Source organism: Ruegeria profundi, assembly GCF_049800715.1.
GTDB lineage: Bacteria > Pseudomonadota > Alphaproteobacteria > Rhodobacterales > Rhodobacteraceae > Ruegeria > Ruegeria profundi_A.
The window spans coordinates 227,930-282,340 of sequence record NZ_JBNAFO010000002.1; the positions used below are offsets into that span (position 1 = coordinate 227,930).

At 57.3% G+C, this 54,411-nt stretch carries 59 protein-coding genes and 3 tRNA genes (1 of these 62 running past the window's edge); 33 read left to right on the forward strand and 29 right to left on the reverse strand.

What is annotated here, in order from left to right:
- The 3 genes in view from ACP15L_RS04970 to ACP15L_RS04980 are tightly spaced (at most 45 nt apart) and all read left to right on the forward strand, a layout consistent with a single transcriptional unit that may run on beyond the window.
- Window positions 1–317, forward strand: partial view of an L-serine ammonia-lyase gene (locus ACP15L_RS04970; protein WP_425083354.1) — the end only. Its footprint begins 1,057 nt before the window's first position; 317 of the gene's 1,374 nt are visible here — the last part of the coding sequence; its start codon lies beyond the left edge, outside the window; the stop codon is at window positions 315–317.
- Between the two features lie 21 nt (window positions 318–338).
- Window positions 339–755: a GFA family protein gene (locus ACP15L_RS04975; protein WP_425083355.1), complete on the forward strand. Its 417-nt coding sequence runs from the start codon at window positions 339–341 to the stop codon at window positions 753–755.
- A gap of 45 nt (window positions 756–800) precedes the next feature.
- Window positions 801–1,715: a DMT family transporter gene (locus ACP15L_RS04980; protein ID WP_425083356.1), complete on the forward strand. Its 915-nt coding sequence runs from the start codon at window positions 801–803 to the stop codon at window positions 1,713–1,715.
- On the opposite strand, the gene ACP15L_RS04985 is transcribed toward ACP15L_RS04980, so the two are convergent.
- Entirely contained in the window at window positions 1,660–2,367 is a 708-nt protein-coding gene (locus ACP15L_RS04985; protein ID WP_425083357.1) for a thiamine diphosphokinase, read from the reverse strand. The genes ACP15L_RS04980 and ACP15L_RS04985 overlap by 56 nt on opposite strands.
- Before the next feature lie 123 nt (window positions 2,368–2,490).
- On the opposite strand from ACP15L_RS04985, the gene ACP15L_RS04990 reads away from it, so the two are divergent.
- The gene (locus ACP15L_RS04990) at window positions 2,491–4,104 is read left to right on the forward strand and encodes a hypothetical protein (protein WP_425083358.1); all 1,614 of its coding nucleotides are present in this window, start codon (window positions 2,491–2,493) and stop codon (window positions 4,102–4,104) included.
- A 176-nt stretch (window positions 4,105–4,280) separates the two neighbouring features.
- Window positions 4,281–4,841, forward strand: coding sequence for an N-acetyltransferase family protein (locus ACP15L_RS04995; RefSeq protein ID WP_425083359.1), 561 nt, complete (start codon window positions 4,281–4,283; stop codon window positions 4,839–4,841).
- 151 nt (window positions 4,842–4,992) lie between these two features.
- On the opposite strand, the gene ACP15L_RS05000 is transcribed toward ACP15L_RS04995, so the two are convergent.
- The 5 genes from ACP15L_RS05000 to nthA all read right to left on the reverse strand — a co-directional run bounded on the left by ACP15L_RS05000 (window position 4,993) and on the right by nthA (window position 8,365).
- Window positions 4,993–5,235, reverse strand: coding sequence for a DUF2842 domain-containing protein (locus ACP15L_RS05000; protein ID WP_170642268.1), 243 nt, complete (start codon window positions 5,233–5,235; stop codon window positions 4,993–4,995).
- On the reverse strand, window positions 5,235–6,530 hold the full coding sequence (locus ACP15L_RS05005; RefSeq protein WP_425083360.1) for an adenylosuccinate synthase: 1,296 nt from the start codon (window positions 6,528–6,530) through the stop codon (window positions 5,235–5,237). The genes ACP15L_RS05000 and ACP15L_RS05005 overlap by 1 nt, the downstream gene beginning before the upstream one ends.
- 220 nt (window positions 6,531–6,750) lie before the next feature.
- Window positions 6,751–7,080 (reverse strand): nitrile hydratase accessory protein, encoded by a 330-nt coding sequence (locus ACP15L_RS05010; protein ID WP_425083361.1) that lies wholly within the window; start codon window positions 7,078–7,080, stop codon window positions 6,751–6,753.
- A complete protein-coding gene (gene nthB, locus ACP15L_RS05015; RefSeq protein ID WP_425083362.1) occupies window positions 7,077–7,754 on the reverse strand; it encodes a nitrile hydratase subunit beta in 678 nt (225 codons plus the stop codon). The genes ACP15L_RS05010 and nthB overlap by 4 nt, the downstream gene beginning before the upstream one ends.
- The gene (nthA, locus tag ACP15L_RS05020) at window positions 7,751–8,365 is read right to left on the reverse strand and encodes a nitrile hydratase subunit alpha (protein ID WP_425083363.1); all 615 of its coding nucleotides are present in this window, start codon (window positions 8,363–8,365) and stop codon (window positions 7,751–7,753) included. Before nthA ends, nthB begins: the two co-directional genes overlap by 4 nt.
- Window positions 8,366–8,515: 150 nt before the next feature.
- Between nthA and secG the strand changes: the two genes are divergently transcribed.
- The 11 genes from secG (at window position 8,516) to ACP15L_RS05075 (ending at window position 17,071) form a co-directional block, all read left to right on the forward strand.
- Window positions 8,516–8,881, forward strand: a complete 366-nt coding sequence (gene secG, locus ACP15L_RS05025; protein WP_170376300.1) for a preprotein translocase subunit SecG — start codon at window positions 8,516–8,518, stop codon at window positions 8,879–8,881.
- A 160-nt stretch (window positions 8,882–9,041) separates the two neighbouring features.
- Entirely contained in the window at window positions 9,042–10,685 is a 1,644-nt protein-coding gene (locus ACP15L_RS05030; RefSeq protein WP_425083364.1) for a CTP synthase, read from the forward strand.
- A 96-nt stretch (window positions 10,686–10,781) separates the two neighbouring features.
- On the forward strand, window positions 10,782–11,558 hold the full coding sequence (locus tag ACP15L_RS05035; RefSeq protein ID WP_170376295.1) for an isocitrate lyase/PEP mutase family protein: 777 nt from the start codon (window positions 10,782–10,784) through the stop codon (window positions 11,556–11,558).
- A 62-nt stretch (window positions 11,559–11,620) separates the two neighbouring features.
- Window positions 11,621–11,914: a DUF1330 domain-containing protein gene (locus ACP15L_RS05040; RefSeq protein ID WP_170376293.1), complete on the forward strand. Its 294-nt coding sequence runs from the start codon at window positions 11,621–11,623 to the stop codon at window positions 11,912–11,914.
- A 42-nt stretch (window positions 11,915–11,956) separates the two neighbouring features.
- Window positions 11,957–12,406 (forward strand): TerB family tellurite resistance protein, encoded by a 450-nt coding sequence (locus tag ACP15L_RS05045; protein WP_209250414.1) that lies wholly within the window; start codon window positions 11,957–11,959, stop codon window positions 12,404–12,406.
- Window positions 12,407–12,426: 20 nt separating this feature from the next.
- Window positions 12,427–12,864: a TerB family tellurite resistance protein gene (locus tag ACP15L_RS05050; protein ID WP_170487737.1), complete on the forward strand. Its 438-nt coding sequence runs from the start codon at window positions 12,427–12,429 to the stop codon at window positions 12,862–12,864.
- A 5-nt stretch (window positions 12,865–12,869) separates the two neighbouring features.
- A complete protein-coding gene (locus ACP15L_RS05055) occupies window positions 12,870–13,613 on the forward strand; it encodes a phosphate/phosphite/phosphonate ABC transporter substrate-binding protein (RefSeq protein ID WP_425083510.1) in 744 nt (247 codons plus the stop codon).
- 125 nt (window positions 13,614–13,738) lie between these two features.
- On the forward strand, window positions 13,739–14,515 hold the full coding sequence (locus tag ACP15L_RS05060) for an ABC transporter ATP-binding protein (RefSeq protein WP_170718231.1): 777 nt from the start codon (window positions 13,739–13,741) through the stop codon (window positions 14,513–14,515).
- Between the two features lie 34 nt (window positions 14,516–14,549).
- Complete coding sequence (locus tag ACP15L_RS05065) at window positions 14,550–15,299, forward strand: transporter substrate-binding domain-containing protein (RefSeq protein ID WP_425083365.1); 750 nt, start codon at window positions 14,550–14,552, stop codon at window positions 15,297–15,299.
- A gap of 81 nt (window positions 15,300–15,380) precedes the next feature.
- A complete protein-coding gene (locus tag ACP15L_RS05070) occupies window positions 15,381–16,268 on the forward strand; it encodes an ABC transporter permease (RefSeq protein WP_170376284.1) in 888 nt (295 codons plus the stop codon).
- Entirely contained in the window at window positions 16,265–17,071 is an 807-nt protein-coding gene (locus ACP15L_RS05075) for an ABC transporter permease (protein WP_170470205.1), read from the forward strand. Before ACP15L_RS05070 ends, ACP15L_RS05075 begins: the two co-directional genes overlap by 4 nt.
- A gap of 713 nt (window positions 17,072–17,784) precedes the next feature.
- Here the strand turns inward: ACP15L_RS05075 and ACP15L_RS05080 are convergent.
- From ACP15L_RS05080 to ACP15L_RS05105, 6 genes are all read right to left on the reverse strand, one after another.
- Window positions 17,785–18,741: a DUF4238 domain-containing protein gene (locus ACP15L_RS05080; RefSeq protein WP_171105179.1), complete on the reverse strand. Its 957-nt coding sequence runs from the start codon at window positions 18,739–18,741 to the stop codon at window positions 17,785–17,787.
- A gap of 49 nt (window positions 18,742–18,790) precedes the next feature.
- Window positions 18,791–20,053 carry a phosphoribosyltransferase family protein gene (locus tag ACP15L_RS05085; protein WP_171105178.1) on the reverse strand — a complete coding sequence of 421 codons (1,263 nt, stop codon included), beginning with the start codon at window positions 20,051–20,053 and terminating at the stop codon, window positions 18,791–18,793.
- Window positions 20,054–20,066: 13 nt separating this feature from the next.
- Window positions 20,067–21,029 carry a DNA-processing protein DprA gene (locus ACP15L_RS05090; protein ID WP_171105177.1) on the reverse strand — a complete coding sequence of 321 codons (963 nt, stop codon included), beginning with the start codon at window positions 21,027–21,029 and terminating at the stop codon, window positions 20,067–20,069.
- A gap of 128 nt (window positions 21,030–21,157) precedes the next feature.
- Window positions 21,158–22,348, reverse strand: coding sequence for a hypothetical protein (locus tag ACP15L_RS05095; RefSeq protein WP_425083366.1), 1,191 nt, complete (start codon window positions 22,346–22,348; stop codon window positions 21,158–21,160).
- Between the two features lie 331 nt (window positions 22,349–22,679).
- A tRNA-His gene (locus ACP15L_RS05100) sits at window positions 22,680–22,756 on the reverse strand.
- 47 nt (window positions 22,757–22,803) lie between these two features.
- Window positions 22,804–23,286, reverse strand: a complete 483-nt coding sequence (locus ACP15L_RS05105; RefSeq protein ID WP_425083367.1) for an N-acetyltransferase family protein — start codon at window positions 23,284–23,286, stop codon at window positions 22,804–22,806.
- Between the two features lie 78 nt (window positions 23,287–23,364).
- Here ACP15L_RS05105 and ACP15L_RS05110 point away from each other — a divergent pair, with 78 nt between their 5' ends.
- Entirely contained in the window at window positions 23,365–23,553 is a 189-nt protein-coding gene (locus ACP15L_RS05110; RefSeq protein ID WP_170376278.1) for a DUF6324 family protein, read from the forward strand.
- A 6-nt stretch (window positions 23,554–23,559) separates the two neighbouring features.
- Here ACP15L_RS05110 and ACP15L_RS05115 read toward each other — a convergent pair whose 3' ends face one another.
- Window positions 23,560–23,991, reverse strand: coding sequence for an MmcB family DNA repair protein (locus ACP15L_RS05115; protein ID WP_425083368.1), 432 nt, complete (start codon window positions 23,989–23,991; stop codon window positions 23,560–23,562).
- A gap of 115 nt (window positions 23,992–24,106) precedes the next feature.
- Here ACP15L_RS05115 and ACP15L_RS05120 point away from each other — a divergent pair, with 115 nt between their 5' ends.
- On the forward strand, window positions 24,107–24,427 hold the full coding sequence (locus ACP15L_RS05120; RefSeq protein WP_170376274.1) for a metalloregulator ArsR/SmtB family transcription factor: 321 nt from the start codon (window positions 24,107–24,109) through the stop codon (window positions 24,425–24,427).
- Entirely contained in the window at window positions 24,424–24,849 is a 426-nt protein-coding gene (locus ACP15L_RS05125) for an SRPBCC family protein (protein WP_170376273.1), read from the forward strand. Before ACP15L_RS05120 ends, ACP15L_RS05125 begins: the two co-directional genes overlap by 4 nt.
- A 213-nt stretch (window positions 24,850–25,062) precedes the next feature.
- Here the strand turns inward: ACP15L_RS05125 and ACP15L_RS05130 are convergent, their stop codons facing one another.
- From ACP15L_RS05130 to ACP15L_RS05150, 5 genes are all read right to left on the reverse strand, one after another.
- A complete protein-coding gene (locus ACP15L_RS05130) occupies window positions 25,063–25,368 on the reverse strand; it encodes a hypothetical protein (protein WP_170478268.1) in 306 nt (101 codons plus the stop codon).
- Between the two features lie 59 nt (window positions 25,369–25,427).
- Window positions 25,428–25,910, reverse strand: coding sequence for a transcription antitermination factor NusB (gene nusB / locus ACP15L_RS05135; protein ID WP_425083369.1), 483 nt, complete (start codon window positions 25,908–25,910; stop codon window positions 25,428–25,430).
- Window positions 25,907–26,458: a 6,7-dimethyl-8-ribityllumazine synthase gene (locus ACP15L_RS05140; protein WP_170704593.1), complete on the reverse strand. Its 552-nt coding sequence runs from the start codon at window positions 26,456–26,458 to the stop codon at window positions 25,907–25,909. The genes nusB and ACP15L_RS05140 overlap by 4 nt, the downstream gene beginning before the upstream one ends.
- Before the next feature lie 2 nt (window positions 26,459–26,460).
- Entirely contained in the window at window positions 26,461–27,582 is a 1,122-nt protein-coding gene (ribB, locus tag ACP15L_RS05145; protein WP_170665386.1) for a 3,4-dihydroxy-2-butanone-4-phosphate synthase, read from the reverse strand.
- 109 nt (window positions 27,583–27,691) lie between these two features.
- Window positions 27,692–28,279: a riboflavin synthase gene (locus ACP15L_RS05150; RefSeq protein WP_170551668.1), complete on the reverse strand. Its 588-nt coding sequence runs from the start codon at window positions 28,277–28,279 to the stop codon at window positions 27,692–27,694.
- 140 nt (window positions 28,280–28,419) lie between these two features.
- On the opposite strand from ACP15L_RS05150, the gene ACP15L_RS05155 reads away from it, so the two are divergent.
- From ACP15L_RS05155 to ACP15L_RS05165, 3 genes are all read left to right on the forward strand, one after another.
- On the forward strand, window positions 28,420–29,718 hold the full coding sequence (locus ACP15L_RS05155; RefSeq protein ID WP_425083370.1) for a capsule biosynthesis protein: 1,299 nt from the start codon (window positions 28,420–28,422) through the stop codon (window positions 29,716–29,718).
- A 121-nt stretch (window positions 29,719–29,839) separates the two neighbouring features.
- A complete protein-coding gene (locus ACP15L_RS05160; RefSeq protein WP_425083371.1) occupies window positions 29,840–30,931 on the forward strand; it encodes a polysaccharide biosynthesis/export family protein in 1,092 nt (363 codons plus the stop codon).
- Between the two features lie 3 nt (window positions 30,932–30,934).
- Entirely contained in the window at window positions 30,935–32,938 is a 2,004-nt protein-coding gene (locus ACP15L_RS05165) for a capsular polysaccharide biosynthesis protein (protein ID WP_425083372.1), read from the forward strand.
- Here ACP15L_RS05165 and ribD read toward each other — a convergent pair.
- The 5 genes from ribD to ACP15L_RS05190 form a co-directional block, all read right to left on the reverse strand.
- Window positions 32,935–34,035 carry a bifunctional diaminohydroxyphosphoribosylaminopyrimidine deaminase/5-amino-6-(5-phosphoribosylamino)uracil reductase RibD gene (gene ribD, locus ACP15L_RS05170; protein WP_425083373.1) on the reverse strand — a complete coding sequence of 367 codons (1,101 nt, stop codon included), beginning with the start codon at window positions 34,033–34,035 and terminating at the stop codon, window positions 32,935–32,937. The genes ACP15L_RS05165 and ribD overlap by 4 nt on opposite strands.
- Complete coding sequence (nrdR, locus tag ACP15L_RS05175; protein WP_170376254.1) at window positions 34,032–34,502, reverse strand: transcriptional regulator NrdR; 471 nt, start codon at window positions 34,500–34,502, stop codon at window positions 34,032–34,034. Before nrdR ends, ribD begins: the two co-directional genes overlap by 4 nt.
- A 118-nt stretch (window positions 34,503–34,620) precedes the next feature.
- Entirely contained in the window at window positions 34,621–35,034 is a 414-nt protein-coding gene (locus ACP15L_RS05180; RefSeq protein ID WP_425083374.1) for a secondary thiamine-phosphate synthase enzyme YjbQ, read from the reverse strand.
- Window positions 35,035–35,670: 636 nt separating this feature from the next.
- Complete coding sequence (locus ACP15L_RS05185; protein WP_425083375.1) at window positions 35,671–36,081, reverse strand: DUF4166 domain-containing protein; 411 nt, start codon at window positions 36,079–36,081, stop codon at window positions 35,671–35,673.
- Window positions 36,078–36,521 carry a thiol-disulfide oxidoreductase DCC family protein gene (locus tag ACP15L_RS05190; RefSeq protein WP_425083376.1) on the reverse strand — a complete coding sequence of 148 codons (444 nt, stop codon included), beginning with the start codon at window positions 36,519–36,521 and terminating at the stop codon, window positions 36,078–36,080. The genes ACP15L_RS05185 and ACP15L_RS05190 overlap by 4 nt, the downstream gene beginning before the upstream one ends.
- A gap of 283 nt (window positions 36,522–36,804) precedes the next feature.
- On the opposite strand from ACP15L_RS05190, the gene ACP15L_RS05195 reads away from it, so the two are divergent.
- Complete coding sequence (locus tag ACP15L_RS05195) at window positions 36,805–37,842, forward strand: helix-turn-helix domain-containing protein (protein ID WP_425083377.1); 1,038 nt, start codon at window positions 36,805–36,807, stop codon at window positions 37,840–37,842.
- 153 nt (window positions 37,843–37,995) lie between these two features.
- Here the strand turns inward: ACP15L_RS05195 and rpoD are convergent, their stop codons facing one another.
- The 4 genes from rpoD to ACP15L_RS05215 all read right to left on the reverse strand — a co-directional run bounded on the left by rpoD (window position 37,996) and on the right by ACP15L_RS05215 (window position 43,973).
- Entirely contained in the window at window positions 37,996–39,984 is a 1,989-nt protein-coding gene (gene rpoD / locus ACP15L_RS05200; protein WP_425083378.1) for an RNA polymerase sigma factor RpoD, read from the reverse strand.
- Window positions 39,985–40,098: 114 nt separating this feature from the next.
- Window positions 40,099–42,048: a DNA primase gene (gene dnaG, locus ACP15L_RS05205; protein WP_425083379.1), complete on the reverse strand. Its 1,950-nt coding sequence runs from the start codon at window positions 42,046–42,048 to the stop codon at window positions 40,099–40,101.
- 80 nt (window positions 42,049–42,128) lie between these two features.
- Entirely contained in the window at window positions 42,129–42,425 is a 297-nt protein-coding gene (locus ACP15L_RS05210) for a hypothetical protein (RefSeq protein ID WP_170376237.1), read from the reverse strand.
- 117 nt (window positions 42,426–42,542) lie between these two features.
- Complete coding sequence (locus ACP15L_RS05215; protein ID WP_170376235.1) at window positions 42,543–43,973, reverse strand: Glu/Leu/Phe/Val family dehydrogenase; 1,431 nt, start codon at window positions 43,971–43,973, stop codon at window positions 42,543–42,545.
- 326 nt (window positions 43,974–44,299) lie between these two features.
- Here ACP15L_RS05215 and ACP15L_RS05220 point away from each other — a divergent pair, with 326 nt between their 5' ends.
- The 3 genes from ACP15L_RS05220 to ACP15L_RS05230 are packed head-to-tail and all read left to right on the forward strand — an operon-like array spanning window position 44,300 to window position 47,335.
- Window positions 44,300–46,087, forward strand: coding sequence for a pilus assembly protein TadG-related protein (locus ACP15L_RS05220; RefSeq protein WP_425083380.1), 1,788 nt, complete (start codon window positions 44,300–44,302; stop codon window positions 46,085–46,087).
- A complete protein-coding gene (locus tag ACP15L_RS05225) occupies window positions 46,084–46,653 on the forward strand; it encodes a TadE family protein (RefSeq protein ID WP_170718247.1) in 570 nt (189 codons plus the stop codon). Before ACP15L_RS05220 ends, ACP15L_RS05225 begins: the two co-directional genes overlap by 4 nt.
- A complete protein-coding gene (locus ACP15L_RS05230) occupies window positions 46,643–47,335 on the forward strand; it encodes a TadE/TadG family type IV pilus assembly protein (protein ID WP_425083381.1) in 693 nt (230 codons plus the stop codon). Before ACP15L_RS05225 ends, ACP15L_RS05230 begins: the two co-directional genes overlap by 11 nt.
- On the opposite strand, the gene ACP15L_RS05235 is transcribed toward ACP15L_RS05230, so the two are convergent.
- Complete coding sequence (locus ACP15L_RS05235; RefSeq protein WP_425083382.1) at window positions 47,324–47,791, reverse strand: hypothetical protein; 468 nt, start codon at window positions 47,789–47,791, stop codon at window positions 47,324–47,326. The genes ACP15L_RS05230 and ACP15L_RS05235 overlap by 12 nt on opposite strands.
- A 158-nt stretch (window positions 47,792–47,949) precedes the next feature.
- Between ACP15L_RS05235 and ACP15L_RS05240 the strand changes: the two genes are divergently transcribed.
- Window positions 47,950–48,861 carry a pirin family protein gene (locus tag ACP15L_RS05240; protein ID WP_425083383.1) on the forward strand — a complete coding sequence of 304 codons (912 nt, stop codon included), beginning with the start codon at window positions 47,950–47,952 and terminating at the stop codon, window positions 48,859–48,861.
- Between the two features lie 24 nt (window positions 48,862–48,885).
- Here the strand turns inward: ACP15L_RS05240 and ACP15L_RS05245 are convergent, their stop codons facing one another.
- On the reverse strand, window positions 48,886–49,473 hold the full coding sequence (locus tag ACP15L_RS05245) for a TetR/AcrR family transcriptional regulator (protein WP_170487785.1): 588 nt from the start codon (window positions 49,471–49,473) through the stop codon (window positions 48,886–48,888).
- Between the two features lie 84 nt (window positions 49,474–49,557).
- Between ACP15L_RS05245 and ACP15L_RS05250 the strand changes: the two genes are divergently transcribed.
- From ACP15L_RS05250 to ACP15L_RS05275, 6 genes are all read left to right on the forward strand, one after another.
- The gene (locus ACP15L_RS05250) at window positions 49,558–49,821 is read left to right on the forward strand and encodes a hypothetical protein (RefSeq protein WP_425083384.1); all 264 of its coding nucleotides are present in this window, start codon (window positions 49,558–49,560) and stop codon (window positions 49,819–49,821) included.
- A gap of 126 nt (window positions 49,822–49,947) precedes the next feature.
- On the forward strand, window positions 49,948–51,234 hold the full coding sequence (locus ACP15L_RS05255) for a homoserine dehydrogenase (protein WP_425083385.1): 1,287 nt from the start codon (window positions 49,948–49,950) through the stop codon (window positions 51,232–51,234).
- A gap of 71 nt (window positions 51,235–51,305) precedes the next feature.
- A complete protein-coding gene (gene glpX, locus ACP15L_RS05260; protein WP_170376218.1) occupies window positions 51,306–52,289 on the forward strand; it encodes a class II fructose-bisphosphatase in 984 nt (327 codons plus the stop codon).
- A gap of 92 nt (window positions 52,290–52,381) precedes the next feature.
- Window positions 52,382–54,124, forward strand: coding sequence for a single-stranded-DNA-specific exonuclease RecJ (gene recJ, locus ACP15L_RS05265; protein ID WP_425083386.1), 1,743 nt, complete (start codon window positions 52,382–52,384; stop codon window positions 54,122–54,124).
- Window positions 54,125–54,232: 108 nt separating this feature from the next.
- Window positions 54,233–54,307, forward strand: a tRNA-Glu gene (locus ACP15L_RS05270).
- A 26-nt stretch (window positions 54,308–54,333) separates the two neighbouring features.
- A tRNA-Glu gene (locus tag ACP15L_RS05275) sits at window positions 54,334–54,408 on the forward strand.
- Window positions 54,409–54,411: the final 3 nt, after the last annotated feature.

Here is a 54,411-nt window from a genome sequence, read left to right on the forward strand (position 1 = left end):
CGGCGGCTGGTCTTTGCGCCGTGATGGGTGGCACGCCCGAGCAGGTGGAGAACGCCGCTGAAATCGCGCTTGAACACCATCTGGGCATGACCTGCGATCCGGTTGCAGGGCTGGTTCAGGTGCCGTGCATCGAGCGCAACGGCCTTGGCGCGATCAAGGCCGTTTCGGCCGCGTCGCTTGCGTTGCGTGGCGATGGGCAGCATTTTGTACCTCTGGACGCTGTGATCGAAACCATGCGTCAGACCGGGCATGATATGCATGAGAAGTACAAAGAAACCTCATTGGGTGGTTTGGCCGTAAACGTCCCGAACTGCTGAAGTGAGACAGGAGGTGGCGCAATGCGCGGACATTGTTTGTGCGGCAAGGTTGCGTATGAAGTTGATCCTCCGGTCTTGTCCTGCGTCTCATGCCATTGTGACAGTTGCCGCCGCCAGTGTGCCGCTCCGATGACGACCTATTTCGGGGTGCGCGATGGCCAATGGCGCTGGATCGGAGAAGAACCTAAGCGCTTCAACTCTTCGCCCGGAGTCCAGCGGAGTTTCTGCCCACATTGTGGAACTCCGATCTCGTTTCGGTCGACCAAGATGTCGGACGTTCTTCACCTTTACGTAGCGACTCTAGAGAGCCCCGAAGTCTTGCAGCCAACACTTCATGTCTCACATGAAGAGAAGTTGGAGTGGCTGAAACTGAGCGATGATTTGCCCACCTGCATCGGCCCGGACTACACCAAGGTCCAACCACTTCCGAAGGCTTGAGAACAGAGCTTTTCTCGGCCTTGGGAAACCGCTAGCGTCGCGGCCATGACTCAGGATCGTCCCGTATTCGGCATCGTACTGATGCTTGGTTTCTGTGTGCTCGCCCCGATGGGGGATGCGCTGGCAAAGCTGTTGGGGGAAACAACCCCACTGGCGCTGTTGGTCTTCGTGCGTTTTGCCATTCAGGCGGCGATCCTTGTGCCCTTGGTCGCGATGACCGGCAGGCCATGGCGCATGCGAGGCCGTATTCTGCGACTGACCGTGATCCGCACACTTTTGCACATCGCGGGCATCACCGCGATGTTCTCGGCGTTGCAATTCCTACCCCTGGCTGATGCGGTCGCCATCGCCTTCGTGATGCCCTTCATCATGCTGATGCTCGGCAAATACATACTGAACGAAGAGGTCGGGCATCGCCGCCTTGCGGCCTGTATCGTCGGGTTCGCCGGAACGCTTCTGGTCATTCAACCCAGCTTTGCCGAAGTTGGTCTACCCGCGCTTTTGCCGCTGATCGTTGCAGTTGTTTTTGCCTTGTTCATGCTGGTAACGCGCCAGATCGCCAAAGAGACCGACCCGATGTCGCTGCAGGCCGTCTCGGGCGTGTTTGCCACAATCCTGCTGCTGCCCCTTCTGATCTGGGGAACGCAGTTTGATATCTGGGAGCTGTCATTCGCCCTCCCCTCGGGCAACGAACACTGGCTGCTTCTGTCGATCGGAGTGCTTGGGACCGTCGCCCATCTGTTTATGACATGGTCGCTGCGCTATGCGCCTTCGGCCACGCTGGCACCGATGCAGTATCTTGAAATCCCCGTCGCCACCCTGATCGGCTGGCTGATCTTTCACGACCTGCCGAACGGTCTGGCCGCGCTTGGCATCCTGATCACGATCGCCGCCGGGCTCTATGTCATTCTGCGTGAGAGGGCCACGGCGCGCTCTGCCCCGACAGAAACGCCTGCATGACCTGATCCAGAGCGCTACGCGGCACCATCACCAGCATGCCCGGGCCGTCCATCTGAAGCTCAACCTTTGAAATGACACGGTTCGAGGTGCCCACCTGCCCGCTCGGATCGAATTGAAGTCCCTCGATCGGCCACTCCAACCCACGGCTGCGCCCGGTAACTTGTTTCAGAGGAAAGAGAGAAACGACCTCGCCCGGCGCCAGATCCAACACGATGTTGGGCGGTGCGTGGAAAACGACCTCATTCGAGCCGATCAGAACGCAGGCCTTGTCCGGATATCGGACCAGAGTGTTTAAGACCGCCAATTGATGGTCCAGCCGCCCTCCCAGAAATCCGGCCCCCAACACCAAAGGGGCCTGCACGTTGCGCAGTGCCTTGTCGAAATCCGTGCTGTCCTGTTCCGCAATCGGAAAAAGGCGATCCTGGGGAATACGAGTTCTGATTTCGGGGGACAACGAATCGAAATCACCAATCACGGCATCCGGAATCCGCCCCGAATCAACCAGCACCGAGGCTCCACCGTCTGCCGCGACCGCAAATGTGACGCGATTCAGCACCAAATTCAGGTCTTCGGGGCCGATCTGCCCCCCTCCAAACAGCCCGATTGGGCCATTTGAACGTACAATAGACCCATTTTTTCTCAGATTGATCATTTTTCCCGGATTTGGACACATTGAGACCACAAAATGATAGGTTCATGCAGTTAGTTCCGAGTCGATCGGGTTGCCCCTGTCCGGGCGGATCGGCTCAGTTAGTTTGTAAAGGACGCATGTCTGATGGTACAGAACAACAAGGTATTGACCGTTTCCTATGGGACTTTCTCGTGCACTTTGGAAGGGTTCGACGACTCTTTCGAGACTATGAAAGCCATAGCCGAATACTTCCGCGATCTTGCGGCAGAAGACAGATACTTTGGTTCTGAACCCCCGCAACCTGACGCCGAAATGCTGACACGGATTGCACAGCGCGACAACGCGCAACAAGTCGAAGCGCGCCCGAGCGATACCGGCCTGCTTCTGCGCGCGACGGAAACACCCCCCCGTACTGAAACGCCCCCCGCCCCTGAAGCGACACTGCCACAGGATAACGCCATGCCCCAATCGCCCGATCTGAATGTTGTCCAGCCGACCCCCTCTGCGACACCTGAAACAGACACTGCCGCATCTTTCTTTTCCGAAGCTGCGCCGGTCGATGCCGACGCGGACCCGGCGCCCGATAGCCTGGCCGCCAAGCTGCAACGCATCCGCGCGGTTGTTTCCCATTCGGACGTGGATACGGACAACTATGCCGAGGAAGAGGTCGCCCCCCTAACGGCCGACGCCCCCGCGCCGATGGACGCTGTCTCAGCCGCCTTTGCGGCAGGTTCGCTGAGCCCCGGAGATCTGGCCCCTCAGGCCCCGGCCCCTACCGAGGCACCTGCCGTCGAGGCCGTTGAAGAGGCATACGCGCCGGAACTGCCGGATGCGCCAGCCATGGAATCGGCGCCGCTCGATTTGCAAGATGAGACCCCAATGCAAATCGAGTTTAAAGACTCAGAGGAAGAAGAGGCCCCCGAGGTGATCTTCGACGAAGACACCGAGACGGCGACCGATGACGGCGATGAGGTTGAGAATATCCTTAGCCCAGCAGACGAAGCAGAAGACGACCAGCAAGGTGTTCTGACCGCTGAGGATGAAGAAAGCCTGTTCCTCGAGATTGACGAGATCGAAGAGGAAATGGATGCGCAAGCGACCACGGCGTCCTCGGATCTGGATCAGGATGTCTCGCGCCTGATGGCAAAAGCAGATGAGCAGATGGACGACCCGGCCGCAAGCGGCACGCGTGAGGCCTATTCCCATCTGCGTACGGCCGTTGCTGCAACCTCGGCGGAAGATGTGGCCAAGCAGGCCGCGACTGATGAAGAGTATCGTGGCGATTTGGCCTCGGTCGTCAGCCCCCGCCGTCCGGATGATGTTCAGGTTACCAGCAAACGCCCTGATGCAGACATGGCGGCCCCTCTGAAGCTGGTCGCCGAGCAGCGTATTGACGCGCCCAACGCGGATACTGGCCCGGTGACCCCCCGCCGTGTCACCTCGGATCAGTCCGAGGACGCGTCAGAAGAAAGCGGCTTTGCACAATTTGCACAGGATCAGGGCGCTCAGTCTCTGTCCGACCTTCTCGAAGCGGCTGCGGCCTATTTGTCCTTCATCGAAGGGCAGGAACAGTTCTCGCGCCCGCAATTGATGAACAAAGTCCGCTCGCTGAAACAGGATGAGTTCAATCGCGAAGAAAGCCTGAAGTCCTTCGGACAGCTTCTACGCGACGGCAAAATCGAAAAAGCTGGCGGAGGGCGCTTTGCGGCCTCAAGTGACATCGGTTTTCGCCCGGAAGGTGAACGCGCCGTAGGCTGATATCCTCTATTTCGCTATCTAGAGTGGGTCGGAGATTTCTTCGACCCATTTTTCTTGCACCTACGCAATGGAATCTCGATGCGGACATGATGCCGCTATGCTGCATTGCAGAAAAATGATATCTTCTGAGTAAAGGAAACAGATCTTTCAGTTCGTGTTCAAATCAAGGCTCCGCCATGTATGAACTCCCTATTCGACGCCTCAGAGCATTCGACAAGCCCAAAATAGAAAGCCATTTCAAGAGCCTCGATGCAGAAGCGCTGACGTCTCGATTTGGCGTACCGGTCAGCGCGGCCTTTGTTGAGGCGTACCTTGCAGGCATATTCAAAAATTCTGCGCTGGTATTTGGCGCGTTCCCCGATTCCTGCCTGCGCGGTGTCGGAGAATTGCGGGCTGTTCCGGACAGCCACAACCATGTGGCTGAACTGGCCTTCACCGTTGAAACGGTCTGGCAGGACTTAGGGATCGGCGATGCACTGCTGTCGCGGATAGTTACCGCAGCCCGCAATCGTGGATTTCGCGAAGTCCATATGTTGTGCCTCGCCACCAATCAAAAAATGCGCCGTCTGGCTGCAAAACACGACGCCGAGCTGAAACTGACGACAGGACAGATTGAGGCGACCCTGACAGCGCCCTGGCCCACCCCCTTCAGTGTCGCCGAAGAAATCTCGGGTGAGTATCATGCCATGGCCCGAGCGATCCTAAGTTGGTCGGGAAACGATCGACGAACCGGCTAAGAACAGACATAGACACGCAGCGCCTATGACGACCAACGGCACTCGTAGAACCGGACAGCCCGAAGCTGAAACTTCGGACTTGCCCTCATCTCACTGTCTGGGTGTTGCGCAGGGAAATGATGCAAGCCTTGAATCTATGCAAAGATACTGGTCAGTCGGGCTTCTGGTCCGGGTCTTCTTTCCCGACACCCTTGAACACGAACTTGAAGGGTAAAGCCCACAGAATGCCCAGCGCCACGTAAACCAGCAGCTCAAGCCAGATCGGAGGACGATCCAGCCAGTTCACCACCGTGACTACGGCGACAATATAGACAGGCAGGCCGATCACCAGAATGAACAGAGACCAACGCCTACGCGCCTTGTAGCTGAGCCCGGGTGTCTTGTCGTCCGACATCAGTCTGCAAACGGGTCGGTCACCAGAATGGTGTCGTCCCGCTCCGGGCTGGTGGATAACAGCGCCACTGGGCATTCGATCAACTCTTCGACCCGGCGCACGTATTTGATCGCGTTTGCTGGCAGATCCGCCCAGCTGCGCGCGCCTTCGGTGGATTCGCTCCAACCTGGCATCTCTTCGTAGATGGGCGTGCAGCGCGCCTGCTGATCGGCAGCGGTCGGCAGATAGTCCAGACGCTCGCCATCCAACTCGTAGCCGGTGCAGATCTTCAGCGTCTCGAACCCGTCCAACACATCCAGCTTGGTGAGAGAGATCCCGTTCACCCCGCTCGTCGCGCAGGTCTGGCGCACCAGACAGGCATCGAACCAGCCGCAGCGGCGCTGACGACCGGTGGTAGTGCCGAACTCATGCCCACGCTCGCCCAATCGCTGACCGTCGGCATCCTCAAGCTCGGTCGGGAACGGCCCCTCACCCACGCGGGTTGTGTAGGCTTTTACAATTCCCAGTACGAAGTCGATCGAGCCCGGCCCGATCCCCACGCCGGTCGCCGCTTGACCGGCAATCACGTTCGAGGAGGTCACGAAAGGATAGGTGCCAAAGTCAATATCCAGCAGCGCACCCTGCGCGCCTTCGAACAGGATACGTTTGCCCGCCTTGCGCTTTTCGTTGAGAACCTTCCAGACCGGAGCCGCAAAAGGCAGAATGTCCGCTGCAATTTCTTTCAGGTGCGCCAAGAGAGCATCCCGGTCGACAGGTTCAATCCCCAAACCCTTGCGCAATGGGTCGTGGTGCTGCAGTGCACGATCAACACGAGCTTCCAAGGTCGCCTCATCGGCAAGATCGGCAACACGCACCGAACGGCGTCCGACCTTGTCTTCGTAAGCCGGGCCAATCCCGCGCCCCGTGGTACCAATCTTTGTCCCTTTGCTCGCTGCTTCCTCTCGCGCGCGGTCCAACTCACCGTGGATCGGCAGAATCAGAGGGGTGTTCTCGGCAATCATCAGCGTCTCAGGCGTGATCTCAACGCCCTGAGCGCGCACAGTCGCGATTTCTTTGACCAGATGCCACGGGTCCAGAACCACGCCATTGCCGATCACGCTGAGCTTACCGCCGCGTACAACGCCCGAGGGCAACGCGTGCAGTTTGTAGACCTCGCCATCAATGACCAGAGTGTGGCCGGCATTGTGCCCGCCCTGAAAACGCGCGATCACGTCCGCCCGCTCGCTGAGCCAGTCGACGATCTTGCCTTTTCCTTCGTCACCCCACTGGGCGCCGACAACAACCACGTTGGCCATATCCGGTCCTTTTCGCGAAAAGATATCAAACTCGGCTGATATAACGAGGCTCAGACGGTAGGGAAACCGATATTTCGCCGCATCTGCAAATCGCGCTGCGCGCAATGCCTCCGGCGGGGATATTTTTTAGCCAGATGAAGAACGGATCCCCTGCTTCATCTGGCCGAAAATATCTCGGGGGAGTCGCCAAAGGCGGCGGGGGCAGCGCCCCCAACTCGCTTTACGGCAAACGGACCGGTTTACCATGAGGCGTGGTCAGGTAAGCCCTTTCCCAAGCGCCCTGCAGCAAGGTGACCTCATCTGAGCGGGCATCTCCTTGTTCAGCCAACAAGGCCTCAAGGGTTTCGAGCCATGCCTGGAAGTAGTCATCCCCGCCATCCAGCTCTTTGTTCAGACCGTTCCGTTTCAACGTGTGCGAAAACCGGTCTGCCCAGTCGGGCCAGTCAAAACGCCCAGCCTCGTTCAAGGCGACAGTGACCGCAAAGACCTGCGCATGCCAGGGCTCGGAAAAGACAGGCTCTGGGGCTGTGGCTGTGATGCAGTTGCTCATGCAGGCTCCAGATAGGATTGCCACAGATCCAGCACCACCTCATCCTTGGGGTGTTCCGGATCGGTCCATAGCTCGGACGCCAGGAAAGATACGGCATAGAGAGGTTCTGGTGCCTCTCCCAGCCCGTGGGCATTGGAATCGGGTAGAACATGCGTTCCGTTCAAGCGAACGATCCGGCCTTGGGCCCCAGCGGCATAGTTCGGCAAACGTGTATGCCCACCATCCACCAGACGGTTCGCGGAGGGTCGCACTGTTTTCACCATCTGCCCGACCTCGAACTGCGCCGCGATGTTCGATTTGCGGTCCGCAGGGCCGCCTTTGGCCAATGCAGCTGCGACAGTTTGCGCTTTCAGCATTCGGTCTGCCAGTGGATGATCCCCAACCGAGGTTTCTCCGCGCAGGTCTTCGAGGGTCAGCACCCCTTTTGCGACCAACAGATCGGCCAGCCCAGAGATCCATTTCTCATAGTAGGAAAACCGGGTGTAGTCCTTCGGCGACAGCTGCTCACGCGCATGGCGCGATGTGTCAATGTTCCATTGCCCCAAAAAGCCCGAGGCCAGCGTCACTGCCAAAGCTCGCGCGTGCCAGTCTTCGGAAAAAATGGGGGCGTCTTCGGCTTCTGGGTTGATCGGCCCGTCGCCAAACCGCCCTCCCATATCGTGAACGCGCGTCATGACGCCTCCTTAGGCAGGCCAGTACCGATCATGCTGTCGCGGGTGACCATAGCCGCGAGTTCCTCTTCGCCCAGCCCTTCTGTCCCCTCGGGACGCATGGGCAGCACAAGATAGCGAATCTCGGCCGTGGAGTCCCAGACGCGTACCGCTGTGTCCTCGGCGAGCGTCACACCAAACTCAGCCAGAACCTTGCGCGGTTCGCGCACGGCGCGGGCGCGGTAGGCGTCGGATTTATACCAGCCGGGCGGGATACCAAGCAGCGGCCACGGATAGCAACTGCACAGCGTACAAACGACCATGTTGTGCTGCTCCGGTGTGTTTTCGACCACCACCATATGTTCGCCTTGACGACCATAGTAACCAAGCTCGGCGACAACCGGCGTTGCATCTTCAAGCATTGCGGCTTTGAACGCAGGATCGCTCCAGGCCCTGGCGACAACGCGCGCGCCGTTCTGCGGGCCGACCTTGTTCTGATACGTGTCGATGATTTCATCCAGCGCCGCCGGGTCAATCAACCCCTTCCGGGTCAGAATCGTTTCGAGCGCTTTGACGCGCAGCGCGGGTTCGGGGGGCAACAAAGCGTGCGGGTGGTCAGAATGATCATGAGGCATGGCCGCAGGGTGCGCCAAGCTTGACCGATCTGTCCAGTCCCTTTGGCGTGATGTGCAACATCATCAACTGTGATGCCAACTCGTGACTTGCCCCCAGAACCAAACTTGCATAAGTACCACGCGATACACGCCACGCTGTACAGGACCACCATGGAAAACGTCGTTCTCATCATCCATCTTCTTCTGGCTTTGGGCCTGATCGCCGTCGTTCTGATGCAGCGGTCCGAGGGTGGCGGTCTTGGCATGGGTGGCGGTGGCGGCGGCGCCATGACAGGCCGTGCAGCTGCAACGGCCCTGGGCAAAGTGACCTGGATCCTGGCCGCCTGCTTTATCGTCACCTCGATCACCTTGACGATTCTGGCAGCGCAGAAGTCCTCGGGCAGCTCGGTCATCGACCGTTTGGGCGTTCCGGCTCCGGCCGCAACTGAAGAAAGCGCGCCTGCGGTTCCGTCCGCAGATGACCTGCTCCCTCCGGCGCAGGGCGACAACGCTCCGCTGATCCCGCAGGCCGACTAAGCCACAAAACCTAGAAACCTGAAAGAGAACTGCAACAGCATCTTGCGGTTCTCTTGCGCTATTGGCGCGAATCCTTTATACGTGAAGTCCCGTGATGCAGCGGTTTTTCGGAACCGTCGGGCAGCTGATTTTGACGTCTCACGGGAGCAGCCGAAAAAACATGGCGCGTTTTATTTTCATCACTGGTGGTGTGGTTTCGTCCTTGGGTAAAGGACTGGCTTCGGCGGCTCTGGGATCGCTCTTGCAGGCGCGGGGGTACTCGGTGCGTCTGCGCAAGCTGGACCCCTATCTGAACGTCGACCCCGGCACCATGTCGCCTTTCGAGCATGGCGAGGTTTTCGTCACCGATGATGGCGCTGAAACTGATCTGGACCTTGGTCACTATGAACGCTTCACCGGTGTGGCCGCGCGCAAGACCGACTCGGTCAGCTCAGGCCGGATCTATTCCAACGTGTTGGAAAAAGAACGCCGTGGAGATTACCTCGGCAAGACCATCCAGGTGATCCCGCACGTCACCAATGAGATCAAAGACTTCATCGCCATCGGCGAGGATGAGGTCGATTTCATGCTGTGTGAGATCGGCGGCACCGTGGGCGATATCGAAGGCCTGCCCTTCTTTGAGGCTATTCGTCAATTCAGCCAAGACAAGCCGCGCGGTCAGTGCATCTTTATGCACTTGACTCTGCTGCCCTACATCAAAGCCTCGGGTGAGCTGAAAACCAAGCCGACCCAGCACTCGGTGAAAGAGCTGCGCTCGATCGGCCTGGCCCCCGACATTCTGGTTTGCCGGTCCGAGGGGCCGATCCCCACGAAAGAGCGTGAGAAACTGGCCCTGTTCTGCAATGTGCGCCCCGATAGTGTGATCGCTGCGCAGGACCTGTCCACCATCTACGACGCGCCTCTGGCCTATCATAAGGAAGGTTTGGATCAGGCGGTTCTGGACGCGTTCCAGATCAGCCCTGCCCCCAAGCCCGATCTGGCCAAATGGGAGGACGTCAGCGACCGCATTCATAACGCCGAAGGCGAGGTGAAGGTCGCGATTGTAGGTAAATACACACAGTTGGAAGACGCCTATAAGTCGATTGCCGAGGCGCTGACCCATGGCGGCATGGCGAACCGCGTCAGGGTCAAGATCGAATGGGTCGATGCCGAGGTGTTCGACCACGAAGATGCGGCCCCCTATCTGGAAGGCTACCACGCCATCCTCGTTCCCGGCGGCTTTGGCGAACGAGGCACCGAGGGCAAGATCAAAGCCGCGCAATATGCGCGCGAGCACAAGGTGCCCTATCTGGGCATCTGCCTGGGCATGCAGATGGCTGTGATCGAAGCGGCGCGCAATGCGGCTGGTATCGCCGAGGCGGGCTCGGAAGAGTTCGATCACGAGGCTGGCAAGAAACGGTTTGAACCGGTGGTCTACCACCTTAAGGAATGGGTTCAGGGAAATCACAAGGTGGAACGCAAAGTGGGCGACGACAAAGGCGGCACCATGCGCCTTGGCGCCTATAACGCCGTTCTCGCCGAAGGCTCGAAAGTTGCGAATGTCTATGGCGGCACACAGATCGAGGAACGCCACCGTCACCGCTATGAGGTCGACATCAAATATCGTGAACAGCTTGAAAAAGCGGGCCTGAACTTCTCGGGCATGTCCCCCGATGGCCGCTTGCCCGAGATTGTCGAATGGTCGGATCACCCGTGGTTCATCGGCGTTCAGTATCACCCCGAGCTGAAATCCAAGCCGTTTGAGCCGCATCCCCTGTTCCGCGACTTCGTGCGCGCGGCCAAGGACAGCTCTCGACTGGTCTGATGCGGTCGCTGCAACGTGATGTACCGACACAATTAAGCGCTTAGGATTCTGGCGTCCTGGGATTAACTGTTGAACGAGTTTCGACAGGAGATACCCATGACGACCCAAGCCCAACGTGCTGAAACCTTCACGCGCCTGCATGTCAAAGGCGACCCGGTCATCCTGTTCAACATCTGGGACGCTGGCAGCGCCGCTGCCGTGCGCGATGCAGGCGCGCAGGCGATCGCGACGGGTAGCGCTCCGGTAGCGATGGCGCAAGGCTTTGCGGACGGGCAGCACATCCCGCTGGAAGCCGCGCTGGACAACGCAAAGCGCATCGTCAGCGCTGTTGATCTACCCGTCACCCTGGACTTTGAAGGGGCTTATGCCGTCTATCCTGCAGGCATCGCCGACAATACGGCACGGGCGTTGGATTGCGGTGTTGTTGGCTTCAACTTCGAAGATCAGATCGTCGGCGCAGACGGCCTTCACAGCATCCCTGATCAAGCCGCGCGAATCGAAGCGATGCGCAAGGCCTGCGACGCGGCCGGTATTCCCGCCTATATCAACGCCCGCACGGACATCTTCCTGAAAGCACCGGCCGACACGCATGATTCTACGATGCTTGAAGATGCCATAGCCCGCGCTTCGGCCTTCCAATCCGCAGGAGCCAGCGGGTTCTTTGCCCCGGGCCTGAAAGATGAGGCCATGATCCGACGGCTCTGTGAGGCCACCGAGTTACCGGTCAACATCATCGCTCTGCCAGGCACGCCGGATTCAGCGACTCTCGCCAAGCTCGGCGTGGCGCGTATCAGCTACGGCCCGGTGCCCTATCGCCAGATGATTGCGTGGCTAACTGAACAGGCGCGTCAGGCCATCGACTACGCCGGATAGGCGCAGCTTGCAATTTTTACGCAAACTTCGCACCTTGCCCTAAACCGATACGGGAGATTTGCATGAGCAAAGGCTACTGGGTGGCCCATGTCGATGTCGAAGATATGGAGACATACAAGAACTACATCGCAGCGAATGCTGAACCTTTCTCCGCCTACGGCGCCCGCTTTCTTGTGCGCGGTGGCTCGCGCGAAGTCAGAGAAGGCGCTGCGCGGGCAAGAACGGTTGTGATCGAGTTTCCCAGCTACAAACAGGCCCTCGCCTGTTACGAAAGCGAAGGCTACCAAAAGGCCAAAGCGCTGCGCGATCCTGTCTCGCTCGGCGATCTTGTGATCATTGAGGGCTATGACGGGTAGTCTCAACTTGGCGCGCCACAAAATATGGATTAGATTGGCCTCATGTTGAAAAAATTCTTCCAAGCGTTTCGACCGCCACAGACAGAACACCTGCCCGACCCCGACGCCGAACTGGCGCTGGGTGCATTGATGGTGCGTGTTGCGCAAGCGGACCGGGACTACAAACTGGAAGAGATCAGCCTGATTGATCGCATTCTGGCCCGCCTCTATCAGCACAACGCGATCGAGGCCGCCAAGGTTCGTGCCACCTGCGAGAAACTACATGCGGCAGCACCGGACACCGACACGTTTGGCAAGCTGATCCGCGAAACCACCGATCTGAACGAACGCCTCGCCGCGCTGGACGCGCTGTGGGAGGTCGTGCTGGCCGATGGCGACACGGATGAGGGTGAGGTCAAGATCGTCGAAGAGGCCCGCGTCGCGATGGGCCTCAGCTTCAATGACAGCAAATCCGCCCGCGAACGCGTGCAAAGCCGCTTGGAAGCTCATTAACCTGGCTCTATATCTGTTTCATGTTTCGTGATTTTCTGTCCCGGCTGACACAGCCTGACCCCGACCCTCTGGCCGAAGATGACGCCCGTCTGGCGCTGACGGCGCTTTTGGTGCGTATCGCCCGGTCCGACAATGACTACGCCGACTCGGAAATGGCCCGAATCGACAAGGTCTCGGTCGAACGCTATGGGTTGTCGCCTTTCGAAGCTGCAGGCCTGCGCGCCCGCGCCGAAGACCTTGAGGCCGAGGCCCCCGATACCGTCCGCTTCACCCGCGCCATCAAAGAAGCCGTCGCCTACGATGATCGGCTTGCCGTTGTGCAGGCCATGTGGTCGGTCGCCCTCGCAGATGGGCAAAGGACCGGCGAGGAGGATTCGCTGCTGCGCCTTGTCGTCAGCCTACTGGGTGTTAGCGATGTGGATTCAGCCCTCGCCCGTCAGAAGGCAGCCAAAGCGTGACAGCGATGCTGGGCATGTATGACATGCCCGCCCTGCGCGCCTCCAACGATCGCTTCTGGGATCTGATCAGGACGCATTTGGGGGTCGGTCCCGCCAATCTTGAGCGGTCGCGCGATTTCTGGGAAATCTGGCGCGATCCCAATCTGATCTTTGCCCAAACCTGCGGTATGCCCTACCGAACGCAGCTTCATGACGCGGTGCAACTGATCGGCACGCCGGACTATGGTCTGCCCGGCTGTCCAGAGGGTTACTACAGATCTGTCTTTGTCGCCCGCGCCGATGATCCGCGCAGTCTGGCGGAGCTGACGGACGGGGTCTTTGTCTATAACGAAGCGCTGTCTCAATCCGGCTGGTCCGCTCCGATCACGCATTTGTCCCAGATGGGGCTTGCACCGAAGCACCTGCAGCAGACCGGAGCGCATGCCAATTCGGCCCAATCCGTGGCCGAGGGCATGAGCGATTTCGCCGCGCTCGACGCGCTGACCTGGGAGCTTCTTAAGGAGCATACCGATCTGGGAGACGCATTGCACGACGTTGCCGAGACGGAACCGACCCCAGGGCTGCCCTACATCACTTCGAAATCGCAGGATGCGCTTCGGATCGCACGCGCGGTTCAGGCCGCCATTGATGCTCTGACGGATGAGGATCGAGGTAATCTGCGCATCCGTGGGTTGATCAATATTCCCGCAAGCGCGTACCTCGCTATTCCAACTGCGCCTTCGCCCAAAGCACAGTTGCGCAGCAGCTAACCAATTTGATCACGACCTTTGGTCATTTTGATTGATTCCCCGCTCGATTCTGTGTTTTGCGCATTGCATTGCGCCGGATTTTCCGCCCTATTACCGCACCAACACCACTCATGACTGGAGCTTCCGTGACAGACGCCTCTGCCGTAATCGAGATCAAGGACCTACACAAAAGCTTCGGTAATCTCGAGGTGCTCAAGGGCGTGGATATCACCGCGAAACGCGGCGATGTGGTCTCACTTATCGGGTCCTCCGGCTCGGGGAAATCCACTTTACTTCGGTGCTGCAACCTTCTGGAAGACAGCCAACAGGGTGAGATCACGTTCAAGGGTGAGCCTGTGAAATGGAGCGGCTCGGGCAGCGCTCGTCGTCCCGCCGATCCCAAACAGGTCCTGCGCATTCGCACCAATCTGTCCATGGTGTTCCAGCAATTCAATTTGTGGGCACATATGACCATTTTGCAAAATGTCATGGAGGCCCCGGTGACCGTTTTGGGCCGTGACAAGGCCGAAGTGGAAGACAGCGCGCGCAAATATCTGGAAAAGGTCGGCATCGGCGACAAATGCGATGTCTACCCAGCGCAGCTGTCCGGTGGTCAGCAACAACGCGCCGCCATCGCGCGCGGCCTGTGCATGGAGCCCGAAGCACTGCTGTTCGACGAACCCACCTCGGCACTCGACCCCGAGCTGGAGCAGGAGGTGATCAAAGTGATCAAGGATCTTGCCGCTGAGGGCAGGACGATGATCATCGTGACCCATGACATGAAGATGGCCGCCGATATCTCAAGCCACGTGGTGTTCCTGCATCAAGGCCGGATCGAAGAGGAAGGCAGCGCCGAAGATATCTTTACAGCGCCTGAATCCGAGCGGCTTCGGGGCTTTCTTTCCGCCACTCAGGCGGCATAAGTTTCAATAACAGAACCAAACTGGGGAGTAACCAATGAAAAACCTGATTCTGTCTACCGCAGCACTTGCGCTGACCGCCGGTATCGCCATGGCCGACACCGTCCGCATGGGGACCGAGGGCGCCTACCCTCCGTACAACTTCATCAATGACGCCGGCGAAATCGACGGGTTTGAGCGTGAAGTGGGCGACGAGCTGTGCAAGCGCGCAAACCTGGAATGCGAGTGGGTCAAGAATGACTGGGACTCGATCATTCCGAACCTGGTCTCGGGTAACTACGACACCATCATCGCAGGCATGTCGATCACCGATGAGCGTGATGAAGTTATTGATTTCACTCAAAACTACTTCCCTCCTGCGGCGTCGGCCTATGTTGGCGCATCGGACGGAGTTGACGTAGGTGGCGGCATCGTTGCGGCTCAGACTGCGACCATTCAGGCCGGTCACGTAGCTGAATCCGGCGCGACTCTGGTCGAGTTCGCGACCCCCGAAGAAACCATCGCAGCCGTTCGCAACGGTGAAGCAGACGCCGTATTTGCCGACAAGGACTTCCTTGTGCCGATCGTCGAAGAGTCGGCCGGTGAGCTGGTATTCGTAGGCGATGACGTCCCGCTGGGCGGCGGTATCGGCCTTGGTATCCGTGAATCCGACGACGAACTGCGCGGCAAGTTCGACGAAGCGATCACTTCAATGAAAGCAGATGGTTCGCTGAACGAACTGATCGTTAAATGGTTCGGCGAAGGCGTTCCGACCTACAACGCCGACGGCTCTGTCGTTTCCAACTGATCTGCACGAAAAGGTTCGGCGTATTGAATGCGCCGAACCTTCCCCGGCCTCGCGCCGGAATTGACGTTCGAAAGACGCCACATGTTTTCCTATTGCGCTGATCCCGACACGCTGGGCACGTTCCGCTGGTTTTCGTGCTATTTGACCAACGGCGTGCATTGGTCGTTCTACCTGTCCTTTCTAAAGGTGCTTGGCTTGCTTGCCGTGACCGCCCCGGTCGCGCTGAGCTTTGGCTTTGCGGGCGCGATGGCAGCCAGGTCACATGTCGCGCCGCTCAGTTGGCTGGGCAAAGGGTACATCGCCATCGTGCGCGGCGTCCCGGACATCGCGTTTTTCTTGTTTTTTGTCATCGCCCTGGATCAGGCCTTTGAGTGGACACGCCACCAGGTCATGTGTCCCGAATGGACAGATCCGGTCCGTCAAGGCAATGACTTCATCGTCTGTCAGGCCGCCAAACTGCCCTTGGGCAGCGCCCCGGAATGGGTCCACGAGACCTATGGGTTCTTCCTGGCCGTTGTCACCTTTTCCATCGTTTTTGGCGCGTTTGCGGCCAACGTTCTGTTCGGCGGTATGCGCGCCGTGCCACATGCTCAGCTTGAAACGGCCGAGGCCTATGGCATGACCCGCCGCCAGACATTCTGGCGAATTCTGGTACCGCAGATGTGGGTCTATGCCCTGCCCGGCCTGTCCAACCTGTGGATGGTGCTGATCAAAGCCACCCCGCTTCTGTTCCTGCTGGGCATCGAAGATATCGTCTATTGGGCGCGTGAGTTGGGTGGCACCAAGACGTCACGCTTCACCGATTACCCCCATGGCGACTGGCGCATGTGGTATTTCCTGTTCCTGCTGATCTTCTATCTCGGCATGACCCGCGTCTCGGAAATCGTGCTTGAAAAGCTGATGCGCCGCTTGTCCCACGGTCAGGCCACATCTGGTGGAGAGCTGTTGCGCAAGGAGACGACGGCATGAGCTGCATCCAGACGATTCAGGACTACGCCCTGCGCTCTGTCGGCCTTGGCGAACGCCTGTTACCCAAATCAGACTTCACCCTGTGCGAACAGTTCACGCTGATCGGCTCGGGCATGATCTGGAATGTCTATTTCGGCATCATGGCCCTGGCGACTGGCTTCTTCCTGGCCACCGCCCTGGCCGTCGGCAAGGCATCTCCGAACAAATGGCTGCGCAAACCCTCGGAGTGGTTCATCTTTCTGTTCAGAGGTTCTCCCCTGTTCATCCAGTTCTTCTTTGCCTATTTCTTTTTCCTGTCGCTGAAGAAACCCTATCCGATGTTCGACGCCCTGACGTCGGCCTGGTTGGGGGCGCTTATCGTGTTGTTCCTCAACACAGCCGCGTACACGGGCGAGATCTTCTACGGCGCTCTTCGCTCGATCCCCAAGGGCGATATCGAGGCCGCAGATGCCTATGGCATGACCGGCTGGGCCCGCTTCCGCCGGATTGTCTGGCCGACCATGCTGCGGTTAGCATGGCCTGCCTATACCAACGAGGCGATCTTTCTGTTCCACGCGACAACGCTGGTCTTTTTCTCAGCCTTCCCGGCCTGGCAGCAGCGCGGAGACGCCCTGTATTACGCCAGCTATTTCGCAGACAAGACCTTCAACCCGTTCATCCCCTATCCGATTCTGGCGTTCTATTTCATCCTGCTGACGTTGGTCATCATCTGGGGCTTTGGACTGGTCAACAAGCGACTGAACCGGCACCTGCCCGCCGCTCGGAAAAGCAAGATGAAGTTGCGGCTGAACCTGGCGCGCTGATCTCCAGCGCGCCTGAGCATCAAAATCTATCACTCTAAGCCGCGCTTCCAGCGCGGTTTTTTTGTTCGAAACTTAGGTAGATCGAGGGGAAATGGTACCGCCTCCCTGGCTTGAACAGGGGACCTCTGGATCCACAACGGTCGGGTCGCCTAATAAAAGTAAAACTAAATCAATAACTTAAAGAATTTTTCGTTTGCCTTTGCTGAGGATTTCCTCAAATTGAAGTGATTATGCCTACTCCTATTAACTCTGGATTTTTTGTCCAAGTGTAGGCCTCGCTGAAACACGCAATAAAACTGCCACAGTCCTACACACTGATTGTTTGACCAATACCCTGAGGTGAGCGTTGCGCATTCCTAGCGGATTGCCGCGTGAATCAGCGCCGCGCCACTTTTTCTCCGACACATCTTCACAACTGACCCCTGCAATTGTCGGGGCACCGTTGCGTACGAACACTGGACTACGCGCCACTATGAAGCTGACCAACCAAAACCGAACCATCGTTCAAGCAAGAGCGATTGCACGAGCGATATTGGACAAGTTGAATACCGAAGTTTTTTGGCGACAAATAGGAGTTGACGTCCGATATAGAGGGACTTTTCTGCCTTTCTCTGCGGGTGCAACACTTGGTGATCAGAACACTATGCGCCCTTCCGAATATGACCCTCCAGCATGATCATAAGTTCAGGCCACATTGTATTGATGTGGCAGTCTTAATCTTCAGCCGTGTTGCTAGACGATCTAAGCGGGCTGTTTTCAGCGACAATACTGTGTCCACGCTTGGCCGCAAAGCGTTCCATGTGAGTTGAATGCCGACGAGTCGCGAAATGTTTCTGCACAAAGGCCTTCATCTTGTCGTCAATCCCGTAAACGAATTTGACAGCGTGCTGGACATTGATCCTATTTACATCTTTCGCTTGTTGGCGGCGGTTCTGCGCCATGAGACGTTGCATGATTTTGGGTTCGTGCGTCGCTACAAACAGGCGAGTTGGGCCTATCGGAATCATTAGGAACGACTCGGGGTCAGCTATTGTCGTAGTCATCCATACGGGACGATCTGTAGTAAGCAACGGTACGCCACTCCCCTCAAAGTCGAGCACATTCCAGTGCATGTTGTTGATGATCTGGCCAATGCCAGAATGGTCCAGACATCGACGGGCGATACCTAGCGCCAACTTGTCTTCTTCGTGTGGATCAAGCGCAGACAGGTAGTCATCAACGCGTTCGGGTGCGCCCTCTGGGCGGTTCGCTTCATATGCTTCTTGCAAGCCGGGTGTTGCCTCGGCCCACGCTTCTTTAACCGTTGATTTGAGTTGTGTGATTTCGGAAGGCGTTCTGATCGATAGCCCCCATACGAACCGCGACCATGCACTTCTCAACCGCGGCCTCCACTGGGATTCAGGCAATCTTTGTTCGAGCAGTTCAAGCGCATCGGCAGCTTCAGAATCCACTCGAGACATGAAACCTTTCTCCATCTCTGGATTAGGTGGTCCTTCAGGCATGCGCGCCGAATATAAGTGCTCTTCAAACGCCGTACCTTTGGGTACGACGCGTTTTGTAACCACTTCGTCACCATAGGGTCGGCTGAAACGACACACCTTTCCATCCTCCTCCGCCCAACGGCTTAGGTAGAAAATCGGAAGATAGTGATGATCGACGGGATCACTCATAGATAACGCTAACTAAACTTCGGGACGAACAATGTGGCCAACGTGCCCTTCAGACATCTTCCGGCCAATCCCAACTTGAGTACTTCACGTATGCTTGGGCTATCTCGTTGTCTGCGTTTGGATTTCTGACATTCCCTGAATTCGAATGTACTCTCAAACTACAACCGGTAGAGTTGTACGGCGTATAGGGTTTTTTGATCGGTGAATTGAGAGCTTCAATTGCATGGTAGTCGTTACGCCCGGGTGTTTTCAGCCATGAGAGCAATATCACGTTCGCGCCCGCCGCTTCAAAAAAGGCACGAGCAGCTTCAAGCGAAAAACCCTGTGTGCAGATATCGTCGACTACTAATACGTTTTTGCCTCTCAGGTTGGGAGGATTTTTGTATTTAAGTTTTTTTGGACCTGTTCTGGTCGCGTGTGGGTTCAGATTTATTGTATTTAGCTGGTTGTCAGGTGTCGGTGCGCCTCCGCTGACTCGAAGGGTCTGCGACTTCGGAGCATCCGCGTGGCGAAGGATAAAATCGAACAAGTATCGGGCACGAAGTGATCCAGAAACTACTTCAATGGCATTCATCAACTTGGTTTTTGCTGAATCCGTTTTGTGTCCGGGATACGGAGCGACAAAGTCTACTTCTGTCCCAATGCCTGAAAGATGTATTCGAGCTGCCATAAGCAAACCCCAAAAACGGATGTTGCCAGCATTCGCTTTAGCGGCGTTTTTTGCATCAGTTGAGTATATTGCTCCCTCTGGGTAGGCTTTCGAATATTCAGCAAACGGTGCGATTGAATAAACACGCAAATTTCCGTCCTCAATGCCCCAGAACCAGTCTTGCGGTGTCAAGCAGCAGCACTCAACAAAGCTGGCAATTTCCTTTGGCGAAGAGAACTCAAAACCGTAGGGTGAATTATCTCCATGCCATTTGGCGTTGAGCAACGGGAAGCCTCCATTCGAAGCTGCACGAACATCGTCATGAGTATTGCCAACGTAGAAAACTTCCGGTGCGACCCAGCCATACTTATCCAAGATGCTTTGCATCGCAGACTTGTATTGCTTGTACTCAATGTCCTTGCCTCCTTGAAAGTATGGCAAGGTGCTGCCCACCAATTCAGATATATACTCTTGAAACGGTTTTTTCGATCCATCGGCGGAATTGACCACCCAACTTGTATTTGAAACAAGTACAGGCTGGACACCTTTGGAAATAAGGAATTTCAACAACTTAACAACCTCACCCAAGAGGTTCCTGTCTAGAGTTCCCTTGTGTGCGAGCACATCACTCAAAGAGAAAATAATGCCTTTCAGGGCGTACATGTTGCCTCTTCAGTCAGATTAATAGTTTTTGCTTGGGCTGGACTTCTAGGTTTGCCTTGAAGAACGCTATAAATTTGTCGTGGTCTTTTGGCACTGTGAAATAACCAGCCGATGAATAAAGTTCGCGAGGAATCCAGTCTTGTTGCGGCTGCGTAGGAGCGCGTGCGAACACAAGAGGGCGATCTAAATCAGTCGCAAACTTTACGGTATGTGCAGTACCGCTTTTGAGACTCCATTCTATTGGAAATACCAGACGCCCCAGCGCTGCTTGAATGCGATTTCTCCTAACAAAGTTCTTAGCGCTGACAGAGTCATTTGGGAGGTACTCAGTTACTACGGCTCCTCCGCCTTCAACTATTCTTTGACGCAGTTCTGCTGAACCAGATGGATAGTCTGACAATACACCCGTTCCAAGTACTGCCACTGTCGGCAAACCAAGAGCCAAGCTCGCCCGATGAACAATCTGATCAATTCCCTCAGCCAATCCACTAACTGTGACTGCTTTCAGCTCGTCCAAACAAAACCCGAAGTATGTGGCAAGCCATTTGCCTTCAGCACTGACCTTACGTGATCCAACAGCAGTGATGGCAGGAGCTTGCAATGCTTTCTCATTTCCCTCGACAAATAGCCACCTCGGAACGTCCCTAAGACCAAGCAATTGACGAGGATAACAAGCGTCCCCTGGGAAAACGATCTTTATTCGGCGGCGAGACATGTAGTCTAGTTTTCTTCGTGCCTCGTCTAGGGAAGAGTTCTTCATATGCGTTGGTGAAAAATGCTCTTTTAGACGTGCATACGTCGGATTAACCAAAATTTTCTGAGAAACATCCGACTCTACGTCTTCGTCAAAAAATGCACTGAATCCAATGCGGTCCCGCGCTACCTTCTTTAAGGTTTCAAACCCCACACCGCGAACATCGCACAATGCTAAGAATGACAAGACTTCAGTGTTATTGTTTTTAGAAGTATCGATCAAACAGCTCTACCTCCGCCTTAACGAACTCAATATCTGGTATCGGTCTAGAGTGAAAGAGCTATCAGACGTACACACCTGTAGTTAAGCGGCAAGTCGAAGCTCTGGAGACTTCATAACTGGATCAACGTTCACGTTGGTTTTGGATTTGTTAAGGACTGAGAAATGCTGCTAGCTTCGTCTCCGTGAAGGATTTTTTGCAAATCTCTCAAGGGGTCTTCGCACCTTATCGATTCTTCCACACTATCCAGCCAACTACTGACAGTAGTATCCACTTCATCGCTCAACGCATGATGGTTTGCCCAAACCCTTAATTCGGTCAGAAACGCTAGTAACTTTTGGGACTTGTTCCACTGGTCTGCCAGTCTTTCAAAGCCTTCCCAACGAGCCAGCATAGCTGTTTCTTTCAGCTCCAGTTCTTTTTTGGCTTGTCCTTCTGCACGGCGTTTAGCTCGGATTTCAGCTCGTTCATTTTCACGCCGTGCGGCAGCTTTCCTTGCGGCGGCTACGCAAGCCACCAGCCTTTTTAGACCGTATTGCTCCACTTCTTTACGACTGTACACAAATTCCAAAGAGCGCACACAGTTTCCTGAAACTGAGAGCTTCATGTTCTTAGTCGGGTAGAGCCAGTAACCGTGATGTTCCGGCCAAGCTGTCCAGTTATCCGGATCGATTCCGTGACGAAGTTCTTCCGACATTTTCTGACGTATACTGACCTTTAGTTCAGCACTTCCGATTTGGATTCTGAATCGGCCGTCGACACGGGCTTGGACAACTTGGGCTCCAATCTTGTCGATTGATTTAAAGAATGCGCTAGTGACCCTCAGCCTATAGTAGTCAAAATCGCTCAAACTCAAGCTGCTCAAGCAATCGGCACACGCGGAGTTGCTACAGTTCAAATCGCAAATCCAACTGGCAACGATAGGATGGGCATCACTCAAACAGCTATCTATACTCGGCTGATCGATTTTCCGGAAAGCCTCAGCACGCTCTCGCTTTGTCTGCTTTTTTTGATTGTCAAATGGGTTTGCGACTGGGAAAACCACGACTTCAACCATCTGACTCTGGGCAAGCTGCAAATTCGGTCTTTCCACCGATTTTCCGGTATCGACCTTAGTCCAATGGCCACGAGGAGGTGTAGGGATTCTGTACCTTTTACAGCAATTTGCCAGCCCCCTGTCAGAGACCCCAAACTGTCTTGCTAGTTTATACATAGGGTGCCGCCAAACTAGTTCATAGAGTTCGTAGACACTTAGAATTCGCTGTTCTTCCACATCTATTCCATTTGCAAGCCGCTCAGTTTTCAAAGTGGTTTCGGACAACAGCTTTCTCAAATCTGAGATGGTTGTTGCGTTTGCAAGAACAGACTAGGTCAAACGTGCGCAAGCACTTTGCTGCCGGCCAAAAACCTCAATGCTACAATGGCTTACTACAATTTGAATTTGGACCACATTCAAGGAAAGAGTTGCTTACATTTGACGGCTGAATGCGTAGTGAAAATCAGAGGAATTCCTCAGTTTTTCCTCAGTTCTGCTAGTGTTCCTGTCACGTTCACAGGTGTTTCCTCAGGCAAAATGACAATTGTGAGGAAAACTTGCCTACCCATTAACACTATAATACTTTGTTTTTATTTGATTTTTAAGGCTTGGGAGGTGGTACCGCCTTCTGGGTTCGAACCAGAGACCTCTGGATCCACAATCCAGCGCTCTAACCAACTGAGCTAAGGCGGCACTTGTGAGGGGCGATGTACCGAACACGCCACGGGAATGCAAGAGGATTAAAGCCGAATTTTCCAGCTTTGTTCGACGAGATCGACGCCGAAAGAATGAACCGGCTTGCTGTCCACCAACTGCCATCCCGTGGACCGGTACAAGGCGCAGGCGGCCTTGTGGCTTTCATGGGTCCAGAGCTGCATTTGCTGGTATCCCGCTGCCTTGGCAAAGCCCATACAAGTGCCAAGAAGCCGCTTTCCCAGCCCCAGACCGCGCGCCTCGGGCACCAGAAGGAACAGGCGCAGTTTTGCGGTCTGAGCGTCGAGTCTGACGCAGAAGATGCTCCCCAGTCTCTGACCTTCTGCCTCGGCGATCCAACCCCTCTCGCACGCGGGGTCATGATCGGCAATGAAATCCTCCAGAATACGCGCGACCAGCGGGGCGAAGCTGTCATCAAACCCCTCATCGCGGGCATAGAGGGTTCCATGACGCTCAACCAGCCAAGGTGCATCCTGGGGCTGAAAAGCCCTGATCCTTACGTTCTCCATACCGTATCAGAGCGTAAAGGCGGCTTGATTCTCAACCCCGTGCGCGCTAGCAGGAACGCTCAGTCCCCGGAGGCGAGTATGGGTATCAACACCGAACGCGACATTCAGGCCAACCTTCAGATCGGCCCTACCGATCAGGGTATGGTACGTCTGTTTATCGAGGCCGATGGCCTTGAGATTCCGATGGATTTCGATCCCGAGGAAGCCGAAGAGATCGCAGACGAACTGCGTGCCGCTGCACAAGCTGCCCTGGCCGTCAAAGGCTGATCCGCGTCACAGCCGCGGGTCGCGCAACGCCTGCAATCGACGTGCAGCATCTGTGGCGAATTTCTGGATCATCTTTTTACGCCGGGCCGGAGGCAGCTTGTCCTCGGGTGCCATGCGAATGATCTCGGCATCATAAGCATCGGCGATGATCAGACCGGTTTCCTGCGGCAACAGGTCCGTTGGGAACTCGGTATCGACAGCCCAAAAGAATCGATCGCACCACTCCAGATAGCCTTGCCACTTCGCATCTGACTGATAGTCGGCACGGCTGGATTTGCACTCGATCACCCAAAGCTCACCCTTTGGGCCCAACCCCATTACATCGACGCGTAGTCCGCGCGCCGGCACAAATTCTTCAACGGAAACAAAGCCGTGGGTGGTGAGATGGCGCGCGACGCCGCGCGCAAGTTTCTGTCCAGGCTGTAAATCCAGTGTCATACTGAGAATGTGAACAATTAGTGAACAAAAGTAAAGCCTTCACTCAGCGCTTGACATGATACCATATGGTATCTCATTAATATAATACCAAATGGTATCTTTACCGAGGCGACAAATGCAAACCCTTACCCAAAACGCGTTTCGTGCGCTGGCAGACCCAACCCGTCGGGACATCATCAAACTTCTTGCCTCTCAGGACATGACGATCGGGCAGTTGACGAACCGGTTCGACATGACGAGGGCTGCCGTCAAAAAGCACCTGACGGTCTTGTCTGATGGTGGGCTGATTACGGTGGAAGCCCGCGGCAGAGAGCGCATCAACCGAATTGAACCTCAGGGCATGGCCCCGATCTTGGATTGGCTCAGCTACTTTGACCAGTTCTGGGATGAACGCCTCAACTCCCTTAAGGAAGCTATTGAAAGGAAAAAAGAATGACGAATGCCGTATTGCAAAAAACGATCTTTCTACGGGCCGATCCAGATACCGTCTGGGCCTATCTAACTGAGCCCGAACGGCTGGCAGAGTGGTTTCACAAGCCGGAGCGCACGTTGACCAAGGGAAGCAAACTGCAAATGTTCGGGACCAACAGCGGCGACCTGCTGATCTGGGGCGAGGTACGGGAAGCACGTGCCCCTGAATATCTTGAGTACACATTCACTGTGAAGCCGATGGGAGACGCGGTCAGTCTAGTCAAATGGACGCTGACCCCTGTGGCAGGCGGTACGAAGCTTAGCCTTCAACATGAAGGCCTGCCTCAGGGCGCGGATGCGTTCGGCCTGATCCTTGCGCTCGACAATGGCTGGGATGAGCATTTCGGCAAGATGCGCACAGCGCTGCACGAAACTGTTGATGCCTGACCCCTTGTGTAAACCCGCCGGACGCCCTACGTAGGCGCTTGGCGGGTTCTGCCCTTCTTGTGACTGGTAGCATTCTGGTGGCCTTAAGCAATTCCGAGGGGGCTGGCTCTGTTCAGGTCCTGGCCTGATTACCTGGCGCCCACCTGTACATACAGGTCCTCGGGAATCACACCGCACGGTTGACTGGTGGTCCCGCCACATTTTCCATGAAATTCAGCGCTCTGCGCGCGCTTCCTGCTTGGCCAATGCCGGCTTGAAGCTGTCCACCACAGGCGAGCCGCGACGTGGGCCGCCGGGTTTTTCTGCCATGCTCATGATCTTGTAGCCGAACTGCACACCGGCAAACACGATCCCGTTCATGAACCAGATCATCGCAAGGGCGACCAAACCGATCTCCGAACTGGTGATCAAATGCCGAAGGTTTGCCACGTTAAATGCCAGAAGCACCCCGACAAACACGGCCGAGATAACGAAACCCCAGGCGACTTGCGTGATATACAGGCGGATCAGTTTGGGCATGGCGAACCTCATTGCGCTATGACATTCAGGTTAGCGCATGTTTGATTCGAGTAAAGGCGTCAGAATGCCTCGGGCTGGGCCTCGCGGGCCATGTGATCCAGCACGGCGTTGACGAATTTCGGCTCTTTACCTTCAGGGAAGAAGGCACGCGCGACGTCGACGAACTCGGTGATGACCACTTTGGGCGGCGTGTCGCTTTGGGTCAGCTCGGCTCCGGCAGCACGGAACAGCGCCCGCAGAGTTGGGTCGATGCGTGAGATCGGCCATTTGGCGACCAGAGCGCGATCTGTCATCTGGTCGATCGGTGCCTGATAGTTCACCGCATTGTCGACTAGCGACCGGAAGAGGCTGATGTCACCGTCCAGCATTTCTTCACCCTCATAGACGGCACCGAACCGGTGATCCAGAAACTCATTCACAACCGCTTCGGTCGTCTGCCCCGATTGCTCCATCTGGAACAGCGCCTGCACGGCGTAAAGCCGAGCGGCGGATTTCATCAGGCGTTTCTGGTTGGCCGGTTTCGGCGCGTCTGTCTGGGTCATGCTGTCGTGGATCCGTTGCTGTCGCCCGCCACAAGGATGGACTCGGACGGCGGCTTGAAACCCACGCCCTTTTTGGAAGAGCCCCACTTACGGCTGAGCGCGATCAGATGCAAGGCCGCAGCGGCTGCTCCGCCACCTTTATTCATTTTTTCGGGATTTGCGCGGACTTCGGCCTGATCGTCATTCTCGACTGTCAGGATGCCGTTGCCGATGCACAGCCCCTGCAGGCCCATCAATTGGATCGCTCGGCTGGAGTCGTTGCAGACGGTTTCATAATGCGTGGTCTCGCCGCGAATGACACAGCCCAGCGCAACGTAGCCGTCGAAATTGCACTGACGATCAGCCATAGCGATGGCGGTCGGGATCTCAAGCGCCCCGGGAACTTCGACGACTTCGCAGGTGCCGCCCGCCGCTTCGATCTCGGCCTTCGCACCTGCGATCAGGTTGTCGGCAATCGCGCGGTAGAAAGGCGCCGCCACGATCAGAAGCTTCACCGGCTTGTCGAAGCTAGGGGTCGGCAGAATGCCATGTTTGTCTTGTTCAGCCATGATCAGTCTTCCTTCAGGATCGGGCGGGTGCCAACGATGGACAGCCCAAACGCGTCCAGCCCCAGATAAACGGTTTCGGGCGAGTCGGTCAGCAAGACCAGCTCTTGAATGCCCAGTTTGGACAGGATCTGAGATCCCAGACCGGTTTGCTTGATGGTCCGCGGGCCTTCGTCTTCGGCTGCATAGAGAGAGTTGCGCGGCTGGCGGAACAGACAGACGACCCCCCGGCCCTCTTCCGCGATCTTCTCCATTGCGCGTGGCAATTCACGAGAGGACTTCGGACCGAGGCCCAAGATATCCGGCGCTTCGTGCAGCGCGTGGGTGCGGGTCAGGACAGGCTCGGGCGTGGTGATGTCGCCTTTGATCATGACGACATGTTCGATGCCGTGAAGCTGATCGGTGAACAGGCGCATTTCCCATTCGCCACCGTATTCCGACGAGACCATCTCACGCGAGGTTTCGACCACGAGGTTATCATTGCGCGAGCGATAGGTGATCAGGTCGCTGATCGTACCGATCTTCATGTCATGGGTTTTGGCGAACTCGACCAGATCGGGCAGACGGGCCATGGTGCCGTCGGGTTTCATGATCTCACAGATCACGCCTGAGGGGTTCAACCCGGCCAGGCGTGAGATATCCACGGCAGCCTCGGTGTGGCCTGCGCGGACCAGCACCCCACCCCGCTTGGCGCGCAAGGGGAAGATGTGCCCCGGCGTTGCGATATGGGCCATCGTGTTCTGTTCATTGATCGCAGTTGCAACGGTCAGCGCGCGATCTGCGGCGGAAATACCGGTCGACACGCCCTCACGCGCTTCGATAGAAACCGTAAACGCCGTTTCGTGGCGGGATGAGTTGTTCACCGCCATCATCGGAAGCGCCAGCGCTTCAACCCGTTCAGCCGTCATCGGCAGGCAGATCAAGCCGCGCCCATGGGTAGCCATGAAGTTGATCGCCTCGGCATCAGCGAATTCTGCGGCAATGACCAGATCGCCTTCGTTCTCGCGATCTTCATGATCGACGAGGATATACATCCGGCCTGCGCGGGCCTCTTCAATGATGTCCTCGATCGGGCTGATCGCGTCGCGCAGCTGGGCCTCGACCGGGCCGGGGGTTTCAAAGCTCATGGGGCAGCCTTTCACAAGAGCATTTCTGCATGGCGGGATAGACCACCCCGCATCCAAAAGCCAGAGCACAAACGGCCTGAGCGGGCTCAGACGCGACGTATTCTAACGCTCAGACGGTCTCGGCCAGGCGGGCGACGTAGCGGGCGAGAGTGTCGATTTCCAGATTCACCCGATCCCCTACGGCGACATCACCCCACGTGGTGACCTCTTTGGTGTGAGGGATGAAGTTGATGCCGAAATCGCAGCCCTCGACATCATTCACGGTCAGAGACGTCCCGTTCAAAGCAACCGAGCCCTTGGGCGCAATGAAACGCGCCAAATCCTTAGGCGCGCGCAAGGTCACGCGGGTGCTGTCACCTTCGTCGCGCACATCGACAACTTCGGCGACGCCATCCACATGACCCGACACGATGTGACCGCCAAGTTCGTCGCCAACCTTCAGCGCACGCTCAAGGTTGACGCGCTTGCCCAGCGCCCAGCTGTTCAGGTTGGTTTTCGAGACGGTCTCGGCACTGATCTGAACGTCATACCAATCATCGCCCAGCGCAATCACGGTCAGACAAACACCATCGCTTGCAATCGATGCGCCAATGTCAATCGAGGCCGTGTCATAGCTCGTCTGGATGCGCGCACGCAGGTCGCCTTGCTGGTCCAGCTCGGTCACTGTTCCGATATCGGTCACGATCCCTGTAAACATTCCGTCAACCCTCGCGTTCTACCCTGTCTCATACTATCAGGGCCGAGGTAAGCTGATCCGCGCCGCCCGGCAAGCCCAACCTTGCCGAGAAATCCTAAGGCGGGCATAGTTTCGACAAGAATATTGGCCAAATCGCGCAGATGCACCACCCAAACCCAAATGCCGACCCTAGGGTCTTTCTGTTCCTGCAAGGCCCGCATGGCCCGTTTTTCAACGCGTTGGGCCGGATGCTACGGGCCTCGGGGGCGCAGACATGGCGTGTTGGCTTCAACGCGGGCGATCAGGCGTTCTGGTTCGACAGGAAATGCTACATCCCCTATCGCGACGCGCTAGAACACTGGCCCGAATTGCTGCAAGCGCTAATCGCCGAGAAACAAGTGACAGACATTGTTCTGTACGGCGACACCCGCCCGGTTCACGCAAACGCCGTCAGGATCGCCAAGACACGAGGCATCACCGTGCATGTGTTCGAGGAAGGCTACCTGCGCCCATGGTGGGTCACCTATGAGCGTGGCGGCTCAAACGGCAATTCGCGGCTGATGTCTCTGGATCTGGACCAGATGGCACAGGCACTGTCGCATTCGGGCGCACATTCCCCGCCACCGCCATCCCATTGGGGAGATATGCAACAACACATCTTCTACGGTGCGCTATACCACTGGTTCGTGCTGTTTCTGAACGGGCGATATCGCAATTTCAAACCGCACCGCGCGCTGCCAGTCTCGAAAGAGTTTCGGCTGTATTTCAAGCGCCTTATGCTGATGCCTTTCCACCGACTGCAACGAAGTCTAGCCACGGCACGGGTACGTAGCGGCGCCTTTCCCTATCACCTTGTGCTTTTGCAACTGGGTCATGACAGCTCGGTCCAGTCCCATTCGGAATATTCGGGGATGTGCGCTTTTTTAGAACAAATGATGGAGGGCTTCGCCAAAGGCGCCCCCGCACATCATCATCTGGTCATTAAGGAACATCCGCTTGAGAACCACCGCGAGCCCCTCCGTCGACGTGTTCGGGATTTGGCGCTCAAACTCGGGATCAAAGGCCGGGTGCATTACGTCCCCGGCGGCAAACTGGCGAAACTGCTTGACGACGCCAGCTCGGCCGTGACCATCAACTCGACCGCAGGGCAGCAAGTGCTATGGCGCGGCATCCCCTTGCGGATTTTTGGCCGTGCCGTCTATGACAAGCCGGAACTTGTGTCACAACAGGAGGTTAGCCGTTTCTTTGCCAACCCCGAATTACCCGATATTGAGGCCTACCAATTGTATCGGCGGTTTCTGCTGGAAACCAGTCAGGTTCCGGGCGGCTACTACTCCCGGCGCGGACGACGACAATTGCTGCGACGCGCTGTCGATATGATGCTGAGGGCTGATGATCCGTATCAGGCCCTACTGTCCGACGACGCGACCCCAGAGCCACAGTTGAAAATCGTTGAGTAGACTCAGCCATCCTTCTCTGGAAGTTGTAGCGGTAAAAGAGTAGTTTGCCGAAAAACAAGTAGAACTGAGGTTATCGGTAGTGCATCGCTTTCCAATCCGTTGGGTACGGGGGGTCGCCCTTGTGACCTCGCTCGTCGTGCTGAGTGCATGCCAGTTGCCCAAGGCGGGCCCTAACAAGAATGAGATTTTGGCCGGCTCAGTCAATAATGGCGGCAACGCGTTTGTGGTAGAAGTCGATGACCGCGTTTCGAGGGCCACGTCATCCGTGCCGCAGTTTGGGTTCTCTTCCTCCTTTACCTCAGCCCCGTCACTAACCGCAGACACCGTGCGTCCAGGGGATGTTTTGGGCCTGACGATCTGGGAGAACGTCGATGACGGTCTGCTGGCTGGCGAAGTCGGTTCCTCGACTGCGCTGGAACAGGTTCAGGTCGATAGTGAAGGCTTCATTTTCGTCCCCTATGCAGGCCGTTTGCGTGCCGCCGGCAACACTCCGGAAGAGTTGCGCGGGTTGATCACGGATGAGTTGGAAGAGCAAACTCCTGACCCTCAGGTCGAAGTACGCCGCCTTGCCGGAGACGGGTCGACCGTTTCGCTGACTGGCACCATCGGCGCTCCTGGTATTTATCCAATCGAAAGACCAACCCGCACTCTGCTTGGCATGCTGTCTCAGGCTGGAGGGGTTTCAGTGGCCTCCGATATCGCGCTGGTCACCCTGATCCGAGGCGATCAACGTGGGACAGTCTGGTACGAAGACCTATTCCGAAATCCCAAGCTGGATGTTGCGCTGCGCGGCGGTGACCGCATTCTGGTCGAGGAAGACAGCCGCTCCTACATCGCGCTTGGCGCAACCGGTGGGCAATCGCGCGTCGCCTTCGACAGTCAGGACCTGTCCGCGCTTGAGGCTCTGGCTCAGGTTGGCGGCTTGGTATCCGTCTCATCTGATCCAACCGGTATCTTCGTATTGCGCCGCGAACGTCAAGACATCGCCCGCCAAGTGATGGGCCGTTCCGATCTGCAGGGCGATCAGCGCATGATCTATCTGCTGAACCTGACTGCGCCCAATGGCCTGTTCATTGCGCGTGATTTCGTAATCCGCGACGACGACACAATCTACGTGACTGAAGCACCGTACGCGCAGTGGACAAAGTCGATCTCTCTGATCGCAGGGGGCCTGACGCCGGTTGCGAATGTCGCCACCCTGACCGGCAACTAAACCATGACCCATGGGGACCCCACCGCAACTGGCGCGGCGCGGTCCCGGGCATTTGTCTACAATGGCGGGTTTCTGACCAACCGGCGCCTCGGGCGCATTCTATCCCTTTCGGGATATGACATCCGGCTGGGCCTGCCCCGACCCGAAGACACCGTCGCCATTTGGGGCAACAGCCCTACCGCCCATCGCGGGCGACGTATCGCTCAGGAGCGGGGCACCCCTTTGCTGCGAGTCGAGGACGCCTTTCTACGATCTCTCCATCCCGGCCGCGAGGGCGAGCCGCCTCTGGGTCTGCTTCTGGATCGCTCGGGCCTGCACTTTGACCCGGCCCAACCGTCAGATCTGGAAACGCTTCTAGCGACACATCCGCTGGATGATACCGCGCTTCTGAACCGGGCGCGTGGCGCGATTGAGCGCCTGAAAGAACTGAACCTCAGCAAGTATTCCGCCTTTGACCCCGACGCGCCGATCCCCGACCCCGGCTATGTGCTGGTGATTGATCAGACGGTCGGTGATGCTTCGGTCACGGCCAGCCGAGGGGACCGTGCCCGGTTTCTTGAGATGCTGGTGATCGCACAAGAAGAAAATCCTGGGATGCCGGTTCTGATCAAGACCCATCCTGAAACACTGGCTGGTCACCGCACCGGGCACTACACCGAACAGGACCTCTCGGATCGCGTTTCCTTCGTTGCGGACAACATCAGCCCTTGGTCGCTGCTGGACGGCGCGGTTAGTGTCTATACGCTCTCATCGCAAATGGGGTTCGAGGCCATTCTCGCCGGTCACAAACCCCGCGTCTTCGGGCAGCCATTCTATGCCGGATGGGGTTTGACGCAGGACGAAAACCCCGTTCAACGCAGACAACGCAATCTAACGCGCGCCCAGCTGTTCGCTGCAGCCATGATGCTCTACCCCGTTTGGTATGATGCCTATAGGGACCATTTATGTGAGCTAGAGATCGTGCTGGATACGCTTGCGGCGCAGACCCGCGTGTGGCGGCAAGATCGTTTGGGATGGACAGCGTCGGGCATGCGGATGTGGAAGCGTAAGCATCTGCAAGCCATGTTCGGCCAGCACCAGAAGATACGGTTTGTGCCGTCGCCACCTGCCCCATCCACCGGCCCACACATGGTCTGGGCCAATCAATCCCGGGAGGCCGAGGGTGTCACCCGTATCGAGGATGGCTTTCTCCGCTCACGCGGATTGGGGGCAGATCTTGTGCCTCCCCTGTCGCTGGTGACGGATGATCTGGGTATCTACTACGACCCGACCCAAACCAGCCGATTGGAAGAATGGATATCCAAGCGCGAAACTCTGCGTCCGGATCAGGAATACCGTGCCGAGCGGGTGATCTCAGCCCTCGTGTCCGAAGGGCTGAGCAAATACAACACCGGCGGCGCTGCGCCGCCTCTGCCCAAAGGTCACCGTATTCTGGTGCCGGGGCAGGTCGAGGACGACGCCTCAATCCTGCTAGGCACCAGCGTCATCCGCACCAATCTGGACCTGCTGCGCGAGGTTCGGGCTGCCAATCCCGATGCCGTAGTGATTTACAAACCCCATCCGGATGTCGAGGCTGGCCTGCGTTCGGGCCGGATCGACACCGAGGGGTTGGCGGATGTGATCGCGACTGAAACAGACCCATCGGCCTTGCTGTCTGAGATGCAGGAGGTCTGGACCATGACCTCGCTTATGGGGTTCGAAGCGCTGCTGCGCGGAATTCCGGTGACCACTTTTGGCGCGCCCTTCTACGCAGGTTGGGGCCTGACCACGGATCTGGGCAGCGTCCCGGCCCGTCGCGGCGCGCGTCCGTCGCTGCTGGGTTTGGTGCATGCCAGCCTGATCGACTATCCCCGCTATCTAGATCCGGTGACCGGCGTACCCTGCCCCGTCGAAGTTGCCATTGAACGGTTGGCCCAGGGGCAGCCACCCAAACGCGGGCCGCTGAATCGCGCCTTGTCAAAGCTACAGGGCGCTTTTTCCACCCATGCCCATCTCTGGCGACGCTAATGCGTCGTTCGCGCCCAACGGTGCAATACGTCGCCACCGACCGGGCGCGCCTCGATCAACTCGAACCGAGGGGCGCTGTCTAGTTTTTCCAGCCCCAACGCGCCAATCGCCGAAAGACCCTCGGCGCCGATGGTTAAACCAGCCGTGAAACCGACAAGCTCATCGACCAGATCTTGCGCCAGCAGAGACGCCGCTAAAGCCGAACCGCCTTCGCAGAAAACACTTGTCAGTCCTTCCTGGCCCAGCTGCTGCAGCAGGTCGCGCGCATCAACCTGATGGTCGTGCAACGCACAGGGCAACAGCCTCGCGCCCAACCCTTCCCAAGTGCGGGCGCGCTCGGCGTCGGGATGCGGGCCATGACATAGCCAGACGGGCGTTTTTGAGGCTGTGCGCGCCAGTTGGCCCATTAAGGGTAAATCCAAATGGCGCGAGACAATCACGCGCACCGGCTGACGCTCTATCCCCAGATCCCGAACCGTAAGCGAGGGATCATCCGCGCGCGCCGTGCCAGCGCCGACCATGACGGCATCGTGTCGGGCGCGCATCGCGTGAACCTCGCGTCGCGCAGTTGATCCGGTGATCCACTGGCTATGTCCGGTGGACGTGGCAATCCGCCCGTCAAAGCTGTTGGCCAGTTTCAACGTCACAAACGGACGGCCCTGTTCGGTTTTCAGAAAGAACCCGGCCAGATCACGCTCGGCCTCTTGCGCCAGCACGCCGGTTTCAACCTCGATCCCGGCCTCGCGCAGCATGGCAAAGCCCTGCCCGGAAACGCGAGGATCGCTATCTTCAATCGCCGCAACAACGCGGGCCACACCGGCCGAGATCAACGCTTCGGCACAGGGCGGTGTCTTGCCGTAGTGGGCGCATGGCTCCAGCGAGACATAGGCCGTGGCCCCTTTCGCCTGCGCACCCGCTTGCGCTAAGGCCTCAGGCTCTGCATGGGGACGCCCGCCGGGTTGAGTCCACCCTCGCCCAACAATCCGCCCATCGCGCACGATAACGCACCCGACAGCCGGGTTGGGCCAGCACGCCCCTTGGCCGCGCCGACCCAAAGACAAAGCCAGCGTCATAAATCGCTTATCTGTTTCGCTCACTCGTCCGTCGAAGGCTGCGGCGGGCGCAGTTCGTGGACAAACTCCTCGAAATCATCGGCCGCCTGGAAATTCTTGTACACACTCGCAAATCGAACATAGGCGACGGTGTCGATCCGCGCCAGAGCTTCCATGACGATCTCGCCAATTCTGTTGGACGGAATATCCGTGTCACCCATACTTTCCAGACGCCGCACAATCCCCGAGATCATCTGATCAATCCGTTCAGGATCAACCGGGCGCTTCTGCATCGAGATACGGATCGAGCGTTCCAGCTTATCGCGATCAAAGTCCTCGCGTTTTCCGTTGGTTTTGATCACCACCAGATCGCGCAACTGAACCCGTTCATAGGTCGTAAAACGCCCTCCGCAGGCCGGGCAAAACCGACGTCGGCGTATTGCAACGTGATCCTCTGCCGGGCGTGAATCTTTCACCTGAGTGTCGATATTTCCGCAAAACGGGCAGCGCATCCGCCGTCTCCTCGTCCCTAGCTGGCCTCTTTTGTAAGCACTTTGGCTTACTTATCCACAACTATAGGGCAGCCGCTAGGATTTGGGTAGTCGGAATTTTGCACCCCAAAATAAAGGGTCAGGACAGATGTGCCGCGACCAGCCGCCGATGCGGGGCGCGGCGGTGTTCAAACAGGTATATCCCCTGCCAAGTTCCCAAAACCATCTGACTCTGACGGACAGGAATGGACAGGGAAACTGGCATCATCGCCGCTTTGATATGGGCTGGCATGTCATCCGGCCCTTCATACGTATGGCGCAGGTAAGACATTGAGGGCTGATCGGACGGGGGCACCAGGCGCTCAAAAAACGCATGCAAATCCGTCTGCACCTCGGGGTCTGCGTTCTCTTGCACCAGCAAAGAACAGGATGTGTGCCTGACGAACAGCGTCAGGACACCATCCCGTTCAAAGGAACTAAGCCAATCAGCGACTTGAGACGTGAATTCGTATAAACTGGGCCCATCGGTCTGGAGCGCGAATTCTGTCTGCATTCTGGGTTAAACCTCTTGCCTTACCTGCTGAAAATCGGCCTACGACCGCACCGAGCGTTTGCACTCTGTACGGACATACTGGAACCAGAAACGAAGGGGCCACGTGAGCTGCCGGATTGCGCGGACGCATCAGCCGAAGGCGGCTTCAGCGAAAACTGCACGGCCGTTCTACGCCCGGTTGTCACACTAGGTCCATAGCCTCGCAACACATAGATGGGGTCCTGCCATCCCGCCCCAAGTCCGCGTCGTGCAAAATCTGCAGCCGCACACCAATATCCATCCGTATCATCCCTACTGCGGGGAACGACTTCGAAGTCGGTGCCATTGATTGAATTAGTCTGGAAACCCAAACGCTCCGCGTTCGCCGCCAAGGGAATACTCAGGACAACCACCGCTAGTGCGGCGCAATACCGTAGATTTTTCACCATACTATTTCCTCACTTACTGCGCCTCTTAATCTAGAGGTCAACACGCCCACGGAAAGCAGGCCTCACGATCATTTCAGCCCACCACTATCTATATGTAAAGCGGCGTGAGCGATCCGTTATTGCGAATCAGCAGCCCCAATCCGTGCGCTCCGGCGGCCACGTCAAATCGAAAGCGCCCCAATTCGTCCTGCCACTCGGTCATGGACGATCACGGTTGCAACATCCGAGGGAGCTGCACGCCGAAAACCGCCAGGCGATGGATATGAACCTCCAGCCCACGTTTCGACGCCACAGGCCTTAGCCAGAACGAAAGCGGCCCGAAACGCTCAAGAACGTCGCCCGTTTTTGCATCAAGCCTCAGCTCTGACGTTGTTTTGTGCCCCCCAAAGTCTCGCAGACAGCTGTGGTCTTCATCCTTATTTTGGGTCACCAGCCGAACGGGCACATGCCGGCCTGCAGGGGGAAACCGCCCCAATTTAAGCGCGAGTTGAATGAGAATGCCCTGGCCACGTTCGATATCGCATTCGCCTACATATTCACCCGGGTTTCGATGGATGTCTCGCACGGATTGGGGCAGAACACTTGGGTCCGCCAAAGCCTGAAGAAACGGATCCGTCACGCGTCAAACCCCTGCTCGGCAAAACGCTCAAGGAGAGCAGCATCCGGCATCATACAGGTATCGTACCGACCGAACAGAGCATACCGATTGCGGGCGATCGAGAAATACAGCGGGTCTTTCACAGCGCTCGGCAGAAACCGTACCAGAGATAGAAAAGGCCACACCCCCGGCAGCGCGCGCACAGCCGCCGCAAAGGCATCAAGCCGTTGAAAAACCTTACCATCTACGATCACGAGGTTGGTCTCATAATCCACAACGGGCAGATTCAGCGCCATGTACATCCTTTGCCCAAGCGGAGACCGCGCCGTTGCAAATTCAAAGCGTCGGGTTTTGTCGCGTTTCAGCACGAACCGGAAAAAGCCTGAACACAGAACGCATTCTCCGTCAAAGACGATCAGGTTGCGTCCGTCGAACAGATCGGTTGTGTCAATCCCTGCCATTGCGTCGCTACCTACCCAAGCTTGCGTAACAAGCGTGACATAGGGCCACCAAGTGGACAATGCGACAAGAAGGAGAGGTGTGCCGGGGAACCCGGTGACCGGTTGGTAAGACCGGCGGTGGCTCTGACCTCATCCCCAACAAGGTACTGACCCGGCAACGAAGAGGATATAGGCAGGAACGTTTGACCAGGCTTGTGACCAACTGCCAAATCCATTCGAATTTCTGACAGAAAAGCAGTATGCTGGAACGGCCCCGGTCCAGAGAAAGAAAGGCTTCGCTGCGATGAATGTGGATATTGACCGCCTTCACTTTCTGCGCGAAGCGCTAGACGCGCGATTGGAAAAACGGAACACCTTGGAGGTGCTGGATCGCAGCGGACTTGGGCCGCGGGATCTGCCGGAGGATGCGACCTCCTTTTGCGCCCATAAAGAGGCGCTGTTTGTCCGCTATGCCTGCGATGCTCTGAACGATATCACCTTTGCAGCAAGTGTCGGGCTTGGCGTCACGTCCTCATCGACCTTGACGGCCTACATCAGCAAATACTCACGAGACCTGGAGCAGGTGATTGAAAATACGTCTCATTTCCATGACATGATCGACCCCGCTATCGCCTTCAGCCTGCGCGTTTCGGGGAATTTCGCCGCGTTCGAGGCCCGTTGGAAAGACGCCAGCTTTGCTCGCTATCACCGCCGAACTGAGTTCTTGATGTTTGCCGCCGTCGCCCGATTGCGCAACCTGACACAGACCGATTTCCACCCTATTGAAATACGGTTTCAGCATGAGGTTGGGGATCATACCCATGCCTTCCAGCAACTGGCAGGTTTTCCGGTTGTCTTCGGGTCTGAAAGCCTCGAGATCGTCCTGTCCCCGTCCTCGCTGAACCTGCCCGTCCCGACCTACGACCCCAGCCTGCGCGCCCATCTACTAGAATACGGGGAACGCGTTCTGGCCGAGCGTCGCGTGCCGAAGCAATTGACGCGCGCCAAGGTCGAAGGGCTGATAACCCGCTCGCTGCCGGGCAAAATCCTCAGCGCAGATGATGTCGCGGCAAAACTCGGCATGAGCGCCCGTACCTTTGCCCGCCGATTGCAAAGCGAAGGCACCAGCTACCGCGACATCACCGAGGATTTGCGCTGCGATCTGGCCCAGACCTTCATCACAAATGGAATGAACTTGTCCGAGATCGCTTATTCTCTGGGATACGCCGATCAATCCGCGTTTTCCACAGCGTTCAAGCGTTGGACAGGTCAACCGCCGAGCGCCTTCAAAACGCGGGTTGAGCGTCCGCTGACACTTGGAAGCCGGGGGTCATCAGCTTAGCCGCCTCGCCCCGGCCCGCCCCATGAGTGGACCAGACGGATATAGAAACGGACACGCCACAACACATGTGAAGTCGCGCCAATGTGTTTGGCACATCTGCCAATGTGAACGGTGAAACGAAAAAAGGCGCCTCCGTCCGGGGCGCCTTTGATCTTACTGATCCAGAAAAGACCTCAGTTTCCGCGATCTGCTTGGGTGTTTCAGCTTCCGCAGGGCTTTCGCCTCGATCTGACGGATACGTTCGCGGGTCACGCTGAACTGCTGACCAACCTCTTCCAGAGTGTGGTCGGTGTTCATACCGATGCCGAAACGCATCCGCAGAACCCGTTCCTCACGCGGGGTGAGCGACGCCAGAACCCGGGTCGTGGTTTCCTTGAGGTTTTCCTGAATGGCGCTATCCAGAGGCAGCACGGCATTCTTGTCCTCGATGAAATCACCAAGCTGGCTGTCTTCCTCGTCGCCGATTGGCGTCTCAAGACTGATCGGCTCCTTGGCGATCTTCATCACCTTGCGCACTTTCTCAAGCGGCATCTGCAGCTTTTCGGCCAGTTCTTCCGGCGTCGGCTCGCGGCCGATTTCGTGCAGCATCTGACGACCGGTCCTGACCAGCTTGTTGATCGTTTCGATCATATGCACCGGAATACGGATGGTCCGCGCCTGATCCGCGATAGACCGCGTGATCGCCTGACGGATCCACCAAGTCGCATAGGTCGAGAACTTGTAGCCGCGGCGGTATTCGAACTTATCCACCGCCTTCATCAGGCCGATGTTACCTTCTTGAATAAGATCAAGGAATTGCAGGCCACGGTTCGTGTACTTTTTGGCAATCGAGATCACCAGACGCAGGTTGGCTTCGACCATTTCCTTCTTGGCCTGCCGGGCTTCTTTCTCGCCCTTCTGAACCTGCTGCACGATGCGGCGGAATTCGCTGATATCCAGACCGACATATTGACCGACCTGAGCCATATCACTGCGCAGTTCCTCAACCTTGTCGGTCGAGCGTTCAATGAACATCTGCCAGCCCCGGCCTGGCTTTTCAGCCATATCGGTCAGCCAGTTCGGGTCCAGTTCACGCCCGCGATAGGCGTCAATGAACTCCCGACGGTTGATCCGGGCTTGGTCGGCCAGTTTCACCATCGAGCTGTCCAGAGACATGACGCGGCGGTTGATGCCATAGAGCTGGTCGATCAGCGCCTCAATCCGGTTGTTGTGCAGGTGAAGACCGTTCACCAGTTCAACAATCTCAGCGCGCAGCTTCTGATAGGTCTCTTCGTCTTTTTCACTGAACGAGCCATCTTCGTTCAAAGTGGCCGAAATCCGGCTGTCCTGCATCTCGGACAGCATCGAGAAATCGGTCGAGATCCGTTCAAGCGTGGTTAGAACCTGATCCTTGAGGGCGGCTTCCATCGCGGCCAGCGACATGTTGGCCTGATCGTCCTCGTCATCATCATCGTCATTGCTCAGCGGGTTGCCATCGGCATCCAACTCAGGGCCGGTGTCTTTGGCGGGTTTGGCCGATTGCACGGCCGAGGTATCGACGACCGGCTCTTGCACGTCACCATCTTCGTCCATCTGGTTGCCAAAGGTGGTTTCCAGATCAATGACGTCGCGCAGAAGAATGTCTTCAGACAGAAGTTCGTCATGCCAAATGGTGATCGCCTGGAAGGTCAGAGGGCTTTCGCACAGACCCGCAATCATCGTGTTCCGGCCCGCTTCGATCCGCTTGGCGATGGCGATCTCGCCCTCACGGCTCAGCAGTTCGACCGAACCCATCTCACGCAGATACATGCGGACGGGGTCGTCGGTGCGGTCCAGTTTTTCAGTCGCAGCACCGGCCAGAGCCACCTCACGGTTGTTGTCCGTGGTGGTCAGTTCGGTCGAGCCTTTGTTTTCTTCTTCCTCGGCCTCTTCATCTTCGATGATGTTGATGCCCATCTCGGACAGCATCGACATAACGTCCTCGATCTGCTCCGAACTGACCTGATCAGGCGGCAGAACCTGATTGAGTTGGTCGTAAGTGATGTAACCTTTCTCGCGGGCCTCGGCGATCATCTTCTTGACCTGGGCCTGGCTCATGTCCAGCGAGATTTCCTGTTCCTGCTCTTCTGACTTGCGATCTTCTGACGTGTCTTTGGCGGCCATTCAATGCTCCTGCAGGGATGGGTGATTCGTTTGATCCGAATCATTAGCGCGTGAAACTGATTCGGCCACCCGTTTACCTGTTTTTCTTTTCCAGTGCTTTACGAAAACATCACTTCAGCGGCGTTTCCGTTCGAAATTGATCCCGGACATGATTGCCTTGAACGCATCCTTTTCGTCGCGATTGATTCGCGCGCCATTGTCGGCAATGTCGAAAACGGCCCTGTCCTCATTCTGACTGCGGCTTGTGCGGTTACGCTCTTCGGCGGCTTGCGCCAGCCGATATGTCAACGCCTCATCGGCCAGTTCAGACAGTTCCTCTGCGGCTTCGGCAATCTCAGCATCCAACCCCCGGAGCGCTTTGATTTTCGCGAGTTCCTCGGCCAGCGTCATCTCGGCCTTTTCAACGTCGCCTGGTTTGAACACACAGGGGATCACTGCGACATGGCGAAGGCTCAGCAGATTTTCAAGAGGTTCGGCCCCCAAAGTTTCAACGATATGGTCCCGCAGGTTTTCAGGGTCATCAATCGCATGGCGCAAAATGGCATGACGCAGAGCAGCATGATCAGGATCGTGACAATCCATCTCTTCCAGCTGCGCCTCAAATTGCACCACGACCTGCGGGTTTAGAATCGCAATGGCCAGAATCGCGGCTTCGCGCAGATGGATGTCCGCATTGTCCGAGGACGCGAGGAACGAAGCCCGCGCACCCGCGGTCGCAGGCTGTTTCTGCGGCTGCCACTTCCCCTTCGGTTGCCACGCACGGTTTTGTGACTGTCTCTGCGGGCGAAACAATTGCCAGCGCAGGTCCTTGATCTCTTGCCCGTAGTGGGACCGGATCGAGGGGTCACGGATCAGCTTGATCTTGTCCCGCAGAACCTTGTCGAGCGCAGCTTTGCGTTCAGGGCTGTCAAAAACCTTGCCCTCGGTCTCGCGTTGCCAAAGCAGCTTCACCATCGGGATGGCCCCATCCAGCACGGCCTGAACAGCCCCTGCCCCGTCGGCCCGCAGCAAATCGTCTGGGTCTTTTCCTTCGGGCATCAAAGCAAAGCGCAGGGACTTACCGGCCTCAAGCAGCGGCAAGGCCAAATCAACGGCCCGCATCGCCGCCCGCAGGCCCGCCGTGTCGCCATCCAACGCAATGATCGGCTCATTCGAAATCCGCCAGAGCAACTGCAACTGATGTTCGGTAATCGCCGTTCCAAGCGGAGCAACCGACGCGCCGAACCCAGCCTCGGCCAGTGCGATGACGTCCATATACCCCTCGGCCACGATCAGCGGCTGCCCCTTCCCGGCCGCCTGCCGCGCAGGCCCGTGGTTGTACAGGCTGCGGCCCTTATCGAACAACTCGGTCTCGGGTGAGTTCAGGTATTTGGCGTTGTCATTCGGGTCCATCGCCCGACCGCCGAATGCGATACACCGACCGCGCGGATCACGGATTGGGAACATGATCCGGTTGCGGAACGTGTCATATGGCTTCTTGCCCTTGTTCGACGGCTTAGCCAGACCCGCCCCAAGGATCAGATCTTCGGCCACGTTCTTGCCGGTCAGATGATCCCACAGCGCCTGCCAGCCGTCCGGGGCAAAGCCGATCTCCCATCGCTCCAACGCCTTGGCGTCCAAACCCCGACGGGCCAGATAGTCGCGCGCCGCACTGCCCGCCCCGGTCTTGAGTTGCAGGCGAAAGAACTGAACCGCCTGCTCCATCACCTCGGCCAGTTGCGTGCGGCGGTCTTGTTTTTCCTGCGCTTTCGGGTCGCGCGCGGGCATCGGCATGCCAGCTTCGCGCGCCAGAATTTCTACCGCCTCCATGAAGGAAACGTTTTCCGTTTCCTGTACGAAAGTAAACGCGTTGCCTTTGGCATGACAGCCAAAGCAGTAGTAGAACCCCTTTTGGTCATCCACATGAAAAGACGCCGTTTTTTCGTGGTGAAACGGGCACGGCGCCCACATGTCCCCCTTGCCCTGATTGGATTTTCTCTGATCCCACATGACTTTACGCCCAACAACCTGAGACAGGCTCAGCCGGGTGCGCAGCTCATCGAGAAATCCGGGGGGCAATGACATGGCTCAAACCTGCCAGAAATGAAAACGCGCGCCAAGGGGATGACGCGCGGTTGTCCACAGGGAAATTGCTGAGCTGTGGATTATTGCTGCAAACACAGCTCGAGCCATGCCGCACCAAGATCCTTTTTGCGCACGTCGCGCATCTTTTGCTCATAGACCCAGGGCGTGATCAACGGAATCGCAGCGTTATAGTTCTCGGGCCAAGTGGGGCTGGTTTCAGCCACGGCCTCCACAACGTCGCGCTCTTTCACCTTATCCAGACGCGCTTTCTGGATCGCGGCCACCACATCGGCCTGATACTGGCAGCTTTGTTCCTTGGTTTCGGCGGCGGCCAGAGGCGTTGCAAGCAAGGCTGCAGCGATGGCGATACGCAACATTGAGGTCTCCCGGATTCGTTTGTCTGCGCGCAGCTTACCCGCCAGCACCGTTTTCGCAATCGACGCGCTGCATTCAGTTTGCGAACGGGGCAGAAAAGCCACCCCGTGCGCCAGTTGTCACAGGCCTTTGGCCCGGTAGCTTTTGGCCACGCGATCAATTGCAACGATATAGGCCGCGGTGCGCAGATCCTCGACATCGTCGCGGCTGTGCCAGACCTCGCGCATGGACTGGTAAGCGATCCGCATCGTGTCATCGAGGCCCGAGCGTACCAGCTCCAACTCATCCGCACCTTTGAGGTACTTGGCCTTGAAGTCCGGCGACATTGACCAGGCATCGCCCAGATAACGGTCCAGCCGTTCAAGCTCGCTAACGATCAACTCATGCCGCGCCTCTTCCTGACGGCGCTGCATGCGACCAAATCGAATGTGGCTAAGGTTCTTCACCCATTCGAAATACGAGACTGTCACACCGCCCGCATTGGCATACATGTCAGGAATGATGACGGTGCCCTTCTTGCGCAGAATTTCATCTGCACCCGCGGTCACCGGACCATTCGCGGCCTCGATGATCAGCGGCGCCTTGATCCTGTCGGCGTTGTCCAGATTGATGACGCCTTCCAGAGCCGCCGGGATCAGGATGTCGCAATCCGCCTCAAGCACCGAGGCACCATCGGTTGAATGGGTCGCGTCCGGGAAATCCTTTACGCCACCATGTTTGACGATCCAGTTGCGCACCGCCTCAACGTCGATACCGTCCGGGTTATAAAGCGCACCGTCCCATTCGATGATCCCGATAATACGCGATCCGTCTTCCTCAGCGAGGAACTTGGCCGCGTGGTAGCCCACGTTGCCCAATCCCTGTACAACGACACGCTTGCCGTCCAACTTGCCGGACAAACCGGCCTTGGCGATGTCCTCAGGGTGGCGGAAGAACTCGCGCAGTGCATATTGGATGCCCCGCCCTGTCGCCTCGACCCGCCCGGCAATGCCGCCTGCGTTCAACGGTTTGCCCGTCACACAAGCGCGTGCGTTGATGTCGGTGGTGTTCATCCGTGCGTATTGGTCAGCCATCCAGGCCATCTCGCGCTCACCCGTACCCATGTCAGGGGCCGGAACGTTTTGCGATGGATTGATCAGATCGCGCTTCGCCAGCTCATAGGCAAAGCGTCGAGTGATCTGCTCCATCTCGTGTTCTTCGTATTTGCGCGGATCAATGCACAGCCCGCCTTTCGAGCCGCCAAAAGGCGTCTCAACCAAGGCGCATTTGTAGGTCATCAGCGCAGCAAGCGCCTCAACCTCGTCCTGGTTCACCGCCAAGGCATAACGGATACCGCCCTTGACCGGCTCCATATGCTCGGAATGGACGGAACGGTAGCCGGTGAAAGTGTGAATCTCACCGCGCAAACGCACCCCGAAACGAACCGTGTAGGTGGCGTTGCAGACCCGGATTTTCTGCTCAAGACCAGGCGGCAGATCCATCAGGGACGCCGCCCTGTTGAACATCAGATCCACACTTTCACGAAAGCTCGGTTCCTTGGTGCTGGTCATTAATCCCTCCGTACCGGTGAATGACGAACGTTATGGCGTTTTGTCGCACCACTGGCCCGAAGCTGCAATCTTTTATGATGAAAATTTCATCACTTTATAAACGGGTGATAAAAACCCCCTGCTGAGTCGCCTTGGAAATTTTTGTGGCGATCATTGTCGACACAACAGAAACAAAGCGACCGTCATCCCGTCAAATGCAGCGGTTTGCCGTTCAATCCCAGCAGCATAGTGGCAAAGTCGCCCAAATCTCGCCACGTTCGCCGACTACATTCTTTAAGTTGATATGACCCGCCTTCCGTGCGCCGGATTACCTGCAGGGATTAGATATGAGAAAAGTGTTTAGGAATTCTGAACCCAGACGAACTGAGCAATTCAACCGCTCCGACAAAGGTGCTGCGTCGTTCCTGCGCTCCGAGCGCGGGACCATGACCATCCTGACGCTGAGCTTGATCCTTATCATCTTCACGGTGGGTGGATTTGCCGTCGACATGATGCGCTATGACCACGAACGCGCGCGCCTTCAGTATTCGCTGGACCGCGCAGTTCTGGCCGCCGCTGACCTCCAGCAGAATCTTTGCCCAAAAGACGTCGTGCAGGACTATCTGGTCAAAGAAAACCTAGACACATTCCTAGATGGAGAAGTCGTAGTCTCCCCAAGATCCTGCGATGATGACGGAAACAAGTTAATCGTCGGACAGCGCCGCGTTGAGGCAAGTGCCACGATGCCGGTCCGCATGCATTTCATGAAATGGTGGGACGTCGACTCGATCAACGTGAACGTTGTCAGCGTCGCCGAAGAGTCCATCGGCAACGTCGAAATCGCGATGGTTCTGGATGTTTCAGGTTCCATGAGAGGGTCGCGCCTGACCAATCTGCAAGGTGCAGCCAAGAGCTTTGTCACCAAAATGTATGAGAACACAAGTTCCGACAAGCTCTCGATCTCGATTATTCCCTATGCAACGCAGGTGGGTGTCCCTTCTGCCGTCATGAACCAGCTTACGACTGCCGGCTCCAATAGATTTGCGAACTGCATCGATTTTGAAACCTCGGATCTGGCGGCAGGCGCGTTCGATCTGGCGAAAACCTACAACCAATCGCTATACTATTCACGCTATGGCGGCGATCAGCGTCCGTCCGGCGGGTTCAGCTCACCGCGCATTGACGAACGGTGCCGTTCTGAAGCCAGCCGTCAACTTGTTGTTCACCAGAACAACGAGACGAACCTACACAATTACATCGACTCGTTTTACGCGCGCGACAACACGTCGATCAACGTCGGTATGAAATGGGCACTGACGGTGCTAGACGAAAACTTCCGCCCCGTAGTCACCAACATGATCGCAAACGGCCAGGTACCAGCCGATTTCGCGGGCCGTCCTGCCGATAGCGTCGGCAGTGACACGATGAAAGTCATCGTTCTGATGACCGACGGTGAAAACACTTCTCGCACTTGGGTGAAACCGCCATACAACGATGGCCAATCAGGCATCTGGTGGAACGGAGACGAAGACATCTATTCCGTCAATGTGAACCACTATGACGAGAACGAAGACAGCTTCAGATATGCGTGGCTGGGCGTAGACAGGGCATATTGGGACAGCAGTCGCGGTAAATACTGGGTGCGCGACGAGTATCAGGACCACGCATTTGGCAACAGCGATTTCGATGTCTACCTTTGCAGAGGAACCTACTACAGCAGCGGCTATTGCGACAACCTCGACAGGGACGAGGTTCGCCAGATCGATGAAAATGGGACCGCCTTTTCTCTAACATGGCCTGCCTTGTGGGAGCGCACCTCGCGATATGAAATCTATAAGTTGCTGTATGATTCCGTGGGTTCGACCTATGCATACAACTGGTACTATGCGGCAACTGAGACCGAAAACCGTTCCACAAAAGACGATCAGGTCGAAGCGATGTGCGACTATGCGAAATCGGGCGCAAGAAACATCTTGATCTTCTCGGTCGCTTACGAGGCCACCACCAACGGTCGAAACCTCCTATGGTACTGCAAATCGGATGAAAACGCATACTTCGCGCCGACAGGATCAGAGATTGGCGAAGTCTTCGACGATATCGCTGCGAGCATCCAGAATCTGAGGCTGACCCAATGATCCGACATCTGAAAAAAAAGCTGCGAAGGTTTCGCCGCGAAGAAAAGGGAATGGCCACAATCGAATTTGTGATGTGGTTTCCGATTTTCATCATGACCACCTATTCCGGGGTCGAGATGGGGATCGTAGCGTGGAACCATGCTAACCTGGAGCGTGCCTTGGATTCAACGATCCAAGATGTGCGCATGAACCGGATTGATCTCTATGAAGGCGAAACAGCTTGGACGCATGATCTGATCAAACAGATCATCTGCGATGAAGCAGGTGGCATTCCGGACTGCATGAATAGCCTTGCCGTTGAGATGACGAGGGTCAATCAATTCGACAGTAGTACGGTCCTTACTGGCGATTTTGATCGTCCGTTTTGCGTGGATACCCCTGAAGAAATTCGCGGAAAAGACGACCAGATCTTTTCACCCGGAACCGCAAACGAACTTATGATCATTCGGGCGTGTGTTGAAATCTCTCCTTTGTTCTTCGGCACTACTCTTGGCCAGTTAGCTCGGCAAGATCCCGACGGACAGTATGAACTTCATGCAACAACGGTGTTTGTCCATGAACCTTAAGTCATTTATCAAACAGAAACTTGGCAATGCCGCAGCGCGTTTTCTTCAAAAAGAAGACGGCGTCGTCAGCATCGAAGCCATTATGGTGTTTCCCCTACTCTTCTGGTCCGTCTGGACAACATATACCTATTTCGACGGATATCGTCAGGGCGCCAGCAACCTGAAAGCGGCCTACGCCGTTGCCGATATCCTGTCCCGAGAAAAAAACACGGTGACAGATCAGTACATCACGTCAATGTACGATCTTCAGAAGTACATGATTGAGGAAGGCAACGGGTTGGCGCTGCGGATCTCTTTCGTGCGTTGGGACACTGGCGACGAAGGCACGGACAGTGATGATCGTCACTTCGTAGAGTGGTCCTGTACGCGCGGTGAAGGGCTAGTGCGGTGGTCGAACGAAACAGTTAATCAGGTTTCGGATCGCATTCCGATCATGGCAGACAATGCCACGATGATTTTGGTCGAGACAAGGCACCACTACGTGCGTCCGTTCAAACTCGGGTTCGGCAGCAACGACTTCTTCATTGACAAGTTCATCTTCACACAACCCCGCGGATACACCTTCATCGAAGGGCCGGACTCGTGCAAGGACGCCAACAACGTGGGTGACGGCGGGGGTGATAGCGGACATGACGACAGTACTCCCGAAGATAACACCACTGTGGAGCCGTCAACGCTGTAACACCATAGCCGAAAGTATCTCTGACATGAACTTGGCCTCGGCGGACGCTGTCATGCCGCCGACGCCAACCCGGCGGCCTAGCCGCCACCAAAGACCAGGCGCCCAGACATTACCGGCCTTTTTGCGAGTTCGCACCAGAAACCCATTGGACGGTTTGAACGCGAAAACACCTCGGTCCACAGCTTCAATCTCATCGACCCGCGCAATCACCTGCCCCGATCCGGTGCGCAGCTCTGATGCAGTCAGCTCGATCCTGTCCTGAGTGGCCATCCAAACGCGATGGGCCAACCACAAGGAAGACGCGCCAACCGCCAATAAAAACACCTGCCAGACGAGTTCGGGCGGAGAAGCCAGCGCCACGTAAATCACCAAAACACCTACGCTGCCCAGCATAGCAACACCGGCCACCCGTCTTGGGGATGATGCCTCGATCGTTGCCAGCACTTCGTCCTGCATGACTGCCTCCTGTCTGTCTGCTGTCTCGTGTATCCGCTTTGCGTAGAAATAAACAGGCCCTCCCCTGCCCTACATTTGCGCACATTCATGGTGCCTCTGCGCAAATTGACCAGTCCCCGGCTGGGCATACATCCTGCAAACAAAAGAAGGAGGTTGCCATGTCCCTCAGACCCACATTGGAAACACGCAAGGCCGTACCGACGATGGAAGGTGCGGGCGTCAAGCTGCATCGCGCCTTCGGGTTTCAGGACCCGTCAGAATTGGACCCGTTTCTGTTGTTCGACGACTTCCGCAACGAGCGCCCGCAAGATTATCAGGCCGGTTTTCCCTGGCATCCTCATCGCGGGATCGAGACGATCACCTATGTGCTGTCCGGTACGGTCGAGCATTCGGATTCGCTGGGCAACAGCGGGACGCTTGGTGCGGGTGATGTGCAATGGATGACGGCGGGGTCGGGCATTCTGCATCAGGAAATGCCGCACGGGAATGCCTCGGGCCAGATGCACGGGTTTCAGCTCTGGGGCAACCTGCCCTCGGATCAGAAAATGACCGCTCCGCGCTATCAGGATGTTCAGGCCAAAGAGATTCCCGAGGTCATCGACGATGACGGTACAACAGTGCGTGTTATCGTGGGTGACTTCTGGGGCAAAACCGGCCCGGTGGACGGTATTGCAGCAGATCCCCAATATCTGGACGTGGAGATCCCGGCCGGTGTCAAAAAGACCTTCAAGATCGACACCTACCGCCGCGCCTTTGCATATGTGTTCCAAGGTCAGGCGGCCTTTGCCGATGCGTCCCAGCCGACCGGAGTTTTGTTGGAAAAGGAAGTCGCCGGGCAAGAGGTCAACATCCGCGACATGTCCGGAGACCGCACTCTGGTGCGGTTCGGCACCGGGGATGAGATCACGGTTCAGGCCGGGCCCGAAGGTGCTCGCTTTCTGCTGATCTCGGGCGCTCCGATTGATGAGCCTGTGGCGTGGCACGGACCCATCGTCATGAACACGCGAGCAGAGTTGGAACAGGCATTTCGTGAGCTGCGCAATGGAACCTTCATTCGCCCTGCCCACTAAGGCTAAGCCTGACCCGATTATGGGTCAGGCCATCACTGCGCGGCGAACCATGTCCCAATAGATCTGCTCGACCTCGTCCAACGAAAGTCGTCCACCCGAGCGATACCAGGTCATCACACCATTCAGCATCGCAATCACGGCCAGCGTAGCGATCTTGGTGTCTGAGATCGCGAAATGACCGGCTTTCTGGCCCTCACTCAAGATACGCTCCAGAGAATCCTCGTAGGCGCGGCGCAGATCCTCGATCTCTGCGAAGTTGTCCGGCGTCAGGTTGCGCAACTCCATATAGGCGATGAAAACCTCGTCGGGGCGTTCCAGATGAAACCGGATGTGGAACCCGACAAAGCGGCGCAGAGCCTCTTGTGCGTCGCCGGTTTCACCAAGCGCATCATAGGCTTGCTGCAACTCCTGCATGTGGTCGCGCATCAGGCGAAACAACAGGCTTTGCTTGTCGGGCGTGTAGTTATACAGCGCCCCGGCCTGAACGCCGACCTCTTTGGCGATCTGGCGCATCGAAACGGCGGCATAGCCATGGCGCGCAAAAAGACCCAACGCTGCCTTGCGGATGCGCGGGCCGGTTATGTCCGAATGTGATCCCTGTGTACGAGCCATGGACCGACACTATCTGAACGTATGTTCAGATAGAACCCCGCTTGAACAGATCGGGTAAAAGAGGCATCACAAGACCAGTCCTTTGTGAAAGCACCTGTTATGAAGCGCCTGCCCGTTCTGGTTCTGATCCTGACCCTTGCCGGATGCACCAACTTCCCCGAGTTGGAGGGTAGCGAATCCCGTGCGGTCAAGACGGCGCCTTACCCCAAGCTTTTGCCCCTACCCAACGTTCTGGGCGCGCCTGCCGATCCGGTCAGCGAAGCCTCTGCCGTTGAGCAGGACCTGACTGCCCGGAGCGAGGCTTTGGCAAAGAAAGCCGAGGCGCTGCAAGACGCGCAGATCAACTAAAGATCGGCTTTTCCCAGCCCCGGCTGACGCGTGACGGATTGCGCCCGTGCCCTGAACCGGCTAAGGCAGCGCTGAACGGGCAAAAGGCCCGAAATCAGACTGGTACGAGCGAAAGGAACCCACGGGATGACACAGGCGCTGCGGCTTGGAATTGCGGGCTTGGGAACTGTTGGCGTGGGTGTTGTCCGGATTGTCCGGCGTCATGCCGATCTACTGCAGGCACGCACCGGACGCCCGATTGAAATCGTCGCCGTGTCGGCCCGCGATTCAAGCAAAGACCGGGGCGTGAACCTGTCGGACTATGCGTGGGAAACCGATCCCGTAGCCTTGGCAAAACGCGATGACGTGGATGTGTTTGTCGAGTTGATGGGCGGTGAAAACGGCCCGGCCAAAGCCTCGGTCGAGGCAGCGCTGGCCAGCGGCAAAGATGTTGTCACGGCGAACAAGGCCCTGCTGGCCATCCATGGTCAGGAACTGGCCGAGAAGGCGGAAGCCGCAGGCCGCGTGATCCGGTTCGAGGCCGCCGTCGCCGGAGGCATCCCGGTGATCAAATCCCTCACCGAAGGTCTGGCCGGAAACGAGATCACCCGCGTGATGGGCGTGATGAACGGCACCTGCAACTACATCCTGACTCGCATGCAATCGCAGGAAAAAGGCTATAACGCGCTGTTCGATGAATGCGCCGAGCTGGGTTACCTCGAAGCGGATCCGAATCTGGATGTGGGCGGCATTGACGCGGCGCATAAACTGGCGCTGCTGTCCTCGATCGCGTTTGGCACGAAACCCAATTTCGACGGGATAGAGATTGAAGGCATCCAGCACATCAGCCTCGACGATATCCATCAGGCCCATGACATGGGCTATCGGATCAAGCTGCTGGGTCTGGCCCAACGTACCGCACGCGGTCTGGAACAGCGTATGCAGCCCTGCCTCGTGCCCAGCGACTCGCCGCTGGGTCAACTCGAAGGTGGCACCAATATGGTGGTCATCGAAGGCGACGCAGTTGAACAAGTGGTGTTGCGCGGCCCCGGAGCTGGCGAAGGACCAACCGCAAGCGCGGTGATGGGCGATGTTTGCGATCTGGCGCGCGGTCTGAAAATCTCGACCTTCGGACGCCCGGCGACCAGCCTTGAAGATGCCACACCTGCCATCACCGGCCTGCCTGCGCCCTATTACCTGCGTCTGGGCTTGTTGGACAAACCCGGTGCGCTGGCCAAGGTTGCGGCCATTCTGGGCGATGCGGGCGTGTCGATTGACCGGATGCGCCAGTACGGCCACAGCGACAGCACAGCCCCCGTTTTGATTGTCACGCACAAAACCACGCGGGCCACTCTGGATGTGGCGCTGGACGGGTTCCGGACGACCGATGTTGTCGCGGGCGAGCCTGTCGCGCTGCGCATCGAACAGGTCTGAACCCTTGCAGCCTGCGCCATCCGCAGGCTATGCCAGACGAAACGCCATTGCCTGCCAAAGGAATACAACGCATGAACCCTGCCAAAATCGATTTTAACGACCGCCTGCTGTCTTTGGGCCTAGCACGGGTCGCGGAACAGGCCGCGCTTGCCTCGGCCTCGCTGGTGGGGCGTGGTGACGAGAAAGCTGCCGACCAGGCCGCCGTGAACGCGATGCGCGAGCAGTTGAACCTGCTGGATATCGCGGGTGTCGTGGTCATCGGCGAAGGCGAGCGTGACGAAGCGCCGATGCTCTATATCGGTGAAGAGGTCGGTACCGGCGAAGGCCCCGGCGTGGATATCGCGCTGGACCCGCTGGAAGGCACTACGCTGACCGCAAAGGACATGCCAAACGCACTGACCGTGATTGCCATGGGCCCGCGCGGCTCGATGCTGCATGCGCCGGACGTGTATATGGACAAGCTGGCCGTTGGCCCCGGCTACCCCGAAGGCGTTGTCTCGCTCGACATGAGTCCGCGCGAACGTGTTGAGGCATTGGCCAAGGCCAAGGGGTGCGAACCAGCCGATATTACCGTTTGCATCCTGGAGCGTCCGCGCCATGAAGCGATGATTGCCGAGGTGCGAGAAACCGGTGCCTCGATCCGCCTGATCACCGATGGCGATGTCGCGGGTGTTATGCATTGCGCCGAAAGCGAAACCACCGGCATCGACATGTATATGGGCCAAGGTGGCGCGCCCGAGGGCGTTCTGGCCGCCGCTGCTCTGAAATGCATGGGTGGTCAGATTTTTGGCCGCTTGCTGTTCCGCAACGATGACGAACGTGGCCGCGCCGCCAAGGCGGGCATCACTGATCTTGACCGTGTCTATGCACGTGACGAGATGGTGACGGCGGATGTGATCTTTGCCGCAACCGGCGTAACCGGTGGCTCTCTGCTGCCGCGCATCAAGCGTGAGCCGGGCTGGGTTGAAACCACCACCCTTCTGATGCGCTCGAAGACCGGATCGGTTCGCCGCATGTCCTACCGCACGCCAATGTGGTCGCACGACGAAGCCTAAGCGGCTTGCGCCGATACCTTCGGCGGGAGTATCTGTGAAAAGATGAAGAGGCCGGGTCCAAATGGGTCCGGCCTTGGCATATGAGAGGCGCGATGAGTTTTCTTAGGGTTGAGCAATCTTTGACAGGTCGGCGCTGGGTGGGGCCCGCGCCCGAGGTTGAGCGTGCAACGGAAATGTTGGTGCAACAGGCAGGTTTGCCGCGTGCCGTTTGCCAAGTGCTGGCTCGGCGGGGCGTCCCTCCGATGGAGGCTGCCGGTTTTCTGGAGCCAAAGCTGAAAGAGCTTTTGCCCGATCCGCGCAGCATGAAAGATATGGAAACCGCTGCGACCCGGTTTCTGAAAGCCGTGCGAGAGAAGCAGCGCATCGCAGTTTTTGCGGATTATGATGTGGATGGGGGAAGTTCGGCGGCGTTGCTGCTGGTCTGGCTGCGTCAGATGGGTCTGCAGGCGACGCTCTATGTGCCGGACCGTATTGACGAAGGCTATGGGCCGAACGTGCCTGCGATGAAATCGCTGGCAACGGCGCATGATCTGATCATCTGCGTGGATTGCGGTACGCTGAGCCATGACCCGATCGCGGCTGCACAAGGCGCCGATGTGATCGTACTGGATCACCATCTGGGAGGTGAAACCTTGCCGGATTGTGTGGCCGTGGTGAACCCGAACCGGCAGGATGAAAGCGGTGATCTGGGCTATCTCTGTGCGGCGGGCGTTGTCTTCCTGATGCTGGTCGAGGCGGGGCGGCAACTGCGTGAGGCTGGGGTTAAAGGGCCGGATCTGGTGTCTTTTCTGGATTTGGTCGCGCTGGCGACGGTCGCCGATGTTGCCCCGCTGATTGAGGCAAACCGCGCTTTGGTTCGACAAGGTTTGAAGGTCATGGCAGGCCGTCAGCGCCCCGGCCTTGTGGCCCTGTCGGATGTCGCTCGGATGGATGCCGCGCCAAACAGCTATCATCTCGGATTTCTACTAGGACCGAGGGTGAACGCCGGGGGACGCATCGGACAGGCCGATCTTGGAGCGCGACTGCTCAGCACCGACTCCTTGCACGAGGCGCAGGCCCTGTCTGAACGGCTGGACGCGCTGAACACTGAGCGCCGCGATATCGAAAATGCCGTACGGTCTGCTGCGCTTGAGCAAGCAGAGGAGCACGGTTTGGACGCGCCCTTGGTCTGGGCCGCTGGCGAAGGTTGGCATCCCGGCGTTGTCGGTATCGTCGCCTCGCGCCTGAAAGAAAACGCCAACCGCCCGGCGATTGTGATCGGCTTTGACGGAGACGAAGGCATAGGATCAGGGCGGTCGGTCTCGGGCGTTGATCTGGGGGCCTCGATCCAGCGACTGGCGGCTGAGGGGTTGTTGGTCAAAGGTGGCGGTCACAAGATGGCGGCCGGGCTTACCGTCATGCGCGATCAGTTGGAACCGGCCATGAAGCGCCTGTCAGAACTGCTTGAAAACCAAGGCGCAGGGCAAGGTGGTCCTGCAGACATGAAGCTCGACGGGGCATTGATGCCTGGCGCCGCAACAGTGGATCTGATCGAACAGATTGAGAAAGCCGGGCCTTTTGGGGCCAGCGCCCCTGCCCCGCGCTACGCCCTGCCCGACCTACAGGTGCGGTTTGCCAAACGGGTCGGTGAGTCGCATTTGAAACTCTCGCTTGCGGATGGTCTTGGCGGTGGACTGGACGCGATCGCATTCGGAGCCTTCGACGGGCCGATGGGCGAAAAGCTCACAAATCACGGCGGCGCGCGCTTTCATTTTGCTGGTCGGCTGGAGGTGAACACATGGGGTGGTCGCCAAAACGTACAGCTTCGTCTTGAGGACGCAGCCGAGGTAAAATGACTGGTTTCAAGGCAACGGTAGGACAGGTCAAAAAACTTTCGCATCCCTGCATTTTTCGGCTTGCGGGGGTCGGGGTGAAACCGTAAAAGGCCCTCCACAAGCTAGCGTGGCCCGTTCGTCTATCGGTTAGGACGCCAGGTTTTCAACCTGGAAAGAGGGGTTCGATTCCCCTACGGGCTGCCATTTTTGCTTGTGAGCCAAAGCTCAGTGGCCCGTTCGTCTATCGGTTAGGACGCCAGGTTTTCAACCTGGAAAGAGGGGTTCGATTCCCCTACGGGCTGCCACTT

What these genes read in the sequence shown, in the direction of transcription:
- ACP15L_RS04980 (WP_425083356.1), top strand. Translation starts at nt 801, where the DNA reads ATGACTCAGGATCGTCCCGTATTCGGCATCGTACTGATGCTTGGTTTC.
- ACP15L_RS05255 (WP_425083385.1), top strand. Translation starts at nt 49,948, where the DNA reads ATGACACAGGCGCTGCGGCTTGGAATTGCGGGCTTGGGAACTGTTGGC.
- ACP15L_RS05220 (WP_425083380.1), top strand. Translation starts at nt 44,300, where the DNA reads ATGAGAAAAGTGTTTAGGAATTCTGAACCCAGACGAACTGAGCAATTC.
- ACP15L_RS05165 (WP_425083372.1), top strand. Translation starts at nt 30,935, where the DNA reads ATGACCCATGGGGACCCCACCGCAACTGGCGCGGCGCGGTCCCGGGCA.
- dnaG (WP_425083379.1), bottom strand. Translation starts at nt 42,048, where the DNA reads ATGTCATTGCCCCCCGGATTTCTCGATGAGCTGCGCACCCGGCTGAGC.
- ACP15L_RS05120 (WP_170376274.1), top strand. Translation starts at nt 24,107, where the DNA reads ATGCAAACCCTTACCCAAAACGCGTTTCGTGCGCTGGCAGACCCAACC.
- ACP15L_RS05085 (WP_171105178.1), bottom strand. Translation starts at nt 20,053, where the DNA reads ATGTACGCCCTGAAAGGCATTATTTTCTCTTTGAGTGATGTGCTCGCA.
- ACP15L_RS05075 (WP_170470205.1), top strand. Translation starts at nt 16,265, where the DNA reads ATGAGCTGCATCCAGACGATTCAGGACTACGCCCTGCGCTCTGTCGGC.
- secG (WP_170376300.1), top strand. Translation starts at nt 8,516, where the DNA reads ATGGAAAACGTCGTTCTCATCATCCATCTTCTTCTGGCTTTGGGCCTG.
- ACP15L_RS05000 (WP_170642268.1), bottom strand. Translation starts at nt 5,235, where the DNA reads ATGTCGGACGACAAGACACCCGGGCTCAGCTACAAGGCGCGTAGGCGT.
- ACP15L_RS05080 (WP_171105179.1), bottom strand. Translation starts at nt 18,741, where the DNA reads ATGAGTGATCCCGTCGATCATCACTATCTTCCGATTTTCTACCTAAGC.
- ACP15L_RS05065 (WP_425083365.1), top strand. Translation starts at nt 14,550, where the DNA reads ATGAAAAACCTGATTCTGTCTACCGCAGCACTTGCGCTGACCGCCGGT.
- ACP15L_RS04990 (WP_425083358.1), top strand. Translation starts at nt 2,491, where the DNA reads ATGGTACAGAACAACAAGGTATTGACCGTTTCCTATGGGACTTTCTCG.
- ACP15L_RS05180 (WP_425083374.1), bottom strand. Translation starts at nt 35,034, where the DNA reads ATGCAGACAGAATTCGCGCTCCAGACCGATGGGCCCAGTTTATACGAA.
- ACP15L_RS05190 (WP_425083376.1), bottom strand. Translation starts at nt 36,521, where the DNA reads ATGGCAGGGATTGACACAACCGATCTGTTCGACGGACGCAACCTGATC.
- glpX (WP_170376218.1), top strand. Translation starts at nt 51,306, where the DNA reads ATGAACCCTGCCAAAATCGATTTTAACGACCGCCTGCTGTCTTTGGGC.
- ACP15L_RS05115 (WP_425083368.1), bottom strand. Translation starts at nt 23,991, where the DNA reads ATGACACTGGATTTACAGCCTGGACAGAAACTTGCGCGCGGCGTCGCG.
- nrdR (WP_170376254.1), bottom strand. Translation starts at nt 34,502, where the DNA reads ATGCGCTGCCCGTTTTGCGGAAATATCGACACTCAGGTGAAAGATTCA.
- ACP15L_RS05130 (WP_170478268.1), bottom strand. Translation starts at nt 25,368, where the DNA reads ATGCCCAAACTGATCCGCCTGTATATCACGCAAGTCGCCTGGGGTTTC.
- ACP15L_RS05225 (WP_170718247.1), top strand. Translation starts at nt 46,084, where the DNA reads ATGATCCGACATCTGAAAAAAAAGCTGCGAAGGTTTCGCCGCGAAGAA.
- ACP15L_RS04995 (WP_425083359.1), top strand. Translation starts at nt 4,281, where the DNA reads ATGTATGAACTCCCTATTCGACGCCTCAGAGCATTCGACAAGCCCAAA.
- ACP15L_RS05245 (WP_170487785.1), bottom strand. Translation starts at nt 49,473, where the DNA reads ATGGCTCGTACACAGGGATCACATTCGGACATAACCGGCCCGCGCATC.
- ACP15L_RS05215 (WP_170376235.1), bottom strand. Translation starts at nt 43,973, where the DNA reads ATGACCAGCACCAAGGAACCGAGCTTTCGTGAAAGTGTGGATCTGATG.
- ACP15L_RS05125 (WP_170376273.1), top strand. Translation starts at nt 24,424, where the DNA reads ATGACGAATGCCGTATTGCAAAAAACGATCTTTCTACGGGCCGATCCA.
- ACP15L_RS04975 (WP_425083355.1), top strand. Translation starts at nt 339, where the DNA reads ATGCGCGGACATTGTTTGTGCGGCAAGGTTGCGTATGAAGTTGATCCT.
- nthB (WP_425083362.1), bottom strand. Translation starts at nt 7,754, where the DNA reads ATGACGCGCGTTCACGATATGGGAGGGCGGTTTGGCGACGGGCCGATC.
- ACP15L_RS05230 (WP_425083381.1), top strand. Translation starts at nt 46,643, where the DNA reads ATGAACCTTAAGTCATTTATCAAACAGAAACTTGGCAATGCCGCAGCG.
- ACP15L_RS05045 (WP_209250414.1), top strand. Translation starts at nt 11,957, where the DNA reads ATGTTGAAAAAATTCTTCCAAGCGTTTCGACCGCCACAGACAGAACAC.
- ACP15L_RS05035 (WP_170376295.1), top strand. Translation starts at nt 10,782, where the DNA reads ATGACGACCCAAGCCCAACGTGCTGAAACCTTCACGCGCCTGCATGTC.
- ribB (WP_170665386.1), bottom strand. Translation starts at nt 27,582, where the DNA reads ATGAGCTTTGAAACCCCCGGCCCGGTCGAGGCCCAGCTGCGCGACGCG.
- nthA (WP_425083363.1), bottom strand. Translation starts at nt 8,365, where the DNA reads ATGCCTCATGATCATTCTGACCACCCGCACGCTTTGTTGCCCCCCGAA.
- ACP15L_RS05030 (WP_425083364.1), top strand. Translation starts at nt 9,042, where the DNA reads ATGGCGCGTTTTATTTTCATCACTGGTGGTGTGGTTTCGTCCTTGGGT.
- ACP15L_RS05050 (WP_170487737.1), top strand. Translation starts at nt 12,427, where the DNA reads ATGTTTCGTGATTTTCTGTCCCGGCTGACACAGCCTGACCCCGACCCT.
- ACP15L_RS05110 (WP_170376278.1), top strand. Translation starts at nt 23,365, where the DNA reads ATGGGTATCAACACCGAACGCGACATTCAGGCCAACCTTCAGATCGGC.
- ACP15L_RS05155 (WP_425083370.1), top strand. Translation starts at nt 28,420, where the DNA reads ATGCACCACCCAAACCCAAATGCCGACCCTAGGGTCTTTCTGTTCCTG.
- ACP15L_RS05140 (WP_170704593.1), bottom strand. Translation starts at nt 26,458, where the DNA reads ATGGCTGAACAAGACAAACATGGCATTCTGCCGACCCCTAGCTTCGAC.
- ACP15L_RS05070 (WP_170376284.1), top strand. Translation starts at nt 15,381, where the DNA reads ATGTTTTCCTATTGCGCTGATCCCGACACGCTGGGCACGTTCCGCTGG.
- recJ (WP_425083386.1), top strand. Translation starts at nt 52,382, where the DNA reads ATGAGTTTTCTTAGGGTTGAGCAATCTTTGACAGGTCGGCGCTGGGTG.
- ACP15L_RS05010 (WP_425083361.1), bottom strand. Translation starts at nt 7,080, where the DNA reads ATGAGCAACTGCATCACAGCCACAGCCCCAGAGCCTGTCTTTTCCGAG.
- ACP15L_RS05195 (WP_425083377.1), top strand. Translation starts at nt 36,805, where the DNA reads ATGAATGTGGATATTGACCGCCTTCACTTTCTGCGCGAAGCGCTAGAC.
- ACP15L_RS05210 (WP_170376237.1), bottom strand. Translation starts at nt 42,425, where the DNA reads ATGTTGCGTATCGCCATCGCTGCAGCCTTGCTTGCAACGCCTCTGGCC.
- ACP15L_RS05235 (WP_425083382.1), bottom strand. Translation starts at nt 47,791, where the DNA reads ATGCAGGACGAAGTGCTGGCAACGATCGAGGCATCATCCCCAAGACGG.
- ACP15L_RS05040 (WP_170376293.1), top strand. Translation starts at nt 11,621, where the DNA reads ATGAGCAAAGGCTACTGGGTGGCCCATGTCGATGTCGAAGATATGGAG.
- ACP15L_RS05105 (WP_425083367.1), bottom strand. Translation starts at nt 23,286, where the DNA reads ATGGAGAACGTAAGGATCAGGGCTTTTCAGCCCCAGGATGCACCTTGG.
- rpoD (WP_425083378.1), bottom strand. Translation starts at nt 39,984, where the DNA reads ATGGCCGCCAAAGACACGTCAGAAGATCGCAAGTCAGAAGAGCAGGAA.
- ACP15L_RS05055 (WP_425083510.1), top strand. Translation starts at nt 12,870, where the DNA reads ATGCTGGGCATGTATGACATGCCCGCCCTGCGCGCCTCCAACGATCGC.
- ACP15L_RS04985 (WP_425083357.1), bottom strand. Translation starts at nt 2,367, where the DNA reads ATGATCAATCTGAGAAAAAATGGGTCTATTGTACGTTCAAATGGCCCA.
- ACP15L_RS05005 (WP_425083360.1), bottom strand. Translation starts at nt 6,530, where the DNA reads ATGGCCAACGTGGTTGTTGTCGGCGCCCAGTGGGGTGACGAAGGAAAA.
- nusB (WP_425083369.1), bottom strand. Translation starts at nt 25,910, where the DNA reads ATGACCCAGACAGACGCGCCGAAACCGGCCAACCAGAAACGCCTGATG.
- ACP15L_RS05240 (WP_425083383.1), top strand. Translation starts at nt 47,950, where the DNA reads ATGTCCCTCAGACCCACATTGGAAACACGCAAGGCCGTACCGACGATG.
- ACP15L_RS05150 (WP_170551668.1), bottom strand. Translation starts at nt 28,279, where the DNA reads ATGTTTACAGGGATCGTGACCGATATCGGAACAGTGACCGAGCTGGAC.